We start from the raw sequence: 56,079 nt of genomic DNA on the forward strand, positions 1-56,079 counted from the left end.
GCCATCTTCCTGGGCAATCTGGGGATTGACCAGATCAATTCCGACACCCTCACCTTCGACCTGACGGCGCGCTACAACTGGGGTGATCGCTGGCAGCTGGACGTCAATGCGCCCTGGATATACCGCCAAACCGACTACCAGTCGGCCGGCGCTGGCGGGGCGAGCAACCAGATCAGCGAGGCCACCGTTACCCGCGACCCGCGCCTGGGCGACATCAGCGCCGGGATTTCATACAAGTTTCTTGACGAGGCACCCGGCAGACCCGACGCCGTCGTGAGCCTGCGTGTAAAAGGCCCGACGGGCGAACACCCCTACGGCATCAAGGTTGATCCAGTGCCTGGCAACAACAACCTGAACATTCCCGAAAGCCTGCCAACCGGCAATGGCATCTGGTCGGTCACCCCCGGCATTGCACTGATCAAGACGCTGGACCCGGCCGTGGTCTTCGGCAACCTGTCGTACACCTATAACTTTGAAGAGGATTTCAACGACATCAGCGCCCAACGGGGCGCAAAGGTACCGGGCACGGTTGATCTTGGGGACTGGTTCCAGTTTGGCCTGGGCGTGGCCTTTGCCTTGAACGAAAAAGCGAGTCTGTCCATGTCGTTTTCAGAGCTGATCAGCCGAGAAACACGTATCCGTCCTCGCGGCCAATCGTGGCAAACCGTCTCGGGCAGCGATGCCAACGCGGCTTACTTCAACATTGGCATGACCTACGCGGCCAACCGCGATTTCACCATCGTCCCCAACCTGTCAATTGGCCTGACACCGGACGCACCCGACTTTTCCTTCAGCCTGAAGTTTCCCTATTACTTCTAGGCAGGCGCCGGGATAACAACAAGGCCGCCTAAACAGCAACCGGACAGCTACAGCATCCGATGCTTGTGCAGCAGTCGGTAGAGTGTCGGCCTGGATACACCCAGCGCCTTGGCCGCATCACTCATGCTGCGTGTTTGCGTGGCCATCACATCCTCCAGCGCCTGCCGCTCGGCGCGCCCCAGATAGTCTTTCAGCGAGCCAAAACAGGTGGTTGCCAGCGCACCTTCGGACTCCAGGCCCAGGTCGACCGGTTGCAGCTGTCTGCCCTCAGCCAGAGCCTGCGCCCGCCGCACCCGGTTAGCAAGTTCGCGGACATTACCTGGCCAGTCGTGAGCAGCCATGGTGGCAATCGCCGCGCTACTGAACCCTTTGGGACGACGCCCAATCTCGTCAGCGTAGTAATCCGAAAAGTACTGAGCCAGCAACGCGATGTCGCCCTTCTGCTCTCGCAGGGGCGTCGTTTCCAGGTCCATGACGTTAAGCCGGTAATACAGATCCTCTCGAAACCGCCCCTCACTAACAGCACGCTCCAGGTCGATATGGGTCGCGGCAATCACCCGGACATTGAGCTCGATGGGCGAGGAACCGCCGACTCGCTCGATCGTCTTTTCCTGAAGAAAGCGCAGCAGATTAACCTGCATCGCAAGCGGCAAGTCACCTACTTCATCAAGAAAAAGCGTTCCGTCATCAGCTGCCTCGATCCGTCCGATCTTGCGCTGATGGGCGCCGGTAAAAGCGCCCTTTTCGTGCCCGAACAGCTCGGACTGGATCAAGTGCTCAGGGATCGCCCCGCAGTTGATGGCGACAAAAGGCATCGCGTTGCGGCGAGACTGCTCATGCAGCGCCCTGGCAATCAGCTCTTTCCCGGTGCCGCTCTCGCCCAGAACCAGAACAGTCGACTCCGTCACGGCGAGTTTGCTAATGCGTTTGCGCAACGACTCAATTTGCGGGCTTTGCCCCACCAAACGGTCGCGGTGGGATCGGGAAGGCATCCGCCCCCGGTGCCCTCGCAGGTGCGCCATGCCAAAGGCACGCCCAAGCACACATTTAAGGCGAAAAAAATCCAGCGGCAACGTGTGATAGTCAAAAAACCACCCGCCAATAAAATCCCGGGCGTTCTTGTCGTGTAACGTCTCACTATTTACAACAGCGATCCACTCGCTACCGCTGTCTGCAATCAGTCGTTTGATTGATTCGAGACTGCTCAACTGATGGGCGTGCAGACGCAAGATCCCCACGTCAAACTGCTGGAGGTGGGCTTCAGCCAGCCCACACACACTCATCTGCCAGACATCGCCCAACGCGGAAAACAAATCCGCACACCCACCGCAGGGATCAACCACAAGAAGGCGACGGTTACCTGTGCCTTGCTCAAACCTGCTCATTCCACTCTCACTTCACCGGAGAAACGATGCGACGGCTTGTCGCACACTGATACGGTGATTATCAGCATGGAGCAAATTCAGTCAGAGTTCAGCACCATTGGTCGGACAGGCTGCAGGTTGCTGTCATACCCGCGCGGCGCAAATACCACTGCGCCCGGTCAGCACCCAATGCTACCGTGCGGCGGCCTCGGCCAATCAGGCCAGTGTCCGTCTGGTACAAACCAGCAGCGCATTCCCTGACGCCCCATCCCACGACAGAAGCCGCTGGTAGTCGTGCTCCAGCAGTTGAACTTCGAAGTAAGGATCAAGCAAGCCGATCAGTTCCTGGAAGGTCACTGCCACCATCGGATGCTCGTCTTCCCAGAGCTGAGTACCTCCGGTGTCGGTGCGCTCAATGCGCAAACGCAAGCGCTGCTGCTCACCATCACCGGGGTAATACCAGCCAGAGCTGAAGCGAAACACAGCGCCCCCCTGGTGCGCGGTGTGGGAGACAAAAGAGCTGTTGTCGATCCGCGCCTTGTCTACCGCGTTGAAGCAAAACACACCGCCGTCAGCCAATGCAGCATGCACACGGGCGATACATGCACCCAGGCGCTCAATGCTCGCGCTGTAATGCAAGGAGTAGAGAAAGCAGGTAATCAGGTCCATCGGCTGCTCAACGCTGAAGCCGCACATGTCCTGCCGCGAGAACATCGCCTCCGGGCAGCGCGCTTTCGCCAGATCCAGCATCGGCTGATGGATATCCAGCCCGCCGCTTTGAAAACCTGCATCGAGGAAGTGACGCACATGGGGACCGGTGCCGCAGGCCAGATCCAAATGGCGCTTGCCTCCGTTGCCAAACAGCCGCTGGATACGCTGCACACACTGACTCTGGGCCTGGTAATCGATGTCGGCGCACATCAGGTCGTAATAACCGGAGAGGTCGGTATAAATGGCGTTGTGGGGCATGATGGCCTGAGACGGCAATGAGGGTGGCGCATCATATATCGCCAGCAAAAAAAGTCATCAGAAAATCTGCTAGCCAATACCTATTGAAATGCATCGCGCCATAAGAAGGTCCAGCGATTCAGGTGCGGCCTGTTGTTTGGCTGGTTACACTACCCGCTCTTCCGAATACCCCTTTAACTAGCAAGGATAATTCAGCCATGTCCCAAGACCTGCTTTCCACCCCGATGCCAGACGCCAACGGTTACTTCGGCCCCTACGGTGGCCAGTTGGTGCCGCCGGAGCTCAAGCAGGCAATGGACGATATCGACAAGGCGTATGAAGAAATCCGCCAGCGCGAGGACTTTCAGCAGGAGCTGGCCAGCCTGTTCGCCGACTACGTGGGCCGCCCCAGCCCGATCTTCCATGCCAAGCGTCTGTCGGAAAAACTCGGCGGTGCGCAGATTCACCTCAAGCGCGAAGACCTGAACCACACCGGCGCGCACAAGATTAATCACTGCCTGGGCGAGGCGCTGCTAGCCAAGTTCATGGGCAAGAAGAAGGTGATTGCCGAAACCGGCGCCGGTCAGCATGGTGTGGCACTGGCGACCGCCTGTGCGCTGGTGGGCATTCCCTGCGAGATTCACATGGGTCAGGTGGATATCGAGAAGGAGCACCCGAACGTCACCAAGATGCGCATCCTCGGTTGCAAGCTGGTGCCGGTTACCCGCGGCGCGGCCACACTCAAAGAAGCGGTCGACAGCGCATTTGAGGAATACCTCAAGAACCCGACCGACTACATCTACGCCATCGGCTCGGTGGTTGGCCCGCATCCCTTCCCGAAGATGGTGCGCGACTTTCAGGCGATCATCGGCAATGAAGCGCGCGAGCAATTCCTCGCCAAATACAATCGCCTGCCCGACCACACCGTGGCCTGCGTTGGTGGTGGCTCCAATGCAATGGGCATGTTTACCGCGTTCCTGAACGACGAGTCGGTCCATCTGGTGGGTATTGAGCCGGCCGGTGAAGGCGTCGAAAACCCCGGCCGTCACGCCGCGACCCTGTCGGTTGGCAAGCCGGGCGAGCTGCACGGCATGGCCTGCTACGTGCTGGAAGATGAAGACGGCAACCCGTCTGCGGTGCACTCAATTGCCTCCGGTCTGGATTACCCCGGTGTTGGCCCGCAGCACAGTTACCTGAAGGATATCGGCCGCGTTGATTACCAATCCGTAACCGATCAGGAATGCCTGGATGCCTTCATGACCCTATCGCGCACCGAAGGCATTATCCCGGCGCTGGAAAGCGCGCACGCCGTCGCCTGGGCCATGCGTGAGGCGCCCAAGCTGCCGCAGGACAGCCACATTCTGGTCAACCTGTCTGGCCGTGGTGACAAGGACGCGGATTACGTCGCGGCGAAGCTGGGGCTGTAAGCGCTCGGAAGGGAGGGTCTCGGTGGACACGCCTTTGGTCTAGGGCACCCTACGATACCGCGCCAACCCGCAGGGCGGAGTAAGCACAGCGTCTCCGCCATCGGTCCCGCAGCCAAACGCAGCCCGGTTTCAAAGCGTACAGACCCCGCCCGGCACCGCCATGACCCAATCACGCACCGCCACAATGGTTGGGTCATGTTTGCGACTTTCCGGGTAAACCAGATAGAACGGTTTGCCTGCGATCTCTGGCCCGAACGGCTGTACCAGCCGCCCTTCCCTTAGCTCATCCTCGATCAGCTCCCGACTCATCAGCGCCACGCCCTGGGCGCCAACCGCCGCAGACACCGCGTGGGTCTCATCGGAAAACACCAGCCCGGCCCCCACATCCAGCCCTGGCACCTTGGCCAGTTTCTGCCAACCGGCCCAGTCAGCAGGCGCCGATCCGGTTGATGAACTGCGAAAGTGCAGCAGCGGGTACTTGGGCAGATCAGCCGGACTCTTGAGCCCAAGCAGCGGGCTGCAGGCCGGCACAAAGGTGTTGTCCAGCAATTTCTCCGCGACCATGCCCGGCCAGCGGCCGTCGCCGTAGCGTATGGCGATATCGGCGGTAGCACCATCCAGCGCCACCGTCTCGTGGGAGGCGTGAATGCGCAAGTCGATGTTCGGGTGCGTTTCGCGCAGCATGCAAACCCAGGACAGCAACCAGCGTGCGGCGATCACCGGTGTTGTGGTGAGGGTAATGGCCTGCCGCGACGGCGTATCACTCAGCCGCTCCACTGCTGCACTGATGCTGTCGAAGGCGCTGCTCAGAACGTCCTGCAGCTCGCGCCCCTGGGCGGTCAACTGCAGCTGCCGCGGTTTGCGTACAAACAGCGGCACGCCCAGCGCCTCCTCCAAGCCGCGCACCTGATGACTGATTGCCGTGGCGGTGACCGACAGCTCCTGAGCGGCCTGTTTCGCGCTCTCGTGACGGGCCGCAGCCTCAAAGGCACGCAGGGCCGCAAGGGACGGCAGTTTGCGCTGAGCCATAGATGAATTCCTTTCACCTGTATCTGAAAATATTGATCGTTTGTCGCCGCTGCAGGGCGGATTTAGGCTGAGTCTGCTGCGAATTTCAGATGAATTCAACTACACGGAGACCCACCATGCCGCACATTCTGCACCTGGACGCCAGCGCCCGCCCCGGCCTTGCCGGCAAAGACCTGCACGGCTCGCACAGCCGCAACCTCAGCCAGCGCTTTGTCAGCCAGTGGCTGCAACGCCGCCCGCAGGATACCGCCACCTACCGGGATATCGGCCAGCACCCACCGGCCTGCATCAGCCATGACTGGATTGCTGCCAGCTTCACCCCACCAGAGCAGCGCGAGCCGTGGATGCACAACGCGTTGATCGAGAGCGAACAGCTGGCCGACGAGCTGATTGCAGCCGATGTGCTGGTGATCGGCGTGCCGCTGTACAACTTCGGCATGCCGGCCGCGCTGAAGGCCTGGATCGACCAGATCGTACGCCCCGGCAAGACGGTGGATGTCGACACCAGCAACCCCGCTGATCCCTACACCCCGCGCCTCGCCGACCGCCCGCGACAGGCCGTTATTCTGACCGCCCGCGGCGGCGTCGACTTCGGCCCCGGCGGCGAACTGGAAGCGCTCAACCATCTTGAGCCGGCGCTGATTACAGCGCTCGGCTTTATCGGTATCACTGAGGTCCATCAGATCGCCATTGAAGGTCAGGAGATCGGCGGCGACATCCTCGCCACGTCGGTTGCGCTGGCAGAGGAGCAGATAGACGCCCTGGTGCCGCAACTGCAGCAGCAACGGGAGCGCGCGCAAGTGGCCGAACCTGCGTGACTCACAGGCAACGAGTGGCTGGTCACTGCGACCAGCCCCGTTGTCAGAACATCAGCCTCGCTCCCCCTCACCCTCCGTACGAGCCACCTGCATCGCCGCTATCCCGCTGCGGCGGTTAGCCTCGGCGGCCAGTTCGCGCTCCTCGGCGGTTGCGTAATCCCGATCCCAGGCCAGCACCTTGGGCGTCATCAGGTGATGCCACAGCGGCGGAATCATCGCCACTACGATGGTGGTGAGATAGCCACCAATCATCATCGGCGCATCCGGGAAGGGGCGCAGATCCTGATACGGCACTTCACCTTGCGCATGGTGGTGCGAGTGACGGGTCAGGTTGAACATCGCCCAGGAACTGATGCGCCGGTTGGTGTTCCACGAATGGCGCGGCTGCACCGGCGTAGCGGGATTGCGCACCATGCCGTAGTGCTCCATGTAGTTGACGATCTCTAGCAGCGCTTTACCCCACAAGCCACAAGCAATGAAGAACAGCGCCGCCTGCCAGCCGCCCATGGCATAGGCCACGGCTACCAGCCCGACACTCATCAGGTGCCCGCGAATCACCGCATTGTGGATGCTGATCAGCCCTTGGCCCTTGCGCGCCAGGCGACGCGTCTCGATCTGCCAGGCACTCAGATTGCCCTTGATGGTTGATGCCAGCACGTGAAAGTAGACGTTGCGGCCACGCGGCGCGGTGGCCGGGTCTTCGCTGGTTGAGACATAGCGATGGTGACCGTAGACATGCTCGATGGAAAACACCGTGTCGAAACTGAACGCCAGCAACCAGCGGCCGATCAGCATGGAGACCGGGTCCCAGGTACGGTGCGTGAGTTCATGGGCAGCGATAGTGCCGATCACACCAATCATCAGCCCGGTGAGTATCAGGGCCGACACGTGATGCAGGGTTGTCGTCGCCTCGCGAGCGCTCAGCAGGTCATACCCGCTGAGCTGGCCTAGCGCTGCGCCAAAGCCCAACACATCGCTGCTGCTGACGCTCCACACCGCAGCGAAGACGATGAACGCCAGCAGCGGCAGCGCCATCCACAACTGCACGGTCAGAATCATCGGGTAGCGAAACTGTGGCGTACTGGTGTCGTTGCCGCAAATCGCATCGCCGCCGATGTAGATCACCAGCACCGCCAGCAGGCCGAGGCTGGTCCAGCCGCCACCGGCCAGAATGGAAACGGCAGCCAGCAGGCCAACAGCATGAAACAGGAAGAACTTCAGGTAATGCAGGATATTCATAAAGCACCTTTCTTTTTGTTGTGGGTGTTGTTGCTCAGACACTGGCCGTGGCGGGCACAGGCAGGGTGGTAAAACGGTCGAAGTGAATGTGTTCGCGGGCGACGCCGGCGTTCAGCAGCACCTCGATCGCGCGGTCGATCATCCCGGGCGGGCCGCACAGGTAGGCGTGCACAGCGCCGACCAGGTGCTGGCCGATCTGCGCCGTCACCTGTCCCCGCAGACCGCCCCAGCTGGTATCAAGCGCCGCATCAGACAGCACCGGGACAAAGTTGAACGGAGCATTCCACTGCCCTGCCAGCTCGCGTATCTGCTCAAGCGCGTAGAGATCACGCTGCGCACGAGCGCCGAATAGCAGCGTCACCGGTCGCTCGCCGCCGGTTGCCAGCGCCTCCTCAAGCAGGGCAAGAATCGGCGCCAGTCCGCTGCCACCGGCAACCAGCAGCAGCGGCGCGCTCGCAGGGCGCAGATAGAAGTCGCCCAGCGGGCCAGCCAGCGTTACGCTCTCGCCCACCAGAGCGCGGCTGTGCAGCGCTGAAGTGAGCACTCCACCCGGCACCTGGCGAACGAAAAAGCTGACCTGAGCATCCGGCTGCTGGCGTGTCGCAAAGGAAAAGCTGCGCGCATGCTGCGGCAGCAAGTCAAAACTCAGCTCGGCGTACTGACCCGCCCTGTAGGGCAGACTCTGTTCCAGCTGAACCACCAGCCGGGTGATATCGTGGGTCAGCCGCTGCTGGTCAACAACGCGGCCACGCACCCGCTGATGCCCCTGCTGCGCAGCCAGATCGACCTCAATCTCAACCTCGCCCCTGGGTACGCTCTGGCACGCCAGAATGAAGCCGGCGTCCAGCTCCTCGTCGCTGAGGATATAGCTCGTTTCGGTCAGCTCCCTGACTTGGCCGGACACCAGCCGACACTTGCAACTGGCGCAGCCACCCACCCGGCAGCTATGTGGAAAGTCAATGCCGTGGCGCAGTGCCGCGTGCAGCAAGGTTTCCCCCGCCTGCACTGCAACCGACTCACCGTTGATGCGCGCCTGCGCGGGCGGCTTTTTGCGAAAGAATGAAAACATGCGTCCTCCTGTCAGGATCGTTCGGATCGGGAGCGACTTCATGCTATGGGGCGGCGCGCTACTAGAGAGAGATCAACAGTTGACAACAAGGAGGTCATTAATTGACATTTACCCGCAGTCACTTCCCTTGCCAGACTGAGGCCCGATGTCCAGCTTCCTGCTTCCCGTGCAGTACCTGCGCCAGATCGCCGAGCAACTGCGGGTAATGGGGCTGGCGCCTGAACACTGGCTCACCAGTTGCGGCGTGGCGCCTGAGCAACTGAACGACCCAGACTATCAGCCCGACATTGCCTTGCTGATCCAGCTCGTTGAGCGCGCCATGACCCTCAGTAACGAGCCCGCGTTCGGGCTGCTACTCGGTGAACGGCTGGTCGTCGGCACCCACGGCGTGCTTGGTTTCGCCGCGCTACAGGCCGCGTCGCTGCGCCAGGTAATCGAGCTGCTGGAGCAGTATCTGCCCGTGCGTACCACGCTGGTGAACGTGCAACTGCAACCGACCGCACAGCAGCAGTTTGAACAGTTGCGCTTTGTCCCGGCCCATGCCCTCGGCGCTGCCGAGCAGACCATCATCGAAGCCATCACGCTGGCGGTGAAGAACATCTTCGACGCCATCGGCCTTGGTGACAGCAGCGTGCATGAGGTCAGCCTGCCGTTCCCGCCCCCCGCCTATGCCCGGCTCGCCAGCAACGTATTTGGATGCCCGGTGCGGTACCAACAACCCTGCGCGGCCTTCAGCCTCAACAGCGCGCTGCTGGACAAACCGCTACGCATGGCCGACCCGGATGCGTTCCGCGAGGCCGAGCAGATCTGCCAGCGCGAGCTGACGAAGCTGGGCGACAGAAACAGCCTCGGTGACCGCGTGCAGCGCCTGCTGCTAGAACGTCAAAGCAGCTTCCCCAGTCTGGAGACCACCGCCCGCCTGCTCTACCTCACCCCGCGCACCCTGCATCGACGCCTGCAGAGCGAGCACACCAGCTACAAGCAGATCCTGCGAGACGTGCGGCACGCGCTGGCAATCGAACACCTGAAGTCGGGGCGGCTGTCAGTCGAGGAGATCGCCTGGGCATTGGGTTACAGCGATGTTGCCAACTTCCGACGGGCCTTCAGGCAGTGGGAAGGCGTTGCGCCATCCGCCTATCGACAGCAGTGATGCTCTGAAAATTGTCCGCTGAGCCCCCTTTGCGATCCGTGGGTGGCTGCTGTTAGACCCAGAAAACCGAACACCTGGCAGCAAGCAGTGAATGCAACAAACGCCAGCCCGGCAGCGCAGGCGCGCTGCGAAAAACCCTGCGCCAGCAGACAACAGAATCGGCCAGGCAAACCCCAAGCGCGTCACATCTTCGCCCAGACCTGATTGGCCGCTGCTGGCCGGAACGCCATGGTGCAGCGTCGCCATCATGGAACCGTCAGCTCATGCCCCGCTACCGCCGCGCACGCGCCCCAGGCGCCAGCTACTTCTTCACCGTCAACCTGCACGACCGCAAGAGCGGCCTGCTGGTGCGCGAGATCGACCTGCTGCGTCGCTGTGTGCGCGCAACCCGTGACCGTCATCCTTTTCACATCGACGCCTGGGTAGTGCTGCCTGACCACATGCACTGCCTCTGGACCCTGCCGCCGGGCGATGCTGACTTCGCCCAGCGCTGGCAAGTGATCAAACGCAGCTTCTCAAAACGCCTGCCAGCGACTGAACCTCGCACCGCAACACAACAGCGACGCGGCGAACGCGGCATCTGGCAACGGCGTTATTGGGAGCACCTGATTCGGGATGAGAACGACTACTGGCGCCATGTTGACTACATCCACTACAACCCGATCAAGCATGGGCATGTGACACAACTGGCCGATTGGCCTTATTCCAGTTTTCATCGCGCGGTCGCTGCCGGGCTATATCCCGCGGATTGGGGTGATGCGCTTGTTTGACGGCGGAGAAGCCTGCGGCGTTCTCCGCCCTACGACACCACAGCGCCACAACACCCCCGCGTAGGGTGGAGAACCGCGCAGCGTTCTCCACCAAAGCCACCGCACAACAAACACGCGGAGAAGCCTGCGGCGTTCTCCGCCCTACGATTTTTTGCGCCAGGCGGATCGTGGGCGGGAGGGTTGCAGGAGGGGTTTGGTTGCAACGTCGTCGATACGGGCTGCACTGGCCGCCTTGGCCCGGGCGGCGTGCAGCTTCTTGTAGCTGTCGATCAGGCGCAGGTGGCGATCCAGCCCATCCAGTTGCATGTTGGTCTTTGTGAGGCCATAGAAACGCACGTCGCCCTGCACCGAACCGACAACGGCGTCCATGCGCTCATTGCCAAACATCCGGCGGAAGTTAGGCTCAAAATCGGCCAGCGCCAGCGTCTCATCCAGCAGCACTTCCAGCACCACATTGAGCGCCTGATAAAACAGGCCGCGCTCCACGGTGTTGTCATTAAACTGCAGGAAGGCCTCAACCAGCTCCTTGGCCTCATCCAGCTGCTCCAGCGCCAGATAGATGAGCAGCTTGAGCTCCAGAATGGTCAGTTGGCCCCAGGTGGTGTTGTCGTCAAACTCGATGCCGATCAGCGTCTTAATGTCGGTGTAATCGTCCAGCTCGCTTTCTTCCAGCCGCTCAACCAGCGCCTGCAGCTGCTCATCAGTCAGGCTGTGCAGGTTGAGAATGTCGGCACGGAAATCCAGCGCCTTGTTGGTGTTATCCCAGATCAAATCCTCGACCGGGTAAACCTCGGAATAACCCGGCACCAGAATGCGGCAGGCGTTGGCGCCCAGGTCGGTGTAGGTTGCCATGTAGGCTTCTTTGCCCAAGTCTTTGAGGATGCCGAACAGGGTGTCGGCTTCTTGCTGGTTGGAATCCGCGCCTTGGCCGGAGAAGTCCCACTCGACAAAGTCGTAGTCGGCCTTGGCGCTGAAGAAGCGCCAGGACACCACGCCGCTGGAATCGATAAAGTGCTCAACAAAGTTGTTCGGCTCGGTCACCGCCTGAGATTCAAAGGTGGGCTGCGGCAAATCGTTCAGCCCCTCAAAACTGCGGCCTTGCAACAGTTCAGTCAGGCTGCGCTCCAGCGCCACTTCAAGGCTTGGGTGCGCACCAAAGGAGGCAAACACACCGCCGGTGCGCGGGTTCATCAGGGTTACGCACATGACCGGAAAGCGGCCGCCAAGTGACGCGTCCTTCACCAGCACCGGAAAGCCCTGCTCTTCCAACCCCTTGATGCCGGCAACGATGCCCGGATACTTGGCCAGCACCGCGTCCGCCACATCCGGCAGCGCCAACTCGCCTTCCAGAATCTCGCGTTTGACCGCCCGCTCAAAAATCTCGGACAGGCACTGCACCTGCGCCTCGGCCAGCGTGTTACCCGCACTCATGCCGTTGCTGAGGAACAGGTTTTCGATCAGGTTGGAGGGGAAGAACACTTCCTTGCCGTTGGACTGGCGCACATAGGGCAGCGCGCAGATACCGCGCTCGGCGTTGCCGGAGTTGGTGTCGATCAGGTGCGAGCCGCGCAGCTCCCCTTCCGGGTTGTAGATATCCAGGCAGTAGCTGTCGAGCAGCCCGACGGGCAGATCATCATTGCGCCCAATCTTGAACCAGCGCTCGTTGGGGTAATGCACAAAGTCCGCATTGGCGATGTCTTCGCCCCAGAACTGGTCGTTATAAAAGAAGTTACAGTTCAGCCGCTCGATAAACTCGCCCAGTGCCGAGGCCAGAGCTGCCTCTTTGGTGGCGCCCTTGCCGTTGGTAAAGCACAGCGGCGACTGCGCATCGCGGATATGCAGCGACCAAACATTCGGCACGATATTGCGCCAGGAGGCGATTTCGATCTTCATGCCCAGGCCCGCAAGCAGCCCCGACATGTTGGCGATGGTCTGCTCCAGCGGCAAATCCTTGCCCAAAATCCGCGTACCCTCGCCCTCGGTCTGTACCGGCATCAGCAGCGACTGGGCATCGGCATCCAGGTTCTCGACCTCTTCGATGACAAAGTCCGGGCCGGTCTGCACTACCTTTTTGACCGTGCAGCGCTCAATGGAGCGCAGGATGCCCAAGCGATCCTTCTCGGAAATGTCGGCGGGCAACTCGACCTGAATCTTGAAGATCTGCTTGTAGCGGTCTTCCGGGTCAACAATGTTGTTTTGCGACAGGCGAATGTTGTCGGTCGGAATGTTGCGGGTGTTGCAGTAAAGCTTGACGAAATACGCCGCACACAGCGCAGACGACGCCAGAAAGTAGTCAAACGGCCCCGGCGCCGAGCCATCACCCTTGTAGCGAATGGGCTGGTCAGCCACCACCGTGAAGTCATCAAACTTGGCTTCAAGTCGGAGGTTGTCGAGAAAATTGACCTTGATTTCCATGGGGCACCAGACGTGGGAGCGGATTGGTAAACCCGCCATTATCCGGCTTTTGTGCTGAATGTCATGTCACACCCAGACGCACGCCATCTCACCCGCGCATCACCATCGAGACAATTTACGGCCCAGCGATAGCGCAAAACTGCATTCTGCCACTATATTCAGCAGTATGAACTCATCCTCACCTATCCCGCACGACAAGCTCATGGATCTGCTGCTGGATGTCATTTGCGTCGTGAACAGGGAAGGACGCTTTTTGTCAGTGAGTGCAGCCAGCGAGCAGGTGTTTGGCTATCGCCCCGAGGAGATGGTCGGCCGCAGCGCCTTTGAGTTCATGCACCCGAATGACCAGGCCCGAATCCACAAGCTGATAGAACGTATCAACGCCGGTGAAGCCGCCCCCGACCACGAAAATCGCTACATCCACAAGCAGGGGCACATCGTCCATATCATGTGGTCGACCCGCTGGTTTGAGGCTGAGCAAGTCCGCGTTGGCGTGGCCCGTGACATTAGCAAGCGCAAACAGGCGGAAGCCCGACAGGCAGCGGTGTATGCCATCTCCGAGGCTGCACACAGCGACGACGCCCTGCCCCAGTTGTATCAACGCATACACGAGTTAACCACCCAACTGCTGCCAGCTGACAGTTTTCTGGTAGCCCTGTATGACGCAGCCAGCGATCTGCTCAGTTATCCCTATCAGGTCACCCGCTCTTCACCACCACTGACGCCGGGGCCGTTAGCCGCCTGCACGCCGCTTGATCAGGTTGTTCAGCACAACCGCCCATTGCTGCTCACCCCTGACTCAGCGCGGCAGCACCAGGCAACCGTGCAGCACTGGCTGGGCGTTCCTATCACCGCTGACGGCACTACCCTTGGCGCGCTGGTGGCACAAAACCACAGCGGCACGCTGCGCTACAGCGAGCAGGATCAAGCCTTTCTGCTATTCGTTGCCAGCCAGCTGGCAACCGCTATTGTGCGCAGACGCACCCAAGCCCATCTGGCGTTCCTGGCGCAACATGACCAACTGACCCAGCTGGCCAACCGCGGCTTGTTTATGGACCGCCTGCAAGGCGCGTTACAGCGAGCCAAGCGCGGTGCGCTGCAGCTTGCCGTGCTGTATCTGGACATGGATAGCTTCAAACAGATCAACGATACCTACGGCCACGCCACCGGCGACCAACTGCTACGCGAGGTCGCGTTACGCTTGCGTCAGTGCGTGCGCGACTCCGACACCGTCAGCCGCCTTGGCGGGGATGAGTTTGCCGTGTTGCTAGACAGCATCACCCACCCCGACGATGCCGCCCTGGTCGCCAGCAAAATCCAGAGTACGCTGGGCCAGGCCTACCAATGGGAGGGAGTTGAGCTGCGCAGCACCCCCAGTATCGGCATAGCCACCTACCCCGCCCACGGTCAGAGCGAACAGGAACTACTGCGGCAAGCTGACCAAGCCATGTATCAGGCCAAACGCAGTGGCGGCGCGGGACATGCCTTTGCTCCGGGCACCGAGCTATGCAAGCAGTCGTAAAAGCCCTACCAACCAGCTGCTTTACTTGTACCCGCCAAAGCCCGCACCATAACTACATGCTCCCACGTGCAGATACGCCATGACCACGACGCCTGCCACACGCCAACCCTGCCCGCCGGGCACCTGTGATTGCGACCGCGACACCCTGGTCGAGCAGACCAACGTCGACCCGCGCATTTTGCTGCTGACCCTGCATGAAGAAAAACGCCTGCTGGCCCGGCTGGAAGCCATCAGCACATTGGAAGAACTGGAGCACATGCAGCTGCGCATGTACCAGCAGTTGGGCATCCGCCTGGCCATCGACACTGGCTTTGGCGAAGTGCGCAGCCTGCGCGGTATCGGTATTCGACTGCTGCCGCAGCCCGGCCTCTGCCGCAAGACGCGCAAGTCGATCCCCGCCGCCATCCGCCGCAGCCTGAAAGCGCACCCGGAGGTCACCTTCGCGCTGCTGAACAGTCAGGACTTGCTGCGCGACACCTGAGACGCCAGTGCCCCCAGCGCCGCTCGACAACTGCCCGCAGCCGCTCCGGCTCAACCCAATGACCTGCATCGGCAACCAGCGCGCAGCTCCGGGCAAAATCCGCCCGCGCGCGACCTTAACTCTATCACCTGCTGTTCGACCTTATTGGCTGTGCAACGCCGGCATGCCGTTGATCGCGATATCCGTGCCCACTAACACCACCAGCGGAATCGAGAACAACACAATCGCGCCGTCAGCCATCACCGCCAGCGGCGTTACCAGCGTACGCGCTGCCAACACCTCAGGAGAAAGCGACTCGGTCACGGTGATGTAGTAGCGCCGATTTAGTGGTTGCAGCCGAGCAGTGTGCTCCAGCTCAAACCCGCCAGCGGCATAGCGCCGCCCGCGCACACGCCCTTGGTACACAATATTGCCGTCATCACGCCGGTAACCCGCAGCCAGCGCCGCGGCCTGATCAACCTCGCTGGCATCCGCAGCCAGCGTCAACTGGTAACGCCCCGTTATCCGGTTGGACCGCTTGACCGTGAAACTGTCAAAACTGGCGCGGACTTGTCGATGGAAACCAGAGGAAAAGGTGGCGGACAACCCCTCCGTCATCGGGAACACATAGTGATAGCTATCAGCAAGCACGACAAACCAGGCACCGTCGCTCGACACCATGATCTGCTCCACCGCCTCCGAATAACGCTCCCCATCGCTTCGATACAACCCGCTGGTTACACACCCTGCCAGCAGCAATACCCAAATCAACAGCAGCACTCTTCCCTTCACGCGTATTGGCCTCCCTAGCCTGCTACGTGCGGGCCGTCTTGCCCGCCGAGGCTGCGGTATATCGCAGATTCGCCAGGTCCGCGCCGAGTGCCAACCAGGAGTGCGGACAAAGTCCCACCAAGGCAAGAAAATGCACTAGCCAAGCACCTCAAAGCCGCAGGGAGGCAGCCGCCAGATCCAGCTCCGCTAGCCCGCAGGCCCAGCCTGAACGCCAGAGAGCATGTGGAATTAATCAGTGCTTCCCTAGATCCTGCAAGTGCATGCTGCGAACTGTGGTTGTCATCTTCTGCACATTACCATTACCTATGATTACCCCGCCAACGGCCAACGCCGCCTGCTGAGTTCCTAGGCTTGCATCGCCCACTAGCGGACGTTAGGGTTTGGCCGTACGGATAGCCTGCTGACGAAGGGACGAGTCATGAAGCCAACCTCCAACAACACGCTGCGATGTATCTATCTCGCCTTTTTATCCGCCCTGTTGATCCTGCTGAACGGGTGCTCGATCAACGCCAGGGAGTTTGCCTGGTCCGCCTATCAAAACCGCGATCCATCGATAGACCAGTGGCAAAGGGTCGAGCCCCATACTGATCGCACCCTGCTGCTGGCCACCTTTGCCTCGACTCACTACACCCGCTCCAACCGCCTCGCGTCTGATGACGAGCTAATTTCTGCTGACACGCCAGTGCTTCTGGCCTGGATAGAGTTCAAGGCAATCGAGCAGCCAATACCGTTGTACCGCTATGTAATTCAGCCACTCAAGGCGATCACCGCCGAAGAGCTGCTCACCCAGGGCAATTACATCACCAACAGCACGAATCGGCTCAATAACTTGCCTGCTAAAACGCCAGCAACGGTAACTAACGGCGCCGTGGTTACCGACTGGCAATACTGCTACGACTGCTTCACATCAAAGCCACTAGACGAGCTAACGCCGGCGAACCTCGCCTCCCTCCGTGAGCAAATGACGCAAACGGTCATCAACAGGCCTCTCGATCGTTTGATCTTTGTCAGCGACCCCAGAAAAGCCGTCGACTTCAAAGGCCGTTCCGACATTCAGGTGTACGCCGGCGCCGAGGCGCAGCAACAACAGGCGCTGTTAGCTGAGCGCGTAAACGAGCTGAGTGGCGCCATCGCCGATGCGCAGTCTTACGATGATCAGTATCGCCGCTTCACCAACACAGAACACAAGCCGCTGACCTTTGCCTACTGGTCAGAACAAGCAGGATGCCCGCAAGAGATAGCCAACTTCAGAGAGTTAAGAGGCAGCCGCCGCAGCCGTGCCAACACCATTATTCGCCGGAATGTTGACTACATCGAATGTAACACCAAGGCACTGGAAAGCTATGACATCGCGCCGTACCAAGCAGCGTATGCAGACCTGCAAGCCCGCGAAGAGATGTTGTGGAGCCGCTCCAACAAACAAGACCGCCACCGCGTGGTGCCGCCCGAAGACACCATTGAGCACGTGCTTGGCTATATGGATACAGCCGAGCGCGATATTGAATCCGCTTATCGTGACCTGGAGACAGCCGACAGGCTTGATGAACGCAACCGCCAATTGGAAGCGTGGAGCCAACAAAACTGGGCAAACACCCTCAGCAGCATTCAGGCGCGCAACAACAGCATTAACACCCACTACCAGCAAACCCAGGCAATGATACGTAACGTGCAAAGGCGCCAGTACGCACGGCCTGCCAGCACCTCCTACCCCACTGCTGCGCAGCAGACGGCTAGCGCGGCCGCCGCGAGCATCCCTGCAGCTGCAGGCCATCAAGGCTCACCGCAAAGAGACACAACGCCAGCATCAGATAAGGGCGCGACAACAGCGGCCGTTGATGCAACGCCTGCGGCAGTGGAGCAGGCGCAGGCAAGCACTGAAAACGCCCAAGACACCACCGCCAGCTCGGCCGAGTCGACCGCGTCAGCAACATCCAACAGCGCAAAAAAAGCCCCGCTAGAGCCACCGGCACTCGGCTATACCCCGGACGCCAAAGGGTGCTGGAACGGACGAAACACCCAAGGCGCGTGCCTGCAATACACCACCCATGAAGATGATGGAAAAACCTATTTCAGGCTAACCAACCTGTGCAATGAGCGCCTGTACATGAAGTGGTGTGCCAACGACTTTTGTGGTGCAGATAGCTTAAGCGCAGGCCAAAGCAAGACCCAATACGAGTTCGTCACCCAGGCATCGACTATGGCCAAGGCCGTTGGCTCCACCATGCCCGGCAACGATTGGGTATGTGCCGGTCGGGTCAGTGATTGGTAAGCGGCGCGCCCAACACCACTATCCGGCTACAGCGTCAGCCCCCAGCTGTAGCCACCTCTAAACACCCTGCCTGCCCCCTCGGCAACCAGATGGCCAAAACTGTACAGCGCCACAAGAATAAACAGCCGCAGCAGCGGCTGTAGCAATAGCAGGTTTAGCGGGCGCAGGGTCATGGGCGTCTGGGTCTGGTTATGCATCACCGTGCCCGGCGCCGCCAGCAGCGGTCAACAACTGACCTACAGGCGAGCAACTCAGGCGACAGGTGGATTGCCTCGCCAAGCGAACAAGTGACGGGCGACCTGGCCTGTGAGCGCTGCAGCGCCGGGCAGTGTACCTGCCTATGCCAGAGCACCACCCGGGCCTGGCGCATTAAGCACGGCAGCCGCTGTGGTAAAGTGGCCGCTTAATTCCACCAGGTAGCCCCCATGCTTATATACATTTTCATCGCCTGCGACCGGCTGGATGAAAAGCAGGAAAAACAGCTCAAACAGAACCTGCCAGCTCTGCAAGCCGCGCTGCAGGCCTACGTTGAAGAAAACGAAGCCAACCGCGCCGAGCTGATTAACGATTGCACCAGCGATGACTGCGAAGACTGGCAGCTGGGCATCAGCCAACCGGTGAAAAAGCACACCCACCTGGCCCCCGCCGTCAACCTGTTCAACGGCCTCGCCCAGCAATACGACATCGACTGCGAAGTAGGCTCCATCGAAGACGACGAACGCGAGCCGGTCAGCTACTTTGGCAAACATGAAGGGCAAGGCGACGCCTTCTTGATCGCCCAGTATCTGGGGCTGTAACGCGCAGAGACTGCCAGATACTGACCACGGCGAACGACGAATACGCCGGTGTCAGCGGACCGGCCCGCGTTAGCTCCCCCCTACGAACCAACAGCGTCAGCCGGTTTGCGGCCTTGCCAGGCCACAGCAGCACGCTTGAACAGCCAATACGCCCCCAAACCCGCAACAAGCGCGAACACCCCAAACGACAACCCCAATACCCCATACACATACTCACTACCCGCGTGGTGAACCGTCACCCCGTCAAAGTAGTTCCCCTCCTCGTTGTACGGCATACCGGCCTTGGTGAACGCGTAAGCGCAGACCAGCGCTGCCGCGATGCCAAGGAGCAGTGAAAGCACGCCTGAGGCGGTGGCGAGGATGTTGAGTTTAGTGGTGGTTTTCATGGGGGTGCGCAGTGCTAAACCGCCTTGCTATTCGCAAGGCGTGCCAACAGGATCGCCACCCCGAACCCTCTCTGCCCAAAAACGGACCGAGTAGTTACGCAGCTCACGCTTAACGATATAGGTTTCACCCGCTTCAGCATCCAGCAACAAACAACCGTACGAACGCCAGTTACGGTGAGCCAACTGGACAACGATTTTGTGAGGGCCCGGGGTTACTGACAAGGTTTCGGGGTGAAACTCATTACGCATAATGTCGAAAAGGTCTTCATCATCCAAAAAAATAAAATACATTCGATAGTCGAGCCCGGCAAAAATACCGTGGTCTCGCTCCGTGTCGGCGATGATTACAGCGTGGCTAGAGCGATCCTGTTCGTTCACGCCCATCTGTACATGATTAGTCGACGCACAGCCTGATAAAAAAACTAGCAACACAAAACTCAAAAGTATCTTCATCTTTACTCCATTTCATTAGTGCGAGCAGCGCCGTTTCATTGTCTTCATCGTTTCTGACCTCAGTGGGAGTTATCCATGCGTGTCCACTGAAGTGGGGGAAGTCCAGGGACAACAACAGCCGCTTGTCAGGAGCCACTCGGCTGCCAATTTTGCACATATGGATTTGCACCCAAGGCAATTAAACGCTGCTGCACCTTGAGAACTCCCTGATGCTCCGAATTACCACCTGCCGCAATTAGACTAAACTTGGCCTCAGTTATCTCACCTTCTCGCCAAGCAACCTGATGAGCGCCAGCATCGTAATGAAGGTATAAACACCCATCACGGCTGACCACTTCTAGGCCTTCTGCAGTACTTCCGTAGATAGTCGTTTCCATCGTTTGGGCTGCCTAACGCTCAAAGCAGCGGTGCGAAGCATCCGCTGCCTTTTTTGTTAGGTTTGATTCTCAATCAATTCCAGTTTTATTGGACTTAATTCTTTATAGCATTGAAACTCAGCAGATGAAAACGCAGCAAAAAATGCCACCTGACCATAATCTGTATGGTTTGAGTATATTCTGGTATCAGAGCCAGAACTCTTTAGTAAGGCATCATATTTGGCGATTATATATGGATCTAACCAATCATCATCGACAGCAGCTTCCCACTTTATTTGCTTTCCATTAAAGTCAAACAGAACCCAAGCTTTGCCTTCTTCTATATCTACGTAGTCAGTAATATTAGAAAGATTGAGAGCCCTGTTGGTCATAAGCTCTAATCGTTCAATTATTTCAACGTAAGCTCCATGGTCCTCAACTCTTTCGTAATCACACATCCACAGGCTGTTACTAATTGGGCTATATGGCTCTCGCCCTATATCGGATGCTAGAGCTTCGATTAGTGGCTTGTATGGGTTTGATTCAATGGCGGCACGATCCTCCCATATAAATAAATCTTCCAAAGTAGCATCCGACCTCATAAGGATTCCACATTCCTTTACCTTGGAAAGCTGATCTTCAACTGTAATTTTCTTTTCTCCGAATGGCCACATATCCGCTCCATGAGAGAGTTGAGCAACAAGCAAACTTGATATAAATAATATGAGCAATTTCACGATTAAAATCTAACGCCCGAATCAGCTGGCGCGAAGCGCTCAGCTGTATTTGCTTGTTAGCTCGGCATTCTTAGAACACCACTTACCAGAGCAAGCAGCGCAGCTATTTGCACGACTAAGATGCTTAAGTAAAATATGTGTAACTTCTTGGCTGCGTTCATTTTTAGTGACTTGTGGCTTTGTTCGCGTATCGAGTGAGAAAGTTGAATCTCAGGCAGTGCTCCTTTTAATGAATCCTCTATCTTTTGCGCATGATGGACTGCACCCTTCAGCAATTCATGATACCAGTAGCGATCCATCATGTAGAAAGCGAGCCAGGCAATGATTGATATCGCGATGAATATTGTTGCCGTAGGCAGTCTGTAGCATGAAAACTCGATAAACCCTGCGAACCGATATGCGATAGCGGCGGCGCCAAGCAGCACGCCGAGTATCGAAACAGCAAAGCTTCTGATTTTCAAGCACAGGTCATTGAAGTGCATCTGCACATCAATGACTTTTTCCCAGATCCCTATTTGAAGCTTAAGAATTTCGTTCTTTTCTTGTTCCGACATTTTTCGCCTTCATAGCTAACAGCTGATTGGACCGAAGGCTTCATCATCGCATATCAGTGACTTCTTCATAACAACGCCTCCTTCCACACATCAGCATAAAAATTAATAATAAAAACAGCCGCCTACCGCCATTCCATCAACCACGCACGTAATAACGCGACTTCCTCTTTTCGTGCTTTCAATAACCCTGTATGGCATGCCGCTCGACATACCATGTGGGCATTTAAAGCGGCTGCACATTCACGATACCTCTGCATTTTGGATAGGTGCTGCAGCCCCAGAAGCTGTTGCCGGCGTTAATGCCTTTGCGCGCGGTGCGTTTGATCATGCTGCTGTGGCATAGCGGGCAGGTTGGGTCTTTTGCGGGCTGGAGGGTTGCTGCGGTGGGTGTGCTGGATGATGTGCTGGTGACCGGGGTAATGGGGGCGCTTGGTTGGGCGCGGAGCATCAGGCGTTTGAGGCCGGCGCCGTCGATCAGCTGGATATTGCGGCCCTGGGCGAAGCTTTTTGCCTCTTGGGTGAACTGGCCTGAAGTGACCACATAACCACCCGCGGCGCCCTCGGCGGCCATGACGCCGAAGAACTCGCGCACCACCGGTACGCCGACCTTGAGCGAGCGCCAGTGTTTGCATTGCACCAGGTACTTCTCGTTGTTTTTGCGAAGGATCAGGTCTACACCGCCGTCGGCGCCCTGCCCGCCGGTTTCGCTAATGCTGTATCCCTTGCGACGGAAGGCTTCGCCAATGAGTTGTTCAAACTGCTGCCAGCTGAGGCCGTCGATCGCTTTACCGGGTTGGGTGGCGGCGGTGACGCTACCGAGCAACTGCTTGCGTTTGTTTCGCGCGATAACCGAGCCAATGGCGCCCAGGCCGCAGGCAATGGGGATGAGGTATTGGCCAAACAGGGCAAAGGTGCGCCAGAGCTGCGCGGTGAGAATGCCGCCCATATCGCCCGATTTGAGGGCCGCAGGCGGGGTAACCGGTGTAGTGGCGATGGGGTGCAATATAAGCCAGCTGACCAGACCAATGGCCAAGCTGGCCCACCAGGGCAGACGTGACAGTACAACGATCAGGTCTTCAAATGCAGAGGTCCGTCTGCGTGCCATCCTTTGGCTCCTTCAACTGGCTTGGTGCCATTAAAGCCCTATCCTGGTACGCGGTAAAGTGGCTTTTAGTCTGCCCCGCCCTGCGCTGCCGCCTGTGTTAGCGTGCACCTGTTAAGCTTCGCTAAATGTCTGGTCTCGCTATCCGTCCGGCAGATGGCCTGCCATGGCGACGGGCTCGGGCCGCCGACCTAGCGCCGGTTACGGATAACCACGCTCAGCCAGGGCAGCAAGCAACGCTGACTTGCCACCGCCAGGGCCGCGGGAGAGCACAAAGCGGTTTGCCACCGGCATGACATACGCCGCCGCGCTTAGCGCAGCGGCGGCGGAACCTGAGCGGCTGAAGGGCTGGCCCAGCGGGGCGGTGCAGTGATCGCACGCGCTCTCCAGCAACCATTCGGCTCCTGCACGGCGCTCAGATGGTGTTATCGAGTTGGATGGCTTTCTCGGGCACACGCCAGAGGCGTACACCGTCGACGACCATGGTCCAGTCGCCTTCTACCTCGTGGGGCGGCTCGCTAACCTCAAAGCGTGTGGTCAAAAACAGCAAACCGACAATAAAGTCGTCGCCCTCAAAGCCCTGCATGGGCCCATTGATGGAGGTGGTGCCGCCGCTTTTAAGCCGCTCATAGGCAACGCTGCCGTCCGCCAGAATCAGCAGGCTCATCTCCTTGCTGCGCCATTGGCCTACGTAGTCCAGCCGGTTCTCCGGTAGCGGTTCAGCGCAGCCAGCCAGCAGCACGGCCATGGCGATCACCAGCAGCCAGTTTTTCATCACGATTCTCCGTTGCGTTCAGGGCAGCGGGCAGATTACCGATTTGCTGGCGTGCGTGCCTGCGACCAGACCGCAAATTCGTTACCGCTTGGCTCGCAGAAGTGAAACCGGCAGCCGCCGGGAAAGTCGAAAATCGGCTTGACGATATCGCCGCCACACTCCTCCACCTTGTTAAGCGTTGCAGCGATGTCAGCGCTGTAGAACACCAGCAGCGCGCCGCCGTTGTCTGTCCGGTTGCAGGTGTCCGCCGTGAAGAAGCCGCCGTCCAGTCCCTCACCGGAAAACGCCGTGTAGTCCGGGCCGTAATCGACAAAGGTCCAGCCAAAAGCAGCGGTAAAGAAGGCTTTGGTGGCGGCCAGGTCCTTTGCGCCCAGCTCGACGTAGTTCAGTTTTTCATGCTGATGCATCGCGTCTCTCCTGCTACGAGATTGCGCGCCGCCGGGCGAGGCGGTGTGGTGGTTGGACAAGTCTAGTCAGCATAGAACGCGCCCTGGACGGCTAGTCTCGGCGCGCGCTCCAGGCGCGGATCATGCCGGCCTGAAAGAACGGAATCGGCGCGGTAAAGCCGGCCTGCCGGATCATCGCCTCAAGGTTGTCGGCCGGTAGCACGGCAACGTCACGATGATAGGCCTGCTCCATCCGCGCCACCACCTGCGGCGTGACGGGTTCAGCGGACAAGACCTGTGCCCAGAGCGTCATTAGCCGGGCTTGCTGTTGCGGATCGGCGCGGGCGGTCAGGTCAGAGCTGGCGAGAATACCGTCCGGCTTGAGGCGGGCGGCAATTTCCTTGAAAAACCCGATACGTGCCCTTGGGTCAAGGATGAACTGTGAGACGAGAAAGCTGGTAGCAGCATCAAACTCAGTCTCTTTTGGCAGGCTGTCCAGGTAGCCGGTATGAAAATGACAACGCTCGGCAACGCCTTGGGCTGCGGCGTTGCGGCGGCACTCCTGCATCATGGCGCTTGAGGGTTCAACCGCGGTGAAGCGCCATTTCGGGTGGCGCGCGGCCAGATACAGCAACTCCTGCCCGGTGCCGGCGCCGACACACAGCAGGTGCGCGTTCTCGGGCAGCTCGCCGAGCACGGACTCCAGCAGAAAATGCAGGCAGTCGCGGATGGGCGCCTGCCGCGCCCACTGCTGGTCGTAGCCTGCGGCTTGCTGATCAAAGAGTGCTTCCAGCTCCTTGCTGTTCATTGGGCGGCCTCAGGAATTGTCATTCCCTCCACCATAGCGCAGCTGTCAAGCCACCCTGAAGCCCTGCGCCAGCGCCTGCAGCTCGCCCGCCAGTTGCGCCTGGCTGTCGGTTACCTGAGAAATTTCCCGCGAGCCGTTGAGGGTTTGCAGGGAGGTTTCGCGCACCGACGTCATGCTGCGAGAAATATCCCGCGTTACGGCAACCTGCTGTTCGGCGGCGGAGGCAATCTGCGAGGCCATGCCGGAGATGCGGTCAACGTCCTGCAGAATGGCGGCCAGGGTGTCTTCGAGTTTTTCGGCTTCATCGGCGCTGAGGTTGGCCAGCTTGTGGCTGTCGGTCACGGCGCCACGCACGCTGTCGGTGATATCGCGGAAGCCGCTGATCATGCTTTCAATCTCGACGGTAGAGTCGTGGGTCTGGCGCGCCAGGTTGCGCACCTCATCGGCCACCACGGCAAAACCGCGTCCGTGCTCTCCTGCCCTGGCCGCCTCGATGGCCGCGTTGAGCGCCAGCAGATTGGTCTGGTCGGCCACCGCCTTGATCACGTCTATTACTCGAGCGATGGACTCACTGCTGGTTTGCAGGCGTTCCATCTGGTCGTTGACCTGCTCGATGGAACCCGCCAGATGACGAATGCGGGCAACACTCTGCTGCACCACCTGCCGCCCGGCTTCATTGCGCGCCGAGGCATCTTGCGCCGCTTCTGCCACCTGCTGGGTGTTGCGCGAGATTTCTTCCGAGGTGCTGGACATCTCCTCAGCTGCCGCGGCCACCTGATCAACCAGCGCCTGTTGTTGGCCTACCTGATCGGCGTTCTGGCTGGCGGTGGCGCGGGTCTGCTCCGAGGCCGAGGCCAGGCGCACGCTGGTCTCGTCGATCTGGCTCAGGGCACCGGAAAAGGTGTCGATCAATCCATTCAGCGCGCTGCCGATCAGCCCCATCTCGTCTTGGGAGCACACCCGCGTGCGCACAGACAGGTCCTTGCGCTCCATGATGTGCCGAAAATCACCCAACAGCTGATTCACCTGGCCGGAGACGCCCATGATGATCAGCAGCGCCAGCAACAGCACCGCGCCCATCACCACACAGCCGATGATCGCGGCTTGCCGCAACTGCGCCCGGGCCACAGCGAGGACTTTGTCTGTGCCCCTTTCCATGTCTGCCGCCAGTTGCTGCTTGAGCTGATACACGCCGGCTACGGCGTCACTGGCGCTATCAAACCATTCGATATTTGCCATACCAAGAAAGCCGTACTCAGACCCGATCAAGCGCTCGCGCAGCGCATTGAACGCCACGCTTTCCGGTTGCTGCCGCAACGCTTCAAGCTGACCCTGCATGCCAGGCCCCACCAGATCAGCCGCTACATCCAGCAACGCCCGACTGCTTGCCTGCGCGCCGCTCACCTCGCTGGCCAGTGCGAGCGACACGCTGCCATCGCTGAGCACTTGCGCGCCAGCAGCCATCTCACGTGCGCCCCATTCGGTTGCTTTGCTCAGCGCCAGGAAGGCACCCATCATGCGCGTCAGGCGCGGCTCATTGGCACGCAGCAGAATCTCGGGCATCAGGTCGATCAAACGCGCTACCGCATCGCTGTAGGTCTGATAGGCCAAATCAGCCGCAACGTCTTCACGCATGATGCGTTCACGCAGCGGCGCCAGCACGTCAAGTGCCTCGTTAATCTGCGCCAAGCCGGCGGCTACTGCGGCGCGATCATTGCCTTCCAGTGCCTCAATGCCAGAGCGCAATCCAGCCAAACTGGCGTCAGTCGCAGTGCGCTGCGCTTCAAGACGCTCCACCACACGCCCATCAGCGCCGCCAGTGGCGATAAACAGCGCCGTCAGGCCGCGCTCTTTCTGCAGGTTCTCGAGCGCCGGGTCGGCGGCGAGCGCCAGCTCGAACAAGGCGCGAGCCGACTCGGTGCTTTGCAGGTGGGTATAGCGATCCAGAACCGTGGAGCCAGAGAAATACAGCGTGCCCGCCAACGCCGGCAGGATGAGCAGCAGCAGCTTGCCGCGCATGGAGGTGTTACGAAGCATCGACAACATGGTGACAGACCCTGAGAAAACCTGACTGATTGGACAGGTGCCTCAGCAAGAAGAGTGCCATCACTTTGCCGCGCAGCTATGCGGTCTGTGCGGGCCACGCGAGCAGGTGGCGCACCAGTTCAGGGCTGGTATGCCACATAACGAACCAGAACACAGGGCTGGCCCGTCAGGCCTTGTGAGCGCCCATGGCCTTAGCCAACGCCGCCTGGCCGCCGCGTGCCAACCCCTCGGCGGCACCGGCAACATCCTCTGGCGACTTGTTCTGGCTCAGTTTGGACTTGCCCGCCAACCTATCTATCTCGATCTCTATGCCGACAATGGCTGCCAGCATCTGGCTGATGTATTCGCGGCTTGAGTCGGTCATTTTCCAGGGGCGCTGCTGGCCGCTGGCAACCTCGTGTTCCCGGGTCAGGCGTGCCACCAGGCCACGCACAAAGCGTTCGTCGTCGCGCAACCGAATGCGGCCATGGGCATGCACCACCTGATAATTCCAGGTGGGCACCTGCCGGTGAGCCTCATGCTTGCTCGGATACCAGTTGGGAGAGATATAACCCTGCGCGCCCTGAAAGATCACCAGCACCGGCATGCCATCAACAATCTGCCCAACCAGCGGGTTGGCGCGGGCCAAATGTGCCTGCAGCGTGCCCTGCGCCCCCTGCTCGGGCAGCAGTTCAAAGGGCACATGATTGGCATCCAGCCCATCGGGCCCGCTGGTGACCAGGGCGCCCAGCGGGTTAGCGGCGATAAGGGCGTGCAGCTCACTGCTGTTGTTTTCGGCAAAGTGCTCAGGCAGGTACATGGACTAGTCTCAGAGGGCGAACGTCTGCTCGAGATAATACACCCCAACGCCAACAACAACCGGAACAGCTAGCGTGCAACAGTTTACCCCGGCCGGCATAGCTGCGTGGTTTGGGTCAGCACCTATCTGGCAAAATCAGCCTCGCCTAGGTAAAGTCGACAGCCCCCTCGCCGCGCTTTAGCCCAAGCGCAGCCCTCCCCCAGCTCATCAGGAGAGTCCATGCGTCTGTGTGTTTTCTGTGGTTCCGCCCCCGGTAACCAACCCGACTATCTTGCCGCCGCCCAACAGCTCGGTACTGCGCTCGCCAACGCCGGCATTGGGCTGGTGTACGGTGGAGCCCAGGTTGGCCTGATGGGCGCGGTGGCGGACGCGGCGCTGGCCGCTGGTGGCGAGGTGATTGGCGTCATTCCGCGTCACCTGGTTGAGCGCGAGCTAGCCCACGAAGGCCTGAGCACCCTGCACGAAGTCGGCTCCATGCACGAACGCAAGGCGAAGATGGCCGACCTGTCTGACGGTTTTATCGCCCTGCCCGGCGGCGTCGGCACCTTTGAAGAGTTGTTTGAAGTCTGGACCTGGGGCCAACTTGGCCACCACCAGAAACCCTGCGCCCTGTTCAACGCCGTGGGCTACTACGACAAGCTGATCGCCTTCCTCGATCATGCCGTCAACGAGGGCTTTATGCGCCAGCCCTACCGCGACATGCTGATTGTCGACAACCACGTCGACACCCTGCTCGACAAGGTCAAAGCCTACACACCGCCCAGCGTTGCCAAGTGGGTCAAGACCGGAGAGCGCTGAGGGTAAAACGGCTGCCTGCTGAATTAGCCGGCCACACCGGCTGACAACTGCTGCAGGCGGCCGTAACCGACGCGCGTCAGCAGCAGCAGGTTAACGGTTGTCGCATAAACCTGCTGAGACTCCTTCAGCTGCGCGATCAGCTCGGCGTGCTTGTCTGCTGGCAGGTAAAAATAATCCACGCCCTCGCGCAGCTGTGATTCGCAACGTCGAAACGCCTTGAAGGCGGTGCCTTTGGGCGCTGCGTTGAGTAGGTCGAGCTGGCGTAGGCTCAGGGTATCAACACCAGCATAAAAAATGGGGGTCATCGGAGTGGGCATCGGCAATCGTGCGTCTGAGGGCTAAAAACAGGCTGAGTATACGTGCGTTTGCCATTGCTCACCTGCGTTGCTTTGGCGATGAGTGCCCGTTGCGGATCTCAACGGAGTTGCAGTTCAGCCGCCAGTCAGCCAAAAAGCCGCGGCCCGATCAGCTCAGTACAGTTGCACTCGGCTATACTGCCGGCCCTTTACCTCTGAGCCCGAGCACGCCATGACCGATCAGCCTGATTCCACGCCCGACGCGCCTGCCAGCCGCAGCCTTGGCGCTCTGTTTTCGGCCGCCGCCAACACCACTAAACAGGGCGCTGCGCCCCAGCCTGGCAAGGGGGTGGATCGGCATGCCAAACGCGTCCACATGCCGCCGCGCGGGACTCGCCGCTCGATGGGCAAGCGCTGAACAGGTCACCTACCCACCGGCCGCTTGCCGCTTACAGCGGCAGTGCAAAGTGGAAACTGGCGCCCTCTCCCGGGCGTGACTGCACGCCGATATGACCGCCGTGCAGTTGTACCACTTCCTTGCATAGGGCCAGTCCGAGGCCCGCGCCACCCTTTTTGCCGCCCCCCTGAACAAAGGGCTCGAACACCCGACTCTGCTGGCTGTAGGGAATACCTTCGCCGGTGTCCGTCACGCTGAACACCACGCGCTTGCCATTGCGCCTCACCGCAACACCGATGCTGCCCCCCACGCTGCTATGCCGCAGGGCGTTGGCCAGCAGGTTGTCCAGAACACGCTCCAGCTGTCGGCAATCAAGCCGGGCAACGGGCACCTCCGCATCGATATGCGAGTGCAATGAAACCCCCTGTTGCTGCGCCTGGGTTTCAAAGCGATCAACCGCCGCCGCTACCAACTCTGCCGGATCGCAGGGCTCCAGCTCCAGCTTTTGCAATCCGTTCTGGTAGCGCGAGAAGTTGAGCAGGTCGTTGATCAGGTCGACCAAGCGGCGCATCTCCTCATCTACGGTATCGAACAGGTCCTGCTCGCGGCTGCCGGGAGTGAACTGCAAACGCTCCTGCAGCAGGGCAAAAGCCATATGCATACCGGTGACGGGCGTGCGCAGTTCGTGGGAGGCGCGCAGCACAAACTCGCGGCGTACGCGCTCGAACGCTCTCAGGTCCGTCACGTCGCGCAGCACCATTACCGCGCCCTGCACCCAGCTGTCGTTGCGCACAACCGGGGTCAGGCTGTAGTCAAGCAAACGGGTTTCACCCGCTACCTGCACGGCCAGGTCTTCCTGCTCGCTGCTGAACGCATTGCCTGCCAGCACCTCACGTACCTGTTCGTCCAGCTCTGGGCGACCCATCGCTTGCCCAAGGGTTTGGCCCAACTCCCGTGAGTCCCAGTTCAACTGGCGCCGGGCTACGGGGTTGAAGTGGTCAACGTCGCCGTCCTGGTCCAGGATCAGCAAGCCGTCATCAATGCTGTCGAGCACTGCCTGCAAGCGCCGCTGTTCAGACTGCAGGGCTTCCAGGTCGGTACTTTTGAACTGCCTCAGGGCTTCGGCCATGGCACCAAAGCGGCGGCTGAGCGCAGCCACCTCGGTGATCGGTGACAGGGGCAGCATCACATTGAAGTCGCCCTGGCCGATACGGTCCGCCGCCTGGGCCAGGCTTTCGATCGGCCGCCCGAAGCGCTGGGCAATGCTGTGGGCCGTCAACAGCCCCAGCAAAAGCACCGCCAAGCCGATCAGCCCCAGCAGCACGGCAATCAGCCAGGCCCGCTGATGGGCAGCCTCTTCAGCCGCCTGAACGTATTGCAGATAGCGGTGCTGCACCTCGTTGATGCGGTCGCGCATGGCGGCAACATTGATACTCAAGGTGCTGTCTTGCAGGATGTCACGACGCAGCGTGGTCGGGCGCTGCAGTACCTGATCGTAGACCTGATAGGCTCGGCTGATCTCGCTGACCGCCTGACGATCAATGTCGGTACGTGCCTGCTCGCCAGCCACTATCAGCCAGTCCTTGAAGCGCCGATCCGACTCGGTCAAGGCCGAGCGATCCAGGCGCTCGGCCAGCAACAGAGTGACCTGACGGCCGATCTCCTGACGCATACCCATGGTGGCTTTGAGGATGCCGATATTGTTGCTTACTGTCAGGCTTTGCGACTGGGTCAGACTGAGCACCCCAAACATGCCCACCAGCAAACCGACCAGGGCCACCGTCAGCAATGCGCTGCTGCTGAGAAACAGCTGGCTGCGCAGCTTCATAGGCCAAACTGCTTACGCTTGCGGTACAGGGTGGAGGCGTCTATCCCCAGGGTTCGGGCAGCCTGCTCCAGCGTTGGGCTGGCAGCCAGCACGGCGGCGATGTGCGCCTTCTCCAGTTCATCGAGGCTGAGATTGGCACCCACCCGGGGCGCGGCGTTGTCATCCCCCTCCACACCCAGGCCCAGATGCGCCACATCCACCCGCTCTTCGTTGCAAATGATGCTGGCCCGCTCGATAACGTTGCGCAGCTCACGGATGTTGCCTGGCCAGTCGTGGTTGAGCAGCGCGTTCTGGGCTGCATCACTGAAGCCACAGGCCGGCCGCGCATAGTCTTTGACGAAGGCCGCCAAAAAGCGGTCTGCCAGGGCAAGGATGTCATCGGTACGCTCGCGCAGTGGCGGCAGCGTCAGGGTGATCACATTGAGGCGATACAGCAAGTCTTCGCGAAAGCGCCCTTCCTTGGCCATCTCAGCAAGATCGAGATTGGTGGCAGCCAGAATCCTCACATCGGCGCGACGGGTAACCGGATCACCGACACGCTCGTATTCCTTATCCTGAATAAATCGCAGCAGCTTGGGCTGCAGGGTCAATGGGAAGTCGCCAATCTCATCCAGGAAAAGCGTCCCCCCGTCGGCCTGATTGACCCGCCCCATAGTGCTTTCGCTGGCACCGGTAAAGGCGCCCTTGGTGTGGCCGAACAGTTCACTCTCCATCAGCTCCGCGTTCAGCGACGGGCAGTTGATGGTCACGCACTCTTTCTTCGCACGGCGGCTCCAGCCGTGAATCAGGCGAGCCAGCTCGCCCTTGCCGGTGCCAGACTCACCCAGAATAAGAATGTTGGCGTCGGTACCTGCGACCTGACGCGCCGTTTCCAGCACGGCCATCATCGCCGGGCTCTGGGAATCCGGGCTGACGCGGGTCTGGCGTACCTCCTCTTCCAGGGTTTCCAGCCGCGCGGCCAGTTGGCGGGCTTCCAACTGCTTGGCTGCAGACATGCGCAGTTGATCGGGGCTGCAGGGCTTGACCAGGTAATCCGCCGCGCCTGCCTGCATGGCGTCCACGGCGGTGTCGACGGCCGAATGCGCAGTCACCATCACCACACGCATCCAGGGTGCGATGGCACGCATTCGGGCCATCACATCCAAACCGCTCTCCTCACCCAGGCGCAAGTCCAGAAAACACAGGTCGAAGACCTGGCTATGCAACACCGATTCGGCCTGCATACCGTTGCTGGCCGTTGCGACCTGATAACCCTCATCTTCCAGGCAGTAGCGAAAGGTACGCAGAATCGCGGGTTCATCATCTACCAGCAGAATACGTCCGTTGCTTTGAGCTGCATCCATAGCGCTTGTTATCTCCGAGGCCACTGACACTACCGCGTGGGTCATGCAAATTGCACGACCCAGCGCGGCGCATCTTGCAAACTGCACGCATGGCAATTTGCAAAAAACTTTTAAGTAACTGTTTTATAAGGATTTATAAATCAAAAAAACACTGGCACACCGCTTGCTCCAGTAAGCGTACAACACCAGAAAAGGCCAGCCAAAAGCGAGCCTTTATACGGATATTGACTGGAGATAACCGTCATGCGCAGCGCCAAACCCATCGCACTGCTGAGCCTGTCTACCGCCCTGCTGTGCTCAGTGTCCATGAGCATCCAGGCAGCCGACCCTGCCCCTAGCATGGAGCGGTATCAGGCCTCGATAGTTCAATCCGCCGACGACGCCAGCATAGTCAGCACCCTGCAATCGCGGCTCGCCTGGCATGGTAACACGGCCGGAATCGACATCCGGGTGAGCAGCCACAAGGGCATGGTTAGCCTGAGCGGCATAGTGCCAGCCGACGGTGACAAGCGCGTCGCAGTCGCCACTGCGCTACACACCCCAGGGGTGGTCAGCGTGGACGCCAGCCAACTGCACATTGGACGCACACGGCAGGTCAGTGAAGCTCGCTGGCAGCAGCCACGACTGCAGCAGGCCAACCGCATGCAACTGTAAGACCCGAGGGAAAAGGAAAAACCATGTCTCTGGAACCCAAAACTGCGATCTACTTCCATATAATGGAAGCCACTCGACCCGGAGCTTTTGACAACCTGCTAACCGAGCGCACGTCCGCCACACCGAGGAGATCCCCCATGTACAACTGGGCCATCGCCTTTCTTGTAATGTCTCTGGCCGCCGCCGTCTTTGCCTTGGGCGGCTTCGATGCACCCTACGATCAAATCGGTGCCATGCTCAGCCCGCTGTTTCTGGGCCTGGCCGTAGTCGCCGCTGTCGTGGGCAAACGCACACGCCATCGTCAGTAACAGCTCCGTTGCCACCGTCCGCGCAAGACACACTCCCTTCCCTGCAGCAGCTGCCCCGCGCGCAGTTGCCGCTGGTCAACCGCTTCTACCGCGCGTACCAACGCGGCATGAAAGCCCGTGGCGACCAGCACGTCTGGACCCTGCGAGCACCACACATTTGCGCCGCCGTTTGCCTGCAGCCCGTTGAAAGCGGTTATTGGCTAACCTCCCTCCTGGTAGCACCAGACCTGCGCGCCCAGGGCTTGGGCAGCCATCTGCTACAACAGCTGCGCCGTCGTGTTTCTGGCCCGATCTGGCTATTTTGCGCGCCGTCTCTACTCCCCTTCTATCAAGCATGCGGCTACCAGCCCACAGCGACGCTGCCGCAGCCGCTGAGCTCGCGCCTGCAGCGCTATCAACGCACCAAGTCGCTGATAGCGCTGGTCAGCACCTGTACCTGAACAGACCCTGAGCAAAGCAATGGCAGGCTGCCATCAAATGCGCCACAACGCTGTAACACGCGCACCAAAGTAGGGCAATCAGCTTTCCAGCTTCACCATCCGAAACCGCATGAGGCATACAATAAAAAACGCAAGCCATTGATAAATATAGAAAATAAAAACATGGCAAGCTAAGTGCTATGGGAGCAATGCCAACGCACTTAAATCAAAAACCTACGGGGTAATACGTGATGATGAAGAAACTTGCAGTTGCCGTTGCTACCGCCAGCACACTGTCTTTTGCCAACATGGCCCACGCTGAAGCCTTTGATACGGCCATGGGCGAGTTTGACGTGAGCATGACTGCAACCCTGGCGACCGACTACATCTGGCGCGGTCAATCACAAACCGACGGCGCTGGCGCTATCCAGGGCAGCCTGGACATCGCCCACGAAAGTGGTCTGTATGTCGGCGCGTGGGCATCCAACGTCGACTCTGCCGACTTCGGCGGCGCAAGCGTTGAAATCGACTACTACGCTGGTTACGGCGGTACCATCACCGACGACATCAGCTACGATCTGTCCTGGGCGACCTACACGTACCCCAAGAACAGTTCCATCGACGTTGACGAAGCCCTGGCCAGCATTAGCCTGTACGGCCTGACCCTGGGTGCCAAATACGCATACGACCCGCAGAGCGCGCTGTACACCTACGTAGGCTATGACTTCTCCCTGCCCTACGACGTGGGCCTGAGCCTGCACTACGGCCTGACCGACACCAAAGACCCGCTCAACGGTGTTGATGGCGACGAGAAGTACGGTGACTGGGCCGTTACTCTGGGCAAAACCATTCTGGGTCTGGACGTAGCCCTGATGTACAGCGACACCGATCTGGGTGACGACTGCGGATACTCCAGCCAAGATTCCTGCGACTCCAACGTAACCCTGTCGGTCTCCAAGACCCTGTAATTCGCAGCCTGACAGGCCGCTCCTGCTCCCGGAGCGGCCTTCATTCAGGCAACTGCTCGATCAGCATTGCACCGCCGCTTTCGCGCTGTACCACGGCAGCTCGACGCGGTGGTTTTTTGTGCTGCCAAAACAACAAAACCGGCCAAGGCCGGTTTTGTTGTACTACGCATAGCAGCGCAGAATGATCAGGCGCGCGGCAAGGTCACCCCGCGCTGCCCCTGGTACTTACCACCCCGATCACGATAAGAGGTTTCGCAGGCCTCATCGGACTCAAAGAACAGCATCTGCGCCACACCTTCATTGGCGTAGATCTTGGCCGGCAGATTGGTGGTATTGGAAAACTCCAGGGTCACATGCCCCTCCCACTCCGGCTCCAACGGCGTGACGTTGACGATGATGCCGCAGCGCGCGTAGGTGCTTTTGCCCAGACAGATGGTCAGTACATTGCGCGGAATGCGGAAGTACTCAACCGTGCGGGCCAGGGCAAAGGAGTTGGGCGGAATAATGCACACGTCACTCTGGATATCGACGAAGCTCTTGTCGTCAAAGTTCTTCGGGTCCACCACCGCAGAGTGAATATTGGTGAACACCTTGAATTCGTCGGCACAGCGCACATCGTAGCCGTAGCTGGAGACCCCGTAGGAGATAACCCGGTCACCCTCGGCACCACGGATCTGGCGCTCGACGAAGGGTTCAATCATCCCCTGCTCCTGGGACATGGTGCGGATCCAGCGGTCAGATTTGATGCTCATGGTGAGTCCTGAGTGATCTGTACGAAAAAGAGCCAGCATGTTACCGGGTTATAGGCAATGACAAAAGACCGGCATCAATCCTCGCTGATGCTGATCTCCGGCATAGCGCCGGCGCCATTCAGCGCCGTAATGCGCGCGGCGGCGTGGCGCGCCATATCCTGATAAACCATGCTGATCTGACACTCGGGCTCAGCCACCACGGTCGGTTTGCCGCCATCGGCCTGCTCGCGAATCATCATCGACAACGGCATCGAGCCGAGCAACTCCACATTATATTGCGCGGCCAGGCGCTCACCGCCCCCCTCACCAAACAGATGCTCGGCATGACCGCAGTTTGAGCAGATATGAATAGCCATGTTTTCCACAACACCAAGCACCGGAATGTTTACCTTCTCGAACATGCCAATGCCCTTCTTGGCATCCAGCAGCGCCAGATCCTGCGGCGTGGTCACGATCACAGCGCCGGTTACCGGCACCTTTTGCGCCAGGGTTAGCTGGATGTCTCCGGTGCCCGGCGGCATGTCTACCACCAGATAATCCAGGTCGTCCCAGGCGGTCTGAGTGAGCAGTTGCATCAGCGCACCTGAGACCATCGGGCCACGCCAAACGACTGGCGTGTTGTCATCCACCAGAAACGCCATCGACATGACCTGAATGCCGTGGGCGCGGGGCGGCACAAACCATTTGCCTTCGCGGGTTTCCGGGCGTGTGCCTTCAGGCAGGCCCAGCATCAAGCCCATACTGGGGCCGTAGATATCGGCATCCAGCACGCCGACCTTGGCGCCCTCGCGCGCCAGCGCCAGCGCCAGGTTGGCAGCTGTGGTGGACTTGCCCACCCCGCCCTTGCCAGAGGCCACGGCGATCACGTTTTTGACGTTGGCCAGTGCTGCCACCTGCCCCTGAACCGCACCCGCCTCGATCTCACAGCGCACGCTGACCTTGGCCGAGGTGACACCATCAACATTTTCCACTGCCATTTGCAGCATCTGCGCAATACCGCCGACCAGACTGCCGGCGGCGTACCCCAGCACCAGCTCCGCTTCAACCTGCCCACCGCTGATCTCCAAACGGCGCAGGCAGCCGCAACTCAGCAAGTCGGTTTTCAGGTAGGGGTCCTGGTATTGGGCCAGAGCCTGTTCAACGGCAGCGCGATCAAGGGTCGACATGACGGGGTTCCGAACAAGATAAAGAGGCCGCTATGCTACCGAGCAGTACAGCCCAACGCAAAGCGGCCCGCCGGTAGGCCGGCGGGCCGCTGCTTACAACGTGGTAACGCGATGGATCAGGCGGCGTCGGCTTGCGGCTCGGCGCCAGCCTCTTCTGCCTCGTCGCCGGACTCCTGCTCAGCCGGCGCTACCTTGGCGGCGTCGGCCTGCTCAACCTGCTCAATCAGGGTGTTCATCAGGCGAGTACCGCGCTCACCCACCATCTCGGCGAACACGTCGCGCACCGGCAGGCTGCGCTCGCGGAAGGCTTCACGCTCTTCGGCGCTCAGATACACCAGCTCGATATCGCTGTTCTCGGTGATGATGTCCAGACGCTCGGTGTTCAGGCGGGTCTGCACCTCGTGAATCCACGGCACCAGCTCAACCACAGCCTCTTCAACAACATCCTTGCGCTCTTGGCTCAGGCCGTCATACCAGTCGCTGTTGGCCATGAAGGTGGCGATGAACTGCGCCTGGTTGGCGAAGATCAGATAGTCCTGAACCTTGTAGAAATCCATCTCCTGGTGAGCAAATACCGGCTGGATGTTGCCGTCCAGCTGGCCCAGCTGCATACCGCTGAACAGCTCGCCGTATTCCATGGTGGTCGGGTCAGCGCCATAGGCGCTGTAGGTTTCGCGCAGCAGGCGGTTATCCATGGTGCGGATTGCCAGGCCGTCAAAATCTTCAGGGCTGCGGACCGCCTTGTTGGCACTCCATACCTGCCAGCCTTCCGGCACGATGGCCAAGGGCTGCAGGCCACGATCACGATAGGAGGCAACCAGGTCTTCGTTCTTGCGGAAAGCCGGGGCGTTGAGAATCTCGGTGTTGGTCTTTTCGTCGTCGGTCAGCACGAAGTTCAGACTGAACAGCTGCGACTCGGGGACGGTGCCGCCCAGAAAGCCGGAACCAAAGGCGAACTGCACCGCACCGGACTGCACCTGATCATAAATGTCGGTCAGACCACCCAGCTGGCCGTAGGGATACAGCTTGACCTCTACTGCGCCGTCGGTCTTGTCCTTGATCAGCTCAGCAAACTTGGCACCGTATTCGTACTGCACGCTGCCATCAATCTCTTCCAGGGCAAAACCCCATGTCTCGGTTTCTACTTCGGCAGCCGCGGTCGGCTCCTCTGCTGCAGGGGCGGTATTCGATGCCGTTGGCTCCTCCTCGGAACCACACGCCGCCAGCATGATCGCTGCTGCACCAATACATCCATTGCGCCAATTCATGGAACACTCCTTATCAACTGTTCTGGATTCCTCACGAACCTTAACACAGCACAACCGCATGTCCACGCCGTGCAAATGCCTTTTAGATGGGTTAAGGTCAAAAAAGGCGCCAAAATACCGGACCAGATCGCATTCTGACTGCAGCGTCCCTTTCAAGACACTGCACGCCAGAGCCATGCCGATACCGTCCTACTGGTCAGCCCGGAGACGACTAGCCACACAGGAAAAAATGCATGCCCCAGCCAGCCGAGCCGTCGGCAAGCCAAACGAGCAGCTCGCTGCTGCTACGTCTGCTGGGCGCGGTAGACCGCGTTACCGAGTGGGTGGAAAAGATCATCCTGGGCAGCAGCGTGCTGTTTCTGGCTGGCCTGCTGATCGCGCACGTACTGGGCCGGCAGCTGCTGGGCAGCGGCGTGACCGGCCAGGTCGAGCTGACCCAGATCAGCCTGATCATCATGACCTTCGCCGGGCTCGGCTACGCCGTACGCCGTGCACGACACATCAGCATGTCTGCCTTCTTTGACCAGCTCAGTGGCAAGCCCCGCAAGGCACTGATGATCCTTATCGCGCTGGGCACCGCCGCCTTGATGTTCTACCTGGCCTGGCATGCCGCCGCTTACGTGATGACCATCCATGAGCGCGGCCGTACGTCTTCTGCCTTGCAAATTCCGCTGTGGATTCCCTACCTCGCCGCCCCCGTCGGTTTTGTCCTGGCGGGCATTCAGTTTGTGCTCACTGCCGTGCGCAACCTCATCTCACCCGAGGTTTACCGCTCCTTCACCGAGAAGGATGAATACGACGCGATCCCGGACGACGGCGCACTCTGAACAAGGCTACGGACCCATGCTTACCCTGACCTTCATAACCATGATCGTGCTGCTGGCACTTGGCTTCCCGATGATGGTGCCGCTGCTGGTGGCGGCGTTGATGCTGCTGTTTCTGGTCATCGATCTGGGCAACGTCAGCCTGCTGATGGGCCAGATGATCAGCGGCGTGCAGTCCTGGGCACTGGCGGCCGTGCCGCTGTTTATCTTTGCCGCCGACCTGATGACCCGAGGCCACACAGCCAACCGCCTGCTGGATCTGGTGCAGAGCTTTGCCGGCCACTTGCGCGGCGGGCTGCCAATCACCACCGCTGCCAGCTGTACGCTGTTTGGCGCAGTGTCCGGTTCCACCCAGGCTACCGTGGTGGCCATGGGCGGCCCCATGCGGCCCAAGCTGCTGGAAAAGGGCTACTCGGATACTTTCAGCATTGCGCTGATTATCAACGCCAGCGATATCGCCCTGCTGATTCCGCCGAGTATCGGCATGATCATCTACGGGGTCATTTCCGGCTCATCGATTGGCGACCTGTTTATCGCCGGCATCATTCCGGGCTTATTGATCCTGCTGCTGTTTTCCATCTACTGCTGGATCGCCTCCATCCGCATGGGCATTGCCCCCGAACCGAAAAGCGATTGGGCCACACGGCTACTGGCGCTGCGCAAGGCGGTACTGCCGCTCGGCTTCCCGCTGGTGGTGGTTGGCGGAATTTACGGCGGTCTGTTCAGCCCAACGGAGGCTGCAGCCATCGCGGTGCTCTACGCACTGATTCTTGAGGTCGTCATTCTGCGGGCGGTAAAGCTGCGCGAACTGTGGGATGTAGCGCTGTCTACCGGGCTGATTACCGCCGTTGTGTTCATCCTGGTGGCAGCCGGCAACGCCTTTACCTACGCCATCTCCTTTGCCGGTATTCCGCAGGCCATTCTGGACCCGGTGATCGCCAGCATCGGCGACAACCAGACCCTGGTGCTGGCACTGATTGCCGTTTCCTTCTTTGTAGGCTGCATGTTCGTTGACCCCATCGTGGTCATCCTGATCCTTACCCCGCTATTCAAACCAGCGGTTGAGGCAGCGGGGCTGGACCCAGTGCACGTGGGCGTCATCGTCACCCTGCAGGCGGCCATCGGCTCGGCAACGCCACCCTTCGGCTGTGACATCTTCACCGCCATGGCAATCTTCCGGCGGCCCTACTTTGATGTCATTCGCGGTACCCCACCCTTCATCTTCATTCTGCTGTTGGCCACGGTGCTACTGATACTCTTCCCCGAGATTTCCCTGTGGCTACCCTCTCTCGCCCAGGACTAATAACAAAACGCCATTAACTATGGCGTTTTTGTCCTGTCGAATTTGAGAATTGGCGCCGATATTCTGACTGGCCGCGTGCGCAGCAGCCCACGGTGAACCTCACCGGGCCGCTCTAGGCCGCATCGCGACAACAACAAACCCAGCGCCCGTGGAGAGACGCATGATATCCGACCCCCGTTCCGAGGCGCTTTCGTCTCCCACCCCGGCAAACGACGCAAGGGGTCTGCTGCCCCTGGCCGGCCTGGTGGTGTGTGAGCTATTTCTGTTTGCCGCCGTTTTACTCAGCACCAGCGGTGTGCTGTTTTGGGCCGCCCTGGCCATGCTAATCCCCACGCTGGCCTTCACCTGGCAACTGCGCAGCACAGGGGGCAGCACGGGCTCGCTAACCGCCAGCCTTAGCCGCATCAACGGCAACCAGATCGACCTGCGCCTGACCGATGAGAAGCGCAGCGATGACCCCGCCACACAGCAGTACGCCGCGCTGAACGAGCGCCTGCGCGGCATCATGCTTGAATTGCAGCACAATAGTCTGGGCACCGCACTGGCCTCAGCCAACAGCCGGTTGCTGGCCGAACAGGCCGCCCGAGACGCGCAAAGCCAGCAGCAACTCTCCGAGCTGATATTCCACGCCAGCGAGCAGACCACCAGCGCCCTGCAAGACATCTCGCACCGCGCTACCGGCGTCACCGAGGTCAACACCCGCAACCTGGAGGTGGCCCGTCAATCGCGCGAGCAGATGGGCGATGCGCGCAACAAAATGCAGCAGATCAGCGGCGCCATGAGCGGTTTCAAGGACAACGTCAACGCGCTCAACGCCACCTCGGCAAAAATTCGCGACATCCTTACCACCGTGCAGGACTTTTCTGCGCAAACCAACATGCTGGCACTGAACGCCGCCATCGAAGCCGCCCGTGCGGGCGAACAGGGTCGCGGCTTTGCCGTGGTAGCCGATGAAGTACGCAACCTGTCGTTCAAGGTCGGCAACGCGGCAGAACAGATCAGCCAGCTGATGGAACAGATGACCAGCGCGATGGCCGATGCCGACGCGCAAACCCTGGGCATGCTGGAGCAGACCGAGTCCACCGGCCTGGCTGTCAGCAGCGCGGCAGACCAGTTTGACGCCATGGTTGACGACTTCCAACGTGCCAACGATGACCTGCTGATGGTCAGTAGCGCCCTGGAGGAGCTGACCGCAACCAACGCCGAAACCCTGCAGCACGGCGGCGAGATCCGAGACCTGAGCCTGACCATCAGCCAGCACATGGAAGCGACTCACACCCAGGCCGATGCCCTACGCGACAACACCAATCTGGCGCTGCGCTCGCTGGCCGGCTTCCGCCTTGGCGAGGGTCAGCTGGAGGCCGTCACCGAAGTGCTCATGGGCCGCCGCAAGGATATCGAGCAGCGTCTTGATGCACTGGCCGACAGCGGCGTAGACCTGTTCGATCAGCAGTACACACCCATCGCCAACACCAACCCGCCGAAGCACGACACCCGCTGGGCCGACGCCTTTATTGAACGTATTCGTCCGCTGCTGGACGAGTGGGACAAGGGCGGCAAGGACGGCATCGTGTACACCGCTGCCGTCAACGAGAAAGGTTACCTGCCGACCAGCCGCAGCGCCTCGTCCCAACCGCCAACCGGCGACCCGCGCGTTGATGCGGCGCGCAGCAACTACAAGCGCTTTGCCGTTACCAGCGAATCCGACCTGCGCATCATGGCCAGCTGCACCTACCTGAACATGGGGACCTTCGTCCTGCCCGGCACCAGTACGGTGATCTTCGTGCTTTACGTACCGATCTTCGTCAAGGGGCGCCGCTGGGGCACGATGTCTTCCGCGATTGCACCGGCGGCGTTGGGACTCTGAGCGCCGCGGCAAGCTGCAAGCTGCAAGCTGCAAGCTGCAAGCTGCAAGCTGCAAGCTGCAAGCTGCAAGCTGCAAGCTGCAAGCTGCAAGCTGCAAGCTGCAAGCTGCAAGCTGCAAGCTGCAAGCTGCAAGCGTAATCAGGGTGAGTTCGGCGGTGGCGGCGTCAAGTGCTTTCTACACGCTCTTCTGCCATTCGCCGCTTCAAGAAAACCCCGCGCTTCGCAACCGCGCGGATTTGCTTGAGGCTTGTAGCTTGCGGCTAGCGGCGGCTAGCCGCCGCTATAAACCCCGCCGCGACCGCCGCCGCTTCCTCTATCAGCGCCTGCTGTGTCAGACCGCTGGACTTCAGGGGGCGAAAGTCGTGCTCACCGGACTCCAGCCAATGCAGCTGCAAAGTCGGGTCCAGCGGGTAGCTGGCCACCTCGTCGGGTTTACCAAAAGGGTCGCGGGTGCCCTGCACAATCAGACCAGGGCAACCAATCTGCTGCAGGTGTTCAATGCGGGTACGCTCCGGCTTACCCGGCGGATGAAACGGATAGCCAAAACAGACAAAACCCGCGGCGCCCAGTTCAGCCGCCAGCTGGCTCGCCACCCTGCCCCCCATCGACTTGCCACCCAGAAACACCCTGCCCTGCAAGCCCGCACGCAGCTCGCGCATGCTCTTTTCCAGAACCGGCATCGGATTAGGCGGACGCTTGCGGCCGTCCTCTCGCCGTGCGGCCATGTAGGGAAACTCAAAGCGCACCACACGCACCTGTCGGGCGCACAGCGCAGCAGCAAGTTCGTTCATGAAGGGGCTATCCATGGGCGCACCAGCGCCGTGGGCCAGCAGCAACGTTGCCAGCGCCTGCTCGCCCGGTTGGTCAATCAGTTCAACGCTCACGTCGCTTCCTTTATAACGTCCCAGATAGTGCGACATGATGTCACATAAACTGCCAGGTCCGGCGCCTTCACATTAGCCGAACCGCAGACTAGTCTGAAGACTGACCCACCTTGTGGCTGGTCAAGGCGCAGGCCGTATAGCCACACAGGGCATTCAGCACCGCTGATACGACCTTGGCGAGCAGGCAATAAAAGAGCAAAAAGCTCGCCGTTTCAAGCCTTTGTAAGGCCTTGCCACGCGCCCCGACACTGACCTATGTCATTGCAATGCGCGCGGGCTTTCCTCATACTTGCCAGCGCTTTAAACCCTATTAAACCAACTGCTATCCGTGGAATCTCGCATGAGCACAGCTACCACTCCGACAGCCTATAACTATAAGGTGGTACGCCAGTTCGCCGTCATGACGGTGGTCTGGGGTATCGTGGGCATGGCCATGGGCGTCTTCATTGCGTCCCAACTGGTCTGGCCTGAACTGAACTTCGGCCTGTCCTGGACCAGCTTCGGACGTTTGCGTCCGTTGCACACCAACGCGGTCATCTTCGCCTTTGGCGGATGCGCCCTGTTCGCCACCTCCTACTATGTGGTCCAGCGAACATCGCAGGCCCGCCTGGTCTCCGACGGACTCGCTGCCTTCACCTTCTGGGGCTGGCAAGCGGTAATCGTGCTGGCGGTGATTACCCTGCCGATGGGCCTGACCAGCACCAAGGAATACGCTGAGCTGGAGTGGCCGATCGACATCCTGATCGCGGTCGTCTGGGTGAGCTACGCGCTGGTGTTCTTCGGCACCATCATGAAGCGCAAGATGAAGCACATCTATGTCGGCAACTGGTTCTTCGGTGGTTTCATCATCACCGTCGCGGTTCTGCACATCGTCAACAGCATGGCAGTGCCGGTCACCCTGACCAAGTCGTACTCGATGTATTCTGGCGCTACCGATGCGATGATCCAGTGGTGGTACGGCCACAACGCAGTTGGCTTCTTCCTGACTGCCGGCTTCCTGGGCATGATGTACTACTTCGTACCCAAGCAGGCTGAGCGTCCGATCTACTCCTACCGCCTGTCCATCGTGCACTTCTGGGCGCTGATCTCCATCTACATCTGGGCCGGCCCGCACCACCTGCACTACACCGCGCTGCCTGACTGGGCTCAGTCTCTGGGCATGGTGATGTCGCTGATTCTGCTGGCACCCTCCTGGGGCGGCATGATCAACGGCATGATGACCCTGTCCGGCGCATGGCACAAACTGCGTACCGACCCGATCCTGCGCTTCCTGGTTGTGGCCCTGGCCTTCTACGGCATGTCCACCTTTGAAGGCCCGATGATGGCCATCAAGACCGTGAACGCCCTGTCGCACTACACCGACTGGACCATCGGCCACGTACACGCCGGCGCACTCGGCTGGGTTGCCATGATCTCCATCGGCTCGCTGTATCACCTGATCCCGAAAGTCTTCGGTCGTGAAGCCATGTACAGCACCCCGCTGATCAACGCGCACTTCTGGCTGGCTACCATCGGCACCGTGCTGTACATCGTTGCCATGTGGGTCAACGGCATCACCCAGGGTCTGATGTGGCGCGCAGTGAACGTCGACGGCACCCCGACCTACTCCTTCGTCGAAGCGCTGGAAGCCAGCCACCCGGGCTACATCGTCCGTGCGATTGGCGGTGCTTTCTTCCTGCTCGGCATGTTGCTGATGGCTTACAACGTATGGCGTACCGTGCGCCACAGCAAAGCGGCTCAACTCGAAGCCGCCGCCCAGACTGCCTGAGGGACGCGTTAAATGAAACTGCATGAAACAGTAGAAAAAAATATTGGCCTGATGGTTGTCCTGATGGTGGTTGCCATCAGCTTCGGCGGCCTGGTTCAAATCGTACCGCTGTTCTTCCAGCCCGAGACCACAGAGCCGGTTGAGGGCCTGCGCCCGTACACCGCCGTCGAGCTGGAAGGCCGCGACATCTACATCCGCGAAGGCTGCGTTGGCTGCCACTCGCAGATGATCCGTCCCTTCCGTGCCGAGACCGAGCGTTATGGTCATTACTCGGTTGCCGGTGAAAGCGTTTGGGAACACCCCTTCCTGTGGGGTTCCAAGCGCACCGGCCCGGACCTGGCTCGCGTGGGCGGCCGTTACTCCGACGACTGGCACCGTGCGCACCTGATCAAGCCTCAGGACGTGGTGCCGGAATCCAAGATGCCAGCCTTCCCCTGGCTGCAGGAAGGCGTGCTTGATGGCAAGCACACCGCCCGCAAGATGGAAGTGCTGCGTGGTCTGGGCGTTCCTTACACCGACGAAGACATCGCCGGCGCACAGGAAGCAGTCAAGGGCGTATCCGAAATGGATGCTCTGATTGCCTACCTGCAGCACCTCGGCACTGTCCTGTCGGATCGGTAAGTAACCATGGATATCAATACTCTCCGCGGCCTCGGCACCGTATTCGCGTTCATCGCCTTTGTTGGCGTCGTGATCTGGGCCTACAGCGCGTCCAAGAAGAAAGACTTCGATGAGGCAGCCCAGCTGCCCTTCGCGGACGAAGAGGACGAGCAGGCCGCGGGTGAGCAGCACAAAGATGCTAGGAGTGACAAGTAATGACTAATTTCTGGAGCGGGTACATTGTTGTCCTGACCCTGACCTGCCTGGGCCTGATCCTTTGGCTGCTGCTGGCCACCCGCAAGGGCCAGCGTTCCGAGCAGACTGATGAGAAAGTTGGCCACAGCTTTGACGGCATTGAAGAATTCGACAACCCGCTGCCGCGCTGGTGGTTCGTGCTCTTCATCGCCACCATGGTCTTTGGTGCGTTCTATCTCTTCCTGTTCCCGGGCCTGGGCAAATGGCCTGGCTACCTGAACTGGACCCAGGAAAGCCAGTACGAAGCAGAAGTAGCCAAGGCAGAAGAAGCCTTCGCTCCGATCTTTGCCAAATACTCGGCCATGCCGGTTGAAGAAGTCGCCAAGATCCCCGAAGCGGTTGCCATTGGCCAGCGTCTGTTCGCCACCAATTGCTCGGTCTGCCACGGCTCTGACGCCCGCGGTGCTTTCGGTTTCCCGAACCTGACCGACAACGATTGGCTGTACGGCGGCGAGCCGGAAAACATCAAGACCACCCTGCAAGGTGGCCGTCAGGCTGCGATGCCGGCCTGGCTGGCAGTGATTGGTGAAGACGGTGTGCGTAACGTCTCCGGTTACGTTCGCAGCCTGTCGGGTCTGGAAACCGACAATGTCGACCTGACAGCCGGTCAGACCACCTACACCAACACCTGTGCGGTGTGTCACGGTCCGGATGGCAAGGGCAACCAGCAACTGGGCGCGCCTAACCTGGCCGACGACGTCTGGCTCTACGGCTCCAGCTTCCTGCAAGTACAGCAGACTGTCCGCTACGGTCGTAACGGCCACATGCCGGCTCAGGCTCACCTGGGTGACGACAAGATCCACATGCTGACCTCCTACGTTTACAGCCTGTCGCACAAAGACGAGCAGTAAAACAGCAGCGCAATGTGGTGACACTGAACGGGGAGGCTAATTGGCCTCCCCGTTTTGTTTTCGGCGCCCACGCGACCACTGGTCGCATTGTCCCTGCGCCGCAAGCGGTCTATTTTCAATAATGAAGGCAAAGTCTGTCCCTACGAGAGGCCAGTCCGCCGTATACCCCGTACGCCTGATAGGGTTAGCCTGCACATGAACAAAATACCCGTAGAAGATGTGACCCCCAAGGTCGAGACCTACGACCTCTACGCCAAGCGCGAGAAAATCCAGACCCGCTCCTACAAGGGGCTGTTCATGAATGTGCGCCTGATCGGCGTTGCATTGCTGTTCCTGCTGTACTTCGGCACCGTCTGGTTACCGTGGGGCGACCGTCAGGCCGTGCTATGGGACTTGCCCGCCCGCCAGTTCCACATCTTTGGCGCGACCTTTCAGCCGCAAGACTTCTTTCTGCTGTCTTTCCTGCTGATCATCTGCGCCTTCGGCCTGTTCTTCATTACCGTATTTGCCGGCCGCGTGTGGTGCGGTTACACCTGCCCACAAACCGTCTGGACCTGGATCTTCATGTGGGCAGAGCGCATTACCGAAGGTGAGCGCCACGCACGTATCAAGCTCGACAAGGCGCCCATGAGCGTCAACAAGTTTCTGCGCCGCAGCGCCAAGCACTCCATCTGGCTGCTGGTATCGCTACTGACCGCTATCACCTTTGTCGGCTACTTCACCCCCATTCGCGGACTGCTAGCCGACCTGTTTACCCTGCAGATCGCCGGCTGGGCAGCCTTCTGGGTGTTCTTCTTTACCGCCGCCACCTACATCAACGCCGGCTGGCTGCGCGAGCAGGTGTGCATCCACATGTGCCCCTATGCACGCTTCCAGAGCGTCATGTTCGATGCCGACACGCTGATCGTGTCCTACGACGCCAAGCGCGGCGAACCCCGCGGCGCGCGCAAGAAAGGTATCGATCCGGCCGAGGTCAACAAAGGTGACTGCATCGACTGTCAGGTGTGCGTGCAGGTCTGCCCGACCGGCATTGATATTCGCGAAGGGCTGCAGTACGAATGTATCGGCTGCGCCGCCTGCGTCGACGCCTGTGACGAGATCATGGACAAGATGGAGTATCCGCGCGGGCTGATTCGCTACACCACCGAACACGCCCTGGAGGGCGGCAAGACGCGCTGGTTCCGCCCTCGCCTGCTGGGCTACGGTGCCGCGCTGGTCACCATGATCGTGATGTTCATCATCACAGTCGGCAACCTCGCCCAGGTCTCGCTGGATATCGAACGGGATAGAAACGTTCTGTATCGAGAAACCCGTGCCGGGGAGATCGAGAACGTGTACATTGTCAAAATTTTCAACAAGGGTCAGACCGAGCGCACCTACGAGCTCGCCGTGAGTGGTCACGCTGGCCTGCAATTGCAAATGCCCGACAACCGCCTGACCGTCGCCCCGAGCCGCAAACTGGAACTGCCGGTCAACGTGCACCTGGACCCGGCTGCGCTGGACGGTGCCACCAATATTGCGATCACCTTTGTGGTCACCGCTGAAGATGACGACAGCGTAGAGGCCGAAGCGGAAAGCCGCTTCCTGGCACCGCAGATACGCTGATGACTACAGGAACCTCCATGATCGACGACGCCGCCTCCTCGCCCTGGTACAAGCAAATCTGGGCCTGGGTTGTCATCGCCATTCTGGCCTTCGCCGTCTTCATCGGCGTCGGCCTGCTGCTGGTCGCCACCATGAACCCCGACAGCCTGGTGCGCGATGATTACTACAGCGAAGGCAAGGCGATCAATATGACCCTGGATCGCGATCACAACGCACGCGACCTGGGCATGGCGGCCACCTTCAGCATCGACGAGGTGACCGGCGACATCAGCCTGCAGCTCGATGGTCAGCTCAGCGCCCTGCCCCGCAACCTGACCCTGGACCTGATCTCCCCCACCCACGCATCCCGCGACCGCAGCGTGCGACTGCAGCAGATCAGCGGCAATACCTACACCGGTCAGCTGGAAAACCGTATCGAGGGACGCCGGTACATCGAACTGAATGATCCCGACAAACCCGGCGAGGACGGCTGGCGCCTGACTGGCGAGCTGCAGCTTGGCGGCAGCCAGCGCTACCAGTTGGGCGCTCACTGACGCGCGCATGACCCACCCCACCCCCTGCTATCACTGTGGCGAACCGGTTCCTGCCGGTGCGCCCTGGACGGTTGAGCTGCTCGGCGCGCCGCGGGCCATGTGCTGCCCGGGCTGCCAGGCGGTCGCCGAAGCGATCAGCAGCGCGGGGCTGGAGTCCTACTATCAGCACCGCACCGAGCCTTCCGCCAACCCGGAAGCCTTGCCGCAGGCACTGCAGGACGAGCTGGAACTGTACGACCGGGACGATGTACAGCAGCGCTTCGCCCGCAGCGAGGGCGACAGCCAGCAGGCGACCCTGCTGATTGAGGGCATCAGCTGCGCTGCCTGCTGCTGGCTGATCGAACGCCATCTGCGCGCCCAGCCGGGCGTGCAGGAAGCCAGTCTGAACATGGGCAATCAGCGCCTGAGCCTCACCTGGGATCGCCAGCAGACCAAGCTTTCCGCACTGCTCAGCAGCCTGCGCCACATCGGTTACAACGCTCACCCTTATGAGCCAGACAAGGCCTCCGAACAGATCGCCGAAGAAAACCGGCGCTATCTGCGCCGTCTGGGCCTGGCGGGGCTGATGTTCATGCAGGTGATGATGGCCACCATGGCGCTGTCCAGTGAATTTGACCAGGACATGACCGAGGGCATGGCCCATCTGTTGCGCTGGGCCAGCCTGCTGATGACCACGCCGGTAGTCTTCTACAGCTGCGCGCCCTTCTTTCAGGGCGCCCTGCGCGACCTGCGTAACCGCCGCCTGAGCATGGACGTATCCGTTTCGCTGGCCATCGGCGGTGCCTACCTGGCCGGTATCTACGCCACCCTGATCGGTCAGGGCGAGGTGTATTTCGATTCGGTCACCATGTTCGCCCTGTTTCTGCTCGCCGGCCGCTACCTTGAGCGCCGAGCACGGCAACGCACCGTGGAAAGCACCGCCAGACTGGTCAACCTGCTGCCGCCCAGCGCCCTGCGCATCGAAGCCGATGGCTCACGCCAGCGCATCATGCTGGAGGAGCTGCGCTGCGGCGATCTGGTCGAGGTCAAACCCGGTGAAAGCATTCCGGCAGACGGGTTGATTGCGCGCGGCACCAGCAGTGTTGACGAATCAGCCCTGTCCGGTGAGTACCTGCCCATCACCAAGCAGCCAGGCGATCACGTCACCGCCGGCACCTTGAATGTCGAAGGCCCGCTGCAACTGCGCATCGAGGCACTGGGTGACGAGACTCGTTTATCTGCTATTGTCCGGCTACTGGAGCGCGCCCAATCTGACAAGCCCAGGCTTGGCCGGCTGGCTGACGACGTAGCCCAGTACTTTTTGCTCACGGTGCTGCTGGCCGCCGTGGTCGTGGGCGGCGCCTGGTGGTGGGCGGCAGACACCCACACCGCCTTCTGGATTGTGCTGGCCATGCTGGTTGCCACCTGCCCCTGCGCCCTCTCGCTGGCCACCCCTACCGCACTCACCACCGCCACCGGCAGCCTGCACCGCCTTGGCCTGCTGGTGACCCGCGGGCACGTGCTGGAGGGCTTGCCGCAGATGCAGACGGTGATCCTCGACAAGACCGGCACACTGACCGAAGGTCGCATGACGCTGGAGCAGATTCAGCCCTTTGCCGGGGTCAGTAGCGAGCAGGCGCTGCGCTGGGCGCAAATGCTCGAAAGTCACTCCGAGCATCCCATCGCGCGCGCCTTTGGTCGTACCAGCGCCCAGGCCGAAGACAGCCACAACCAGCCAGGCATGGGCCTAGAAGGCGTGTGTGACGGGCAGCGCCTGCGTATCGGCAAGGCGGAGTACGCCATGCAGCTCAGTCAGCAACCCATACCTGAGCGCCCGGCCGGCGATGGCCAGTGGCTGCTGCTGGCCGGCAGCACGGGGCCGCTCGCCTGGTTTGCCCTCAACGACCGCCTGCGCGCCGACGCAGCCGAGCTGATCAACGGCTTGAAACAGCGCGGGCTTGAGGTAATTCTACTGTCGGGCGACCACCAGCGCGTGGTCGACAAGGTGGCTGCCGAACTACAGATTGAGCACGCCATCGGCAACGCCAGCCCGGACGACAAACTGGCTTACGTACAGCAGCGTCAAGGTGCCGGCGAGAAGGTTCTGATGATGGGCGACGGCGTGAATGACGTCCCGGTCCTGGCCAGCGCCGACATTTCCATCGCCATGGGCAATGCCTCGGATCTGGCCAAAACCAACGCCGACGCCGTGCTGCTCGGCAGTCGTCTGGGCGCGCTGCTGCAGGCTATCGGTATCGCCAAGCGCACACGCTCGATCATGATTGAGAACCTGGCCTGGGCAACCCTGTATAATCTGGCGGTATTGCCGCTGGCAGCGCTGGGTCTGATTACCCCGGCCCTGGCCGCGTTGGGCATGTCGGTCAGCTCGCTGCTGGTGGTGCTCAATGCGCTGCGCCTGACCCGACTGGGCCGGCCGCCGCAAGCCAGCGCGCCCAGTATCCAACCGGAGTTCAGCCCATGACGGTTCTCTACATTCTGGTGCCGATTGCCATTGCCCTGGTGATTCTTGCCATCTGGCTGTTCAACTGGGCCGTCAACAACGGCCAGTACGACGACCTGGACAGCCCGGCCCACAGCATCCTGTTTGACGACGACGACCCGGCGCACCTGGCGGCCCAGCGCAAGGACGACACCCAGGGCGACGACCCCGCTGAACCCACGCCCGGGGACACCGACTCGCGCCCATGACAGACCTGCTCCCCCAGTTGCTGACCGCGCTGGCCCTCGGCCTGCTCGGCGGCGGACATTGCATCGGCATGTGTGGCGGCCTGATGGGCGCCCTGACCATGGCTATTCCGCCCGAGCGTCGCCACGGCTGGCCCCTGTGGCGTCTGCTGCTCTCCTACAACGCCGGCCGCATTGCCAGTTACAGCGCCGCCGGCGCCCTGCTCGGCAGCCTGGGCTGGGCCCTGCAGGGCATGGGCCTGGGCGTAATATTGCGTAGCATCGCAGGCCTGTTGATGATTGCCATGGGCTTGTACCTGGCCAACTGGTGGGCCGGCCTGACGCGCATCGAGCAGCTGGGCCGCGGCCTGTGGCGCCATATTGAGCCCCATGCGCGGGCGCTGCTGCCGGTACAGCGGCCTGGCCAGGCGCTGCTGCTGGGCGCCCTGTGGGGCTGGTTGCCGTGCGGCCTGGTGTACAGCACCCTGATCTGGAGCAGCAGCCATGGCAGCGCAGGCCAATCCGCCCTGCTGATGCTGGCCTTCGGCGTGGGCACTCTGCCCACCTTGCTGGCCACCGGCGCGGCGGCGGAGCGACTGACCGCCCTGTTGCGCCGCCGCAGCTTGCGCGTCAGCGCGGCGATACTGATTATCCTGTTCGGCCTGTGGACCCTGCCCGGCCCGCATCAGCAGTGGCTGATGCAGCACCTGAGCCCGCCGTCCAGCAACCATAGCCATTGACGAGGGCACAACCACAACACTTGTTGTAGGCTATGCCCATCGACCCACGGAGCCGTCACCGTCATGACCGATGCCATCACTCTCAAAGCGCTGCCAGAAGCCCACTGCAAGGACTGCAGTCTGGCCACCATGTGCCTGCCGCTGGCACTGCAAGACCAGGAGCTGGACACGCTCGACAGTATCGTCAAGCGTGGTCGGCCGCTGCGCAAGGGCGAGATGCTGTTTCGCCAGGGCGACCCTTTTGACTCGCTCTATGCCCTGCGCTCTGGCACGGTAAAAACCTTTACCGTCGACGACGTAGGCGTCGAGCAGATTACCGGCTTTCACCTGGCCAGCGAGCTGATCGGCCTGTCCGGCATGGACGATGAGCGCCAGCCGGTCTCAGCCGTCGCGCTGGAAACCACCTCGGTGTGCGAGATCCCCTTTGAGCGGCTGGATGACCTGACCGCCAGCATGCCAACCCTGCGCCGCCAGGTAATGCGCCTGATGAGCCGCGAGATCCGTGATGATCAACAAATGATGATGCTGCTGTCGAAAAAAACCGCCGACGAGCGCATCGCCACCCTGCTCATCAACCTGTCTGCGCGCTTTCGCGCCCGCGGCTATTCGGCGCGCTCGTTCCGCCTGGCGATGTCGCGCAACGACATCGGCAACTACCTTGGGCTGGCGGTAGAAACCGTCTCCCGCGTATTTACCCGCTTCCAGCAACAGGGGCTGATTGCCGCCGACGGCAAGGAAGTAGACATTCTCAACCACGGCGAGCTATGCGCGCTGGCCGGCGGCCAGCTCGATTGACCCAGGACCTTCCCATGATCTTTGACGAATACGCCATCAAATCCCTGATTCGCCCGGTACCAGGCTTTCCCAAGGAAGGCGTCACCTTCCGCGACATCACGCCGCTGTTCCAGTCGCCCAAGGCCCTGCGCATGGTAGCGGACAGTCTGATTCAGCGTTACATCGACAGCCCGGTGACCCACATCGGTGCCATCGATGCGCGTGGTTTTCTGCTCGGCTCGGTTCTCGCGTACGAACTCAACCGCCCGCTGATTCTGTTCCGCAAGGCCGGCAAATTGCCCGCCGACACCCTCAGCGCCAGCTACGCCACCGAGTACGGCGAAGCGACGCTGGAGATGCACCGCGACGCCCTGTCCGGCGGCGAGCAGGTACTGCTGCTGGATGACCTGATCGCCACCGGCGGCACCTTCCTGGCTGCCGCTACTCTGGTGCGTCAGGGCGGCGGCGAGGTGTACGAGGCTGCCGCCATCATCGACCTGCCCGACCTGGGCGGTTCACAGCAGATGCAAGACGCCGGCATCCCGACCTACACCCTCTGCGCCTTTGCCGAAAGCGAGCGCTGATTCCAGCGGCCTGCGCCGCAGGCCGTAACTCCTTTCAAGAATCCCATGAACCAGACACTTGACCTCGACACGCCCTGGCGCGAGCGCCTTGCCGCCCGACTGGAACACCCGCGTTTTCAGTACACCATCACCGCCCTGATTATCATCAATGCCGTCATCCTTGGCTTGGAGACCGCACCGTCGGTCATGCAACGCTGGGGCAGCATTTTGCAGGTGCTCGACCAATTGATTCTCACCTGCTTCGTGGTCGAGATTGCCCTGCGCTTTGTCGCCCACGGCTGGCGCCTGTTGCGCGACCCGTGGGGACTATTCGACACCCTGGTGGTGGCGATCGCACTGGTGCCTGCCAGCGGCCCGCTGGCGGTGCTGCGCGCGCTGCGGGTACTGCGAGTGCTGCGTCTGGTTTCTATCGTGCCGAGCATGCGGGTGGTAGTGCAGTCACTGCTCGCCTCACTGCCCGGTATGGGCAGCATCGTCGCCCTGCTTGGCCTGATCTTCTATGTTGCCGCGGTTATTGCCACCCAGCTGTTCGGCGAAGCATTCCCCGAGTGGTTCGGCACGCTCGGCGCCAGCCTCTACACCCTGTTTCAGGTGATGACGCTGGAAAGCTGGTCGATGGGTATCGTGCGACCGGTGATGGCAGAGTTCCCCTACGCCTGGCTCTACTTTGTGCCCTTCATCCTGATTGCCACCTTCATGATGTTGAACCTGTTTATTGCGGTGATCGTGGATGCCATTCAGCATCAACGCGATGCACTGGAGCCGGAGCACGAGCCAGCGCAGGACCCTCAGCAACTGCTGCTGGCCGAAGTGCAGTCCCTGCGCAGTGAGCTGGCCGAGCTGCGTGAGCGCTTACCCAGGCACGACTCTGGACCTGACCAGGCAGCTTGCATATCATCAAGCCGCGAACAATAACAAAGGCTGTCGCCGGGAGCGCACTGAGGCAGCCAGCGCGTAGAGGACTTCACGCATGAGCAGCACGCTGCCGCCGGACACCCGGCTTTTGCTGATTGACGACCACCAGATCTATCTTGACGGGCTGAGCCTGACGCTCAGCTCGCTGTGCGAAGGCGTACAGCTGGACCACGCCCACAACGCCGCCGAAGCCCTGCAACAGGTTGGCACACACCCTTATGACCTCATCCTGCTGGATCTGCAGCTGCCCGACAGCAGCGGCCTGGCGCTGTTGCAGAAATTACGCAGCGCCGACGCCATGGTGCCCGTCGCCATCCTTACCGCCAGCAACAGCCCAAGCGACCTGGACGCAGCGCTGCAGCTTGGCGCCGCCGGCTTTATCAGCAAGACCGCCGACGGCAAGACCTTGCTGGAAGCCGTGACCCAGCTGCTGTACGGCGCCCAGGTGGTGATCAGCGATGAAAACCGCCCGCTCGACCGCCAGAACAGTGCCCGTGAAGTGGGCATTACCCCGCGCCAGCTGGAAATCCTCGACCTGCTGGCCGAAGGGCTGCCCAACAAGCTGATCTGCCAGCGCCTGTCCCTGTCGGAAGACACCGTCAAAACCCATCTCAAGGCACTGTTCTCGTCGCTGGAGAGTCACAACCGCACCGAATGCGTAAACCATGCACGCAAGCTCGGGTTGGTGAGCTTTTAGCCGACGCCACCCTGGACGCAGACTGCCACATCCTCACGAATGGGCAGGTGCCTGCGCCAGCATGCCCTGTACGGTGCGCCGCAAACGCGGGGGCAACACCGGCTTGTAGAGCAACTGGATATCAGCCAAACGTGCCGCCTCGGCCAGTTCCTCGGACGTGTCCGCAGTCACCAGTGCGGCAGGACCGCCGTAGAGTTCGCGCTCGCGCAGGTGGCGAATCAGCTCCAGCCCATTCAGCTCACCTTCGAGCCGAAAATCGCTGAGCAGCACATCCACTGCCACCTCGCGTAACCCTTCGATGGCGTCATCGGCGCTGGCAAAGGCCCAGACAATACAGCCCCAGCTGGACAGCAACGCCTGCATTGCCTCGCGGCTAACCCGGTCATTCTCGATCAGGGCAACCTGCCCACGCAGGCCGGGCATCGGCGCCATCTGCGGCTCGGCCGGCTCACTCTGCCACGCGCCCACTGGCACCTCAAACCAGAAGCGTGCGCCCTCGCCCAGCCGCGACCAGAGCCCCGACGGGTAGGTCAACAGGTGCAGTATCTGCCGACAGATGCTCAGGCCCAGGCCAACGCCCTTGTCCAACGTACGGGCCGGATTGCGCAGCTGGGTGAACTCTTCGAAGATGCGCTCCTGGTCGGCATCTGCCAGTCCGCAGCCGTTGTCTACCACGGCAATGCGCAGGCGCTCATCCATCCGCGTCACCTCAATGCGCACCAGGCTGGCCTCAGCATGAATCAGTGCGTTGTTCAGGTAATTACGCAACAACCGCTCCAGCAGCATCGGGTCGCTCTGCACGGCGACGTGCGCCGCACAGTCGATTTCCAGACGGATACCGCGGCGTCGGGCATAGCTCTCCAGGCTTGCGACCAGTCGCTCCAGCCAGGGTCGTAGATTGAAGGAGCGCGTCTGCGGCCGCACCATACCGACACTCAGGCGCGAAATATCCAGCAAGGAGTTAAGCATCGCCTGCAGCAACTGGGTTGAGTCGGTAAGCCGCTCCACGGTGCGCCGCGCCTCATCATTCAACACCTGATCCTGCAGATGCTGGATAAACAGCAACATGGCATGCAGCGGCTGCCGCAAGTCGTGACTGGCGGTTGCCAGAAAGTGTGTCTTACTTTGGCTTTCACGCTCAGCGCGCCGCCGCGCCGCCTCCAGCAACTGCTCGTTGAGATAACCGCGGCGCTGCATGTACTCGTAAATGTAGGCACCCAGCGACCCCATCAATGCGAAGTTGCTGAGGAAAATCCCGTCAGAAATCACCACCGAGGGCGAGCTGCCGGTCAGCTGCTCAGCGGCCAGATAACTCAACACGATCAGCCAGGAGCCAAGCACGGCGTGCCGCATCGGTAACGCCAACAGAAAGAAGCCTGACAACAACACCAGATACAGGCCATCGTGGGTCACACGGATCGGCACCTCGGCCAGGCGCGCCACCGTAATCACCATCACCACCATCAGCCCGGAGCAGCAGTACGCCAAGGTGGCAACATCAAAGGCACGGCGCGGCAGCACCCGCCCCGGCCGGTTGGAGTACCAGATGGCAAGACACACCAGCAACAGTGCCAAGCTGCGAATACTGAGGGTGTAGCGTGCTACCTCGGGAGGCAGATAAAGGTAGTCCAGCCACATGAACAGCAACATGAACGCAATCGAGGAGAGCGCCACCAAGCCGACTCGGCTGGCCATTTTTCCGTGCAGGTAGTGCTGGAAGGCCTGCTCC

General features: G+C 60.6%; 57 protein-coding genes (2 of these 57 cut by a window edge). 31 read left to right on the plus strand and 26 right to left on the minus strand.

Going from position 1 to position 56,079, the window contains the following annotated elements; translation table 11 throughout:
* Positions 1 to 819, plus strand: partial view of a transporter gene (locus HV822_RS02060; RefSeq protein ID WP_238873667.1) — the 3' portion only. Its footprint begins 390 nt before the window's first position; only the last 819 of its 1,209 coding nucleotides appear in the window; its start codon lies off the left edge, out of view; the stop codon is at positions 817 to 819.
* Between the two features lie 47 nt (positions 820 to 866).
* Here HV822_RS02060 and HV822_RS02065 read toward each other — a convergent pair whose 3' ends face one another.
* The gene (locus HV822_RS02065; protein ID WP_238872008.1) at positions 867 to 2,204 is read right to left on the minus strand and encodes a sigma-54 dependent transcriptional regulator; all 1,338 of its coding nucleotides are present in this window, start codon (positions 2,202 to 2,204) and stop codon (positions 867 to 869) included.
* A gap of 195 nt (positions 2,205 to 2,399) precedes the next feature.
* Complete coding sequence (locus tag HV822_RS02070; protein ID WP_238872009.1) at positions 2,400 to 3,152, minus strand: class I SAM-dependent DNA methyltransferase; 753 nt, start codon at positions 3,150 to 3,152, stop codon at positions 2,400 to 2,402.
* Between the two features lie 197 nt (positions 3,153 to 3,349).
* Between HV822_RS02070 and trpB the strand changes: the two genes are divergently transcribed.
* Complete coding sequence (trpB, locus tag HV822_RS02075) at positions 3,350 to 4,558, plus strand: tryptophan synthase subunit beta (RefSeq protein ID WP_238872010.1); 1,209 nt, start codon at positions 3,350 to 3,352, stop codon at positions 4,556 to 4,558.
* Between the two features lie 129 nt (positions 4,559 to 4,687).
* On the opposite strand, the gene HV822_RS02080 is transcribed toward trpB, so the two are convergent.
* Complete coding sequence (locus HV822_RS02080) at positions 4,688 to 5,587, minus strand: LysR substrate-binding domain-containing protein (protein WP_238872011.1); 900 nt, start codon at positions 5,585 to 5,587, stop codon at positions 4,688 to 4,690.
* A gap of 116 nt (positions 5,588 to 5,703) precedes the next feature.
* On the opposite strand from HV822_RS02080, the gene HV822_RS02085 reads away from it, so the two are divergent.
* Positions 5,704 to 6,405, plus strand: a complete 702-nt coding sequence (locus HV822_RS02085; RefSeq protein ID WP_238872012.1) for an FMN-dependent NADH-azoreductase — start codon at positions 5,704 to 5,706, stop codon at positions 6,403 to 6,405.
* A 51-nt stretch (positions 6,406 to 6,456) separates the two neighbouring features.
* Here the strand turns inward: HV822_RS02085 and HV822_RS02090 are convergent, their stop codons facing one another.
* Both HV822_RS02090 and HV822_RS02095 read right to left on the minus strand, forming a co-directional pair.
* Positions 6,457 to 7,644: an alkane 1-monooxygenase gene (locus HV822_RS02090; protein WP_238872013.1), complete on the minus strand. Its 1,188-nt coding sequence runs from the start codon at positions 7,642 to 7,644 to the stop codon at positions 6,457 to 6,459.
* Between the two features lie 34 nt (positions 7,645 to 7,678).
* Positions 7,679 to 8,713 (minus strand): 2Fe-2S iron-sulfur cluster-binding protein, encoded by a 1,035-nt coding sequence (locus HV822_RS02095; protein ID WP_238872014.1) that lies wholly within the window; start codon positions 8,711 to 8,713, stop codon positions 7,679 to 7,681.
* Positions 8,714 to 8,858: 145 nt separating this feature from the next.
* Here HV822_RS02095 and HV822_RS02100 point away from each other — a divergent pair, with 145 nt between their 5' ends.
* Both HV822_RS02100 and HV822_RS02105 read left to right on the plus strand, forming a co-directional pair.
* Positions 8,859 to 9,863 carry an AraC family transcriptional regulator gene (locus tag HV822_RS02100; protein ID WP_238872015.1) on the plus strand — a complete coding sequence of 335 codons (1,005 nt, stop codon included), beginning with the start codon at positions 8,859 to 8,861 and terminating at the stop codon, positions 9,861 to 9,863.
* A 263-nt stretch (positions 9,864 to 10,126) separates the two neighbouring features.
* Positions 10,127 to 10,633 (plus strand): REP-associated tyrosine transposase, encoded by a 507-nt coding sequence (locus HV822_RS02105; protein WP_238872016.1) that lies wholly within the window; start codon positions 10,127 to 10,129, stop codon positions 10,631 to 10,633.
* Between the two features lie 141 nt (positions 10,634 to 10,774).
* Here the strand turns inward: HV822_RS02105 and HV822_RS02110 are convergent, their stop codons facing one another.
* On the minus strand, positions 10,775 to 13,048 hold the full coding sequence (locus HV822_RS02110) for an OsmC domain/YcaO domain-containing protein (RefSeq protein WP_238873668.1): 2,274 nt from the start codon (positions 13,046 to 13,048) through the stop codon (positions 10,775 to 10,777).
* A 259-nt stretch (positions 13,049 to 13,307) separates the two neighbouring features.
* Between HV822_RS02110 and HV822_RS02115 the strand changes: the two genes are divergently transcribed.
* Both HV822_RS02115 and HV822_RS02120 read left to right on the plus strand, forming a co-directional pair.
* Positions 13,308 to 14,570, plus strand: a complete 1,263-nt coding sequence (locus HV822_RS02115; RefSeq protein WP_318035913.1) for a diguanylate cyclase domain-containing protein — start codon at positions 13,308 to 13,310, stop codon at positions 14,568 to 14,570.
* Positions 14,571 to 14,649: 79 nt separating this feature from the next.
* Complete coding sequence (locus HV822_RS02120; protein WP_238872018.1) at positions 14,650 to 15,051, plus strand: hypothetical protein; 402 nt, start codon at positions 14,650 to 14,652, stop codon at positions 15,049 to 15,051.
* Positions 15,052 to 15,192: 141 nt separating this feature from the next.
* On the opposite strand, the gene HV822_RS02125 is transcribed toward HV822_RS02120, so the two are convergent.
* Complete coding sequence (locus tag HV822_RS02125) at positions 15,193 to 15,810, minus strand: hypothetical protein (RefSeq protein ID WP_238872019.1); 618 nt, start codon at positions 15,808 to 15,810, stop codon at positions 15,193 to 15,195.
* A gap of 430 nt (positions 15,811 to 16,240) precedes the next feature.
* On the opposite strand from HV822_RS02125, the gene HV822_RS02130 reads away from it, so the two are divergent.
* On the plus strand, positions 16,241 to 18,091 hold the full coding sequence (locus tag HV822_RS02130; RefSeq protein ID WP_238872020.1) for a hypothetical protein: 1,851 nt from the start codon (positions 16,241 to 16,243) through the stop codon (positions 18,089 to 18,091).
* Between the two features lie 26 nt (positions 18,092 to 18,117).
* Here the strand turns inward: HV822_RS02130 and HV822_RS02135 are convergent, their stop codons facing one another.
* On the minus strand, positions 18,118 to 18,288 hold the full coding sequence (locus HV822_RS02135; RefSeq protein WP_238872021.1) for a hypothetical protein: 171 nt from the start codon (positions 18,286 to 18,288) through the stop codon (positions 18,118 to 18,120).
* A 228-nt stretch (positions 18,289 to 18,516) separates the two neighbouring features.
* Here HV822_RS02135 and HV822_RS02140 point away from each other — a divergent pair, with 228 nt between their 5' ends.
* Positions 18,517 to 18,888, plus strand: coding sequence for a hypothetical protein (locus HV822_RS02140; RefSeq protein WP_238872022.1), 372 nt, complete (start codon positions 18,517 to 18,519; stop codon positions 18,886 to 18,888).
* Between the two features lie 80 nt (positions 18,889 to 18,968).
* Here the strand turns inward: HV822_RS02140 and HV822_RS02145 are convergent, their stop codons facing one another.
* From HV822_RS02145 to HV822_RS02190, 10 genes are all read right to left on the minus strand, one after another.
* Positions 18,969 to 19,274, minus strand: coding sequence for a hypothetical protein (locus HV822_RS02145; protein ID WP_238872023.1), 306 nt, complete (start codon positions 19,272 to 19,274; stop codon positions 18,969 to 18,971).
* A gap of 27 nt (positions 19,275 to 19,301) precedes the next feature.
* Positions 19,302 to 19,727 carry a hypothetical protein gene (locus HV822_RS02150; RefSeq protein WP_238872024.1) on the minus strand — a complete coding sequence of 142 codons (426 nt, stop codon included), beginning with the start codon at positions 19,725 to 19,727 and terminating at the stop codon, positions 19,302 to 19,304.
* 433 nt (positions 19,728 to 20,160) lie between these two features.
* Entirely contained in the window at positions 20,161 to 20,820 is a 660-nt protein-coding gene (locus HV822_RS02155) for a hypothetical protein (RefSeq protein WP_238872025.1), read from the minus strand.
* Positions 20,821 to 20,876: 56 nt separating this feature from the next.
* Positions 20,877 to 21,374, minus strand: coding sequence for a hypothetical protein (locus tag HV822_RS02160; protein WP_238872026.1), 498 nt, complete (start codon positions 21,372 to 21,374; stop codon positions 20,877 to 20,879).
* Positions 21,375 to 21,597: 223 nt separating this feature from the next.
* Positions 21,598 to 22,479, minus strand: coding sequence for a restriction endonuclease (locus HV822_RS02165; protein WP_238872027.1), 882 nt, complete (start codon positions 22,477 to 22,479; stop codon positions 21,598 to 21,600).
* Between the two features lie 412 nt (positions 22,480 to 22,891).
* Entirely contained in the window at positions 22,892 to 23,251 is a 360-nt protein-coding gene (locus HV822_RS02170; protein ID WP_238872028.1) for a hypothetical protein, read from the minus strand.
* Between the two features lie 35 nt (positions 23,252 to 23,286).
* Positions 23,287 to 23,658 carry a VOC family protein gene (locus HV822_RS02175; protein WP_238872029.1) on the minus strand — a complete coding sequence of 124 codons (372 nt, stop codon included), beginning with the start codon at positions 23,656 to 23,658 and terminating at the stop codon, positions 23,287 to 23,289.
* A gap of 91 nt (positions 23,659 to 23,749) precedes the next feature.
* Positions 23,750 to 24,445: a class I SAM-dependent methyltransferase gene (locus HV822_RS02180; RefSeq protein ID WP_238872030.1), complete on the minus strand. Its 696-nt coding sequence runs from the start codon at positions 24,443 to 24,445 to the stop codon at positions 23,750 to 23,752.
* A gap of 45 nt (positions 24,446 to 24,490) precedes the next feature.
* Positions 24,491 to 26,491 (minus strand): methyl-accepting chemotaxis protein, encoded by a 2,001-nt coding sequence (locus tag HV822_RS02185; protein WP_238872031.1) that lies wholly within the window; start codon positions 26,489 to 26,491, stop codon positions 24,491 to 24,493.
* Between the two features lie 166 nt (positions 26,492 to 26,657).
* A complete protein-coding gene (locus tag HV822_RS02190) occupies positions 26,658 to 27,290 on the minus strand; it encodes an FMN-binding negative transcriptional regulator (protein ID WP_238872032.1) in 633 nt (210 codons plus the stop codon).
* Between the two features lie 219 nt (positions 27,291 to 27,509).
* Here HV822_RS02190 and HV822_RS02195 point away from each other — a divergent pair, with 219 nt between their 5' ends.
* Positions 27,510 to 28,088 (plus strand): LOG family protein, encoded by a 579-nt coding sequence (locus HV822_RS02195; RefSeq protein ID WP_238872033.1) that lies wholly within the window; start codon positions 27,510 to 27,512, stop codon positions 28,086 to 28,088.
* 23 nt (positions 28,089 to 28,111) lie between these two features.
* On the opposite strand, the gene HV822_RS02200 is transcribed toward HV822_RS02195, so the two are convergent.
* The gene (locus HV822_RS02200; protein ID WP_238872034.1) at positions 28,112 to 28,393 is read right to left on the minus strand and encodes an ORF6N domain-containing protein; all 282 of its coding nucleotides are present in this window, start codon (positions 28,391 to 28,393) and stop codon (positions 28,112 to 28,114) included.
* 223 nt (positions 28,394 to 28,616) lie between these two features.
* Between HV822_RS02200 and HV822_RS02205 the strand changes: the two genes are divergently transcribed.
* Positions 28,617 to 28,802 (plus strand): hypothetical protein, encoded by a 186-nt coding sequence (locus HV822_RS02205; RefSeq protein ID WP_238872035.1) that lies wholly within the window; start codon positions 28,617 to 28,619, stop codon positions 28,800 to 28,802.
* Positions 28,803 to 28,833: 31 nt separating this feature from the next.
* Here the strand turns inward: HV822_RS02205 and HV822_RS02210 are convergent, their stop codons facing one another.
* Positions 28,834 to 30,609 (minus strand): ATP-binding protein, encoded by a 1,776-nt coding sequence (locus HV822_RS02210; protein WP_238872036.1) that lies wholly within the window; start codon positions 30,607 to 30,609, stop codon positions 28,834 to 28,836.
* The gene (gene algB / locus HV822_RS02215; RefSeq protein ID WP_238872037.1) at positions 30,606 to 31,952 is read right to left on the minus strand and encodes a sigma-54-dependent response regulator transcription factor AlgB; all 1,347 of its coding nucleotides are present in this window, start codon (positions 31,950 to 31,952) and stop codon (positions 30,606 to 30,608) included. Before algB ends, HV822_RS02210 begins: the two co-directional genes overlap by 4 nt.
* A gap of 243 nt (positions 31,953 to 32,195) precedes the next feature.
* On the opposite strand from algB, the gene HV822_RS02220 reads away from it, so the two are divergent.
* The 4 genes from HV822_RS02220 to HV822_RS02235 all read left to right on the plus strand — a co-directional run bounded on the left by HV822_RS02220 (position 32,196) and on the right by HV822_RS02235 (position 34,301).
* Positions 32,196 to 32,606 (plus strand): BON domain-containing protein, encoded by a 411-nt coding sequence (locus HV822_RS02220; protein WP_238872038.1) that lies wholly within the window; start codon positions 32,196 to 32,198, stop codon positions 32,604 to 32,606.
* Between the two features lie 137 nt (positions 32,607 to 32,743).
* Entirely contained in the window at positions 32,744 to 32,914 is a 171-nt protein-coding gene (locus HV822_RS02225) for a DUF1328 domain-containing protein (RefSeq protein ID WP_238872039.1), read from the plus strand.
* Positions 32,915 to 32,922: 8 nt separating this feature from the next.
* Positions 32,923 to 33,354 (plus strand): GNAT family N-acetyltransferase, encoded by a 432-nt coding sequence (locus HV822_RS02230; RefSeq protein WP_238872040.1) that lies wholly within the window; start codon positions 32,923 to 32,925, stop codon positions 33,352 to 33,354.
* A gap of 233 nt (positions 33,355 to 33,587) precedes the next feature.
* Complete coding sequence (locus HV822_RS02235; RefSeq protein WP_238872041.1) at positions 33,588 to 34,301, plus strand: TorF family putative porin; 714 nt, start codon at positions 33,588 to 33,590, stop codon at positions 34,299 to 34,301.
* Between the two features lie 185 nt (positions 34,302 to 34,486).
* On the opposite strand, the gene dcd is transcribed toward HV822_RS02235, so the two are convergent.
* From dcd to dctP, 3 genes are all read right to left on the minus strand, one after another.
* The gene (gene dcd / locus HV822_RS02240; protein WP_238872042.1) at positions 34,487 to 35,053 is read right to left on the minus strand and encodes a dCTP deaminase; all 567 of its coding nucleotides are present in this window, start codon (positions 35,051 to 35,053) and stop codon (positions 34,487 to 34,489) included.
* Positions 35,054 to 35,127: 74 nt separating this feature from the next.
* A complete protein-coding gene (gene apbC, locus HV822_RS02245) occupies positions 35,128 to 36,219 on the minus strand; it encodes an iron-sulfur cluster carrier protein ApbC (protein WP_238872043.1) in 1,092 nt (363 codons plus the stop codon).
* 116 nt (positions 36,220 to 36,335) lie between these two features.
* Positions 36,336 to 37,487, minus strand: a complete 1,152-nt coding sequence (gene dctP, locus HV822_RS02250; protein ID WP_238872044.1) for a TRAP transporter substrate-binding protein DctP — start codon at positions 37,485 to 37,487, stop codon at positions 36,336 to 36,338.
* A 233-nt stretch (positions 37,488 to 37,720) separates the two neighbouring features.
* Here dctP and HV822_RS02255 point away from each other — a divergent pair, with 233 nt between their 5' ends.
* From HV822_RS02255 to HV822_RS02265, 3 genes are all read left to right on the plus strand, one after another.
* Positions 37,721 to 38,314, plus strand: a complete 594-nt coding sequence (locus HV822_RS02255; RefSeq protein ID WP_238872045.1) for a TRAP transporter small permease — start codon at positions 37,721 to 37,723, stop codon at positions 38,312 to 38,314.
* Positions 38,315 to 38,330: 16 nt separating this feature from the next.
* Positions 38,331 to 39,614 carry a TRAP transporter large permease gene (locus tag HV822_RS02260; RefSeq protein ID WP_238872046.1) on the plus strand — a complete coding sequence of 428 codons (1,284 nt, stop codon included), beginning with the start codon at positions 38,331 to 38,333 and terminating at the stop codon, positions 39,612 to 39,614.
* A 160-nt stretch (positions 39,615 to 39,774) separates the two neighbouring features.
* The gene (locus HV822_RS02265) at positions 39,775 to 41,481 is read left to right on the plus strand and encodes a methyl-accepting chemotaxis protein (RefSeq protein WP_238872047.1); all 1,707 of its coding nucleotides are present in this window, start codon (positions 39,775 to 39,777) and stop codon (positions 41,479 to 41,481) included.
* Between the two features lie 259 nt (positions 41,482 to 41,740).
* On the opposite strand, the gene HV822_RS02270 is transcribed toward HV822_RS02265, so the two are convergent.
* Entirely contained in the window at positions 41,741 to 42,364 is a 624-nt protein-coding gene (locus HV822_RS02270; protein WP_238872048.1) for an alpha/beta fold hydrolase, read from the minus strand.
* A gap of 340 nt (positions 42,365 to 42,704) precedes the next feature.
* Here HV822_RS02270 and ccoN point away from each other — a divergent pair, with 340 nt between their 5' ends.
* The 13 genes from ccoN (at position 42,705) to HV822_RS02335 (ending at position 54,350) form a co-directional block, all read left to right on the plus strand.
* On the plus strand, positions 42,705 to 44,132 hold the full coding sequence (gene ccoN / locus HV822_RS02275) for a cytochrome-c oxidase, cbb3-type subunit I (protein ID WP_238872049.1): 1,428 nt from the start codon (positions 42,705 to 42,707) through the stop codon (positions 44,130 to 44,132).
* 12 nt (positions 44,133 to 44,144) lie between these two features.
* On the plus strand, positions 44,145 to 44,753 hold the full coding sequence (gene ccoO, locus HV822_RS02280) for a cytochrome-c oxidase, cbb3-type subunit II (RefSeq protein WP_238872050.1): 609 nt from the start codon (positions 44,145 to 44,147) through the stop codon (positions 44,751 to 44,753).
* A gap of 6 nt (positions 44,754 to 44,759) precedes the next feature.
* Entirely contained in the window at positions 44,760 to 44,948 is a 189-nt protein-coding gene (locus HV822_RS02285; RefSeq protein WP_238872051.1) for a cbb3-type cytochrome oxidase subunit 3, read from the plus strand.
* A complete protein-coding gene (ccoP, locus tag HV822_RS02290) occupies positions 44,948 to 45,838 on the plus strand; it encodes a cytochrome-c oxidase, cbb3-type subunit III (protein WP_238872052.1) in 891 nt (296 codons plus the stop codon). The genes HV822_RS02285 and ccoP overlap by 1 nt, the downstream gene beginning before the upstream one ends.
* Before the next feature lie 195 nt (positions 45,839 to 46,033).
* A complete protein-coding gene (gene ccoG, locus HV822_RS02295; protein ID WP_238872053.1) occupies positions 46,034 to 47,443 on the plus strand; it encodes a cytochrome c oxidase accessory protein CcoG in 1,410 nt (469 codons plus the stop codon).
* Positions 47,443 to 47,976 carry a FixH family protein gene (locus tag HV822_RS02300; protein WP_238872054.1) on the plus strand — a complete coding sequence of 178 codons (534 nt, stop codon included), beginning with the start codon at positions 47,443 to 47,445 and terminating at the stop codon, positions 47,974 to 47,976. The genes ccoG and HV822_RS02300 overlap by 1 nt, the downstream gene beginning before the upstream one ends.
* Positions 47,977 to 47,983: 7 nt before the next feature.
* Positions 47,984 to 50,437 (plus strand): heavy metal translocating P-type ATPase, encoded by a 2,454-nt coding sequence (locus HV822_RS02305; RefSeq protein ID WP_238872055.1) that lies wholly within the window; start codon positions 47,984 to 47,986, stop codon positions 50,435 to 50,437.
* The gene (ccoS, locus tag HV822_RS02310; RefSeq protein ID WP_238872056.1) at positions 50,434 to 50,664 is read left to right on the plus strand and encodes a cbb3-type cytochrome oxidase assembly protein CcoS; all 231 of its coding nucleotides are present in this window, start codon (positions 50,434 to 50,436) and stop codon (positions 50,662 to 50,664) included. Before HV822_RS02305 ends, ccoS begins: the two co-directional genes overlap by 4 nt.
* Positions 50,661 to 51,380: a sulfite exporter TauE/SafE family protein gene (locus HV822_RS02315; protein WP_238872057.1), complete on the plus strand. Its 720-nt coding sequence runs from the start codon at positions 50,661 to 50,663 to the stop codon at positions 51,378 to 51,380. Before ccoS ends, HV822_RS02315 begins: the two co-directional genes overlap by 4 nt.
* A 63-nt stretch (positions 51,381 to 51,443) precedes the next feature.
* Positions 51,444 to 52,175, plus strand: coding sequence for a fumarate/nitrate reduction transcriptional regulator Fnr (gene fnr, locus HV822_RS02320; protein WP_238872058.1), 732 nt, complete (start codon positions 51,444 to 51,446; stop codon positions 52,173 to 52,175).
* 14 nt (positions 52,176 to 52,189) lie between these two features.
* Positions 52,190 to 52,738, plus strand: a complete 549-nt coding sequence (locus tag HV822_RS02325) for an adenine phosphoribosyltransferase (protein WP_238872059.1) — start codon at positions 52,190 to 52,192, stop codon at positions 52,736 to 52,738.
* Between the two features lie 45 nt (positions 52,739 to 52,783).
* Positions 52,784 to 53,653: an ion transporter gene (locus HV822_RS02330; protein WP_238872060.1), complete on the plus strand. Its 870-nt coding sequence runs from the start codon at positions 52,784 to 52,786 to the stop codon at positions 53,651 to 53,653.
* 55 nt (positions 53,654 to 53,708) lie between these two features.
* Entirely contained in the window at positions 53,709 to 54,350 is a 642-nt protein-coding gene (locus tag HV822_RS02335) for a response regulator (protein WP_238872061.1), read from the plus strand.
* A 33-nt stretch (positions 54,351 to 54,383) separates the two neighbouring features.
* Here the strand turns inward: HV822_RS02335 and HV822_RS02340 are convergent, their stop codons facing one another.
* On the minus strand, positions 54,384 to 56,079 hold the 3' portion of the coding sequence (locus tag HV822_RS02340) for an ATP-binding response regulator (RefSeq protein WP_238872062.1). Its footprint extends 98 nt past the window's final position; the window shows 1,696 of its 1,794 coding nt (coding positions 99-1,794); its start codon lies off the right edge, out of view; it ends in the stop codon at positions 54,384 to 54,386.

This window comes from Halopseudomonas maritima (assembly GCF_021545785.1).
In the GTDB taxonomy this organism is placed as follows: domain Bacteria; phylum Pseudomonadota; class Gammaproteobacteria; order Pseudomonadales; family Pseudomonadaceae; genus Halopseudomonas; species Halopseudomonas maritima.

Excerpts from the sequence above, each read along its gene's own strand:
- HV822_RS02260 (WP_238872046.1), top strand. The coding sequence starts at position 38,331 with ATGCTTACCCTGACCTTCATAACCATGATCGTGCTGCTGGCACTTGGC.
- HV822_RS02185 (WP_238872031.1), bottom strand. The coding sequence starts at position 26,491 with ATGTTGTCGATGCTTCGTAACACCTCCATGCGCGGCAAGCTGCTGCTG.
- HV822_RS02305 (WP_238872055.1), top strand. The coding sequence starts at position 47,984 with ATGACCCACCCCACCCCCTGCTATCACTGTGGCGAACCGGTTCCTGCC.
- HV822_RS02070 (WP_238872009.1), bottom strand. The coding sequence starts at position 3,152 with ATGCCCCACAACGCCATTTATACCGACCTCTCCGGTTATTACGACCTG.
- HV822_RS02330 (WP_238872060.1), top strand. The coding sequence starts at position 52,784 with ATGAACCAGACACTTGACCTCGACACGCCCTGGCGCGAGCGCCTTGCC.
- HV822_RS02145 (WP_238872023.1), bottom strand. The coding sequence starts at position 19,274 with ATGAAAACCACCACTAAACTCAACATCCTCGCCACCGCCTCAGGCGTG.
- HV822_RS02285 (WP_238872051.1), top strand. The coding sequence starts at position 44,760 with ATGGATATCAATACTCTCCGCGGCCTCGGCACCGTATTCGCGTTCATC.
- dcd (WP_238872042.1), bottom strand. The coding sequence starts at position 35,053 with ATGAGCATCAAATCTGACCGCTGGATCCGCACCATGTCCCAGGAGCAG.
- HV822_RS02090 (WP_238872013.1), bottom strand. The coding sequence starts at position 7,644 with ATGAATATCCTGCATTACCTGAAGTTCTTCCTGTTTCATGCTGTTGGC.
- dctP (WP_238872044.1), bottom strand. The coding sequence starts at position 37,487 with ATGAATTGGCGCAATGGATGTATTGGTGCAGCAGCGATCATGCTGGCG.
- HV822_RS02300 (WP_238872054.1), top strand. The coding sequence starts at position 47,443 with ATGACTACAGGAACCTCCATGATCGACGACGCCGCCTCCTCGCCCTGG.
- ccoG (WP_238872053.1), top strand. The coding sequence starts at position 46,034 with ATGAACAAAATACCCGTAGAAGATGTGACCCCCAAGGTCGAGACCTAC.
- HV822_RS02225 (WP_238872039.1), top strand. The coding sequence starts at position 32,744 with ATGTACAACTGGGCCATCGCCTTTCTTGTAATGTCTCTGGCCGCCGCC.
- HV822_RS02170 (WP_238872028.1), bottom strand. The coding sequence starts at position 23,251 with ATGAAAAACTGGCTGCTGGTGATCGCCATGGCCGTGCTGCTGGCTGGC.
- HV822_RS02110 (WP_238873668.1), bottom strand. The coding sequence starts at position 13,048 with ATGGAAATCAAGGTCAATTTTCTCGACAACCTCCGACTTGAAGCCAAG.
- HV822_RS02255 (WP_238872045.1), top strand. The coding sequence starts at position 37,721 with ATGCCCCAGCCAGCCGAGCCGTCGGCAAGCCAAACGAGCAGCTCGCTG.
- HV822_RS02080 (WP_238872011.1), bottom strand. The coding sequence starts at position 5,587 with ATGGCTCAGCGCAAACTGCCGTCCCTTGCGGCCCTGCGTGCCTTTGAG.
- trpB (WP_238872010.1), top strand. The coding sequence starts at position 3,350 with ATGTCCCAAGACCTGCTTTCCACCCCGATGCCAGACGCCAACGGTTAC.
- HV822_RS02205 (WP_238872035.1), top strand. The coding sequence starts at position 28,617 with ATGACCGATCAGCCTGATTCCACGCCCGACGCGCCTGCCAGCCGCAGC.
- HV822_RS02120 (WP_238872018.1), top strand. The coding sequence starts at position 14,650 with ATGACCACGACGCCTGCCACACGCCAACCCTGCCCGCCGGGCACCTGT.
- apbC (WP_238872043.1), bottom strand. The coding sequence starts at position 36,219 with ATGTCGACCCTTGATCGCGCTGCCGTTGAACAGGCTCTGGCCCAATAC.
- HV822_RS02335 (WP_238872061.1), top strand. The coding sequence starts at position 53,709 with ATGAGCAGCACGCTGCCGCCGGACACCCGGCTTTTGCTGATTGACGAC.
- HV822_RS02135 (WP_238872021.1), bottom strand. The coding sequence starts at position 18,288 with ATGCATAACCAGACCCAGACGCCCATGACCCTGCGCCCGCTAAACCTG.
- HV822_RS02160 (WP_238872026.1), bottom strand. The coding sequence starts at position 21,374 with ATGTCGGAACAAGAAAAGAACGAAATTCTTAAGCTTCAAATAGGGATC.
- fnr (WP_238872058.1), top strand. The coding sequence starts at position 51,444 with ATGACCGATGCCATCACTCTCAAAGCGCTGCCAGAAGCCCACTGCAAG.
- ccoS (WP_238872056.1), top strand. The coding sequence starts at position 50,434 with ATGACGGTTCTCTACATTCTGGTGCCGATTGCCATTGCCCTGGTGATT.
- HV822_RS02100 (WP_238872015.1), top strand. The coding sequence starts at position 8,859 with ATGTCCAGCTTCCTGCTTCCCGTGCAGTACCTGCGCCAGATCGCCGAG.
- HV822_RS02150 (WP_238872024.1), bottom strand. The coding sequence starts at position 19,727 with ATGAAGATACTTTTGAGTTTTGTGTTGCTAGTTTTTTTATCAGGCTGT.
- HV822_RS02195 (WP_238872033.1), top strand. The coding sequence starts at position 27,510 with ATGCGTCTGTGTGTTTTCTGTGGTTCCGCCCCCGGTAACCAACCCGAC.
- HV822_RS02315 (WP_238872057.1), top strand. The coding sequence starts at position 50,661 with ATGACAGACCTGCTCCCCCAGTTGCTGACCGCGCTGGCCCTCGGCCTG.
- ccoP (WP_238872052.1), top strand. The coding sequence starts at position 44,948 with ATGACTAATTTCTGGAGCGGGTACATTGTTGTCCTGACCCTGACCTGC.
- HV822_RS02165 (WP_238872027.1), bottom strand. The coding sequence starts at position 22,479 with ATGGCACGCAGACGGACCTCTGCATTTGAAGACCTGATCGTTGTACTG.
- HV822_RS02180 (WP_238872030.1), bottom strand. The coding sequence starts at position 24,445 with ATGAACAGCAAGGAGCTGGAAGCACTCTTTGATCAGCAAGCCGCAGGC.
- HV822_RS02105 (WP_238872016.1), top strand. The coding sequence starts at position 10,127 with ATGCCCCGCTACCGCCGCGCACGCGCCCCAGGCGCCAGCTACTTCTTC.
- HV822_RS02235 (WP_238872041.1), top strand. The coding sequence starts at position 33,588 with ATGAAGAAACTTGCAGTTGCCGTTGCTACCGCCAGCACACTGTCTTTT.
- ccoN (WP_238872049.1), top strand. The coding sequence starts at position 42,705 with ATGAGCACAGCTACCACTCCGACAGCCTATAACTATAAGGTGGTACGC.
- HV822_RS02190 (WP_238872032.1), bottom strand. The coding sequence starts at position 27,290 with ATGTACCTGCCTGAGCACTTTGCCGAAAACAACAGCAGTGAGCTGCAC.
- HV822_RS02210 (WP_238872036.1), bottom strand. The coding sequence starts at position 30,609 with ATGAAGCTGCGCAGCCAGCTGTTTCTCAGCAGCAGCGCATTGCTGACG.
- HV822_RS02095 (WP_238872014.1), bottom strand. The coding sequence starts at position 8,713 with ATGTTTTCATTCTTTCGCAAAAAGCCGCCCGCGCAGGCGCGCATCAAC.
- HV822_RS02325 (WP_238872059.1), top strand. The coding sequence starts at position 52,190 with ATGATCTTTGACGAATACGCCATCAAATCCCTGATTCGCCCGGTACCA.
- ccoO (WP_238872050.1), top strand. The coding sequence starts at position 44,145 with ATGAAACTGCATGAAACAGTAGAAAAAAATATTGGCCTGATGGTTGTC.
- HV822_RS02175 (WP_238872029.1), bottom strand. The coding sequence starts at position 23,658 with ATGCATCAGCATGAAAAACTGAACTACGTCGAGCTGGGCGCAAAGGAC.
- HV822_RS02065 (WP_238872008.1), bottom strand. The coding sequence starts at position 2,204 with ATGAGCAGGTTTGAGCAAGGCACAGGTAACCGTCGCCTTCTTGTGGTT.
- HV822_RS02220 (WP_238872038.1), top strand. The coding sequence starts at position 32,196 with ATGCGCAGCGCCAAACCCATCGCACTGCTGAGCCTGTCTACCGCCCTG.
- algB (WP_238872037.1), bottom strand. The coding sequence starts at position 31,952 with ATGGATGCAGCTCAAAGCAACGGACGTATTCTGCTGGTAGATGATGAA.
- HV822_RS02140 (WP_238872022.1), top strand. The coding sequence starts at position 18,517 with ATGCTTATATACATTTTCATCGCCTGCGACCGGCTGGATGAAAAGCAG.
- HV822_RS02085 (WP_238872012.1), top strand. The coding sequence starts at position 5,704 with ATGCCGCACATTCTGCACCTGGACGCCAGCGCCCGCCCCGGCCTTGCC.
- HV822_RS02265 (WP_238872047.1), top strand. The coding sequence starts at position 39,775 with ATGATATCCGACCCCCGTTCCGAGGCGCTTTCGTCTCCCACCCCGGCA.
- HV822_RS02130 (WP_238872020.1), top strand. The coding sequence starts at position 16,241 with ATGAAGCCAACCTCCAACAACACGCTGCGATGTATCTATCTCGCCTTT.
- HV822_RS02200 (WP_238872034.1), bottom strand. The coding sequence starts at position 28,393 with ATGACCCCCATTTTTTATGCTGGTGTTGATACCCTGAGCCTACGCCAG.